General features: G+C 53.7%; 53 protein-coding genes (1 of these 53 running past the window's edge). 24 read left to right on the forward strand and 29 right to left on the reverse strand.

All coding sequences use genetic code 11. From position 1 onward, the window contains the following. On the forward strand, window positions 1-415 hold the end of the coding sequence (gene gpsA, locus IB214_RS00570; RefSeq protein ID WP_117342542.1) for an NAD(P)H-dependent glycerol-3-phosphate dehydrogenase. It extends 605 nt beyond the left edge of the window; 415 of the gene's 1020 nt are visible here — the last part of the coding sequence; the start codon falls outside the window, past its left edge; its stop codon occupies window positions 413-415. A gap of 80 nt (window positions 416-495) precedes the next feature. Then, window positions 496-1317: a serine O-acetyltransferase gene (gene cysE / locus IB214_RS00575; protein WP_096759099.1), complete on the forward strand. Its 822-nt coding sequence runs from the start codon at window positions 496-498 to the stop codon at window positions 1315-1317. A 179-nt stretch (window positions 1318-1496) separates the two neighbouring features. Here the strand turns inward: cysE and trmL are convergent, their stop codons facing one another. The 6 genes from trmL to IB214_RS00605 form a co-directional block, all read right to left on the reverse strand. Beyond that, on the reverse strand, window positions 1497-1970 hold the full coding sequence (trmL, locus tag IB214_RS00580; protein ID WP_003827329.1) for a tRNA (uridine(34)/cytosine(34)/5-carboxymethylaminomethyluridine(34)-2'-O)-methyltransferase TrmL: 474 nt from the start codon (window positions 1968-1970) through the stop codon (window positions 1497-1499). 46 nt (window positions 1971-2016) lie between these two features. Beyond that, a complete protein-coding gene (locus tag IB214_RS00585; protein WP_117342540.1) occupies window positions 2017-3357 on the reverse strand; it encodes an aromatic acid/H+ symport family MFS transporter in 1341 nt (446 codons plus the stop codon). 209 nt (window positions 3358-3566) lie between these two features. Then, the gene (gene lldD, locus IB214_RS00590) at window positions 3567-4757 is read right to left on the reverse strand and encodes an FMN-dependent L-lactate dehydrogenase LldD (protein WP_096759102.1); all 1191 of its coding nucleotides are present in this window, start codon (window positions 4755-4757) and stop codon (window positions 3567-3569) included. Further along, on the reverse strand, window positions 4754-5530 hold the full coding sequence (gene lldR / locus IB214_RS00595) for a transcriptional regulator LldR (RefSeq protein ID WP_096759103.1): 777 nt from the start codon (window positions 5528-5530) through the stop codon (window positions 4754-4756). Before lldR ends, lldD begins: the two co-directional genes overlap by 4 nt. After that, a complete protein-coding gene (gene lldP / locus IB214_RS00600) occupies window positions 5527-7182 on the reverse strand; it encodes an L-lactate permease (RefSeq protein WP_096759104.1) in 1656 nt (551 codons plus the stop codon). The genes lldR and lldP overlap by 4 nt, the downstream gene beginning before the upstream one ends. Window positions 7183-7443: 261 nt before the next feature. Next, window positions 7444-7806 carry a YibL family ribosome-associated protein gene (locus tag IB214_RS00605; protein ID WP_096759105.1) on the reverse strand — a complete coding sequence of 121 codons (363 nt, stop codon included), beginning with the start codon at window positions 7804-7806 and terminating at the stop codon, window positions 7444-7446. A gap of 292 nt (window positions 7807-8098) precedes the next feature. On the opposite strand from IB214_RS00605, the gene IB214_RS00610 reads away from it, so the two are divergent. After that, window positions 8099-8305 carry a hypothetical protein gene (locus tag IB214_RS00610; RefSeq protein ID WP_096759106.1) on the forward strand — a complete coding sequence of 69 codons (207 nt, stop codon included), beginning with the start codon at window positions 8099-8101 and terminating at the stop codon, window positions 8303-8305. 12 nt (window positions 8306-8317) lie between these two features. On the opposite strand, the gene mtlR is transcribed toward IB214_RS00610, so the two are convergent. From mtlR to mtlA, 3 genes are all read right to left on the reverse strand, one after another. Continuing rightward, on the reverse strand, window positions 8318-8908 hold the full coding sequence (gene mtlR / locus IB214_RS00615; RefSeq protein WP_096759107.1) for a mannitol operon repressor MtlR: 591 nt from the start codon (window positions 8906-8908) through the stop codon (window positions 8318-8320). Then, window positions 8905-10053 (reverse strand): mannitol-1-phosphate 5-dehydrogenase, encoded by a 1149-nt coding sequence (gene mtlD, locus IB214_RS00620; RefSeq protein WP_117342539.1) that lies wholly within the window; start codon window positions 10051-10053, stop codon window positions 8905-8907. The genes mtlR and mtlD overlap by 4 nt, the downstream gene beginning before the upstream one ends. Window positions 10054-10181: 128 nt before the next feature. Continuing rightward, complete coding sequence (mtlA, locus tag IB214_RS00625; RefSeq protein ID WP_115257184.1) at window positions 10182-12095, reverse strand: PTS mannitol transporter subunit IICBA; 1914 nt, start codon at window positions 12093-12095, stop codon at window positions 10182-10184. A gap of 530 nt (window positions 12096-12625) precedes the next feature. On the opposite strand from mtlA, the gene IB214_RS00630 reads away from it, so the two are divergent. From IB214_RS00630 to IB214_RS00670, 9 genes are all read left to right on the forward strand, one after another. Then, window positions 12626-12982 carry a DUF3302 domain-containing protein gene (locus IB214_RS00630; RefSeq protein ID WP_117342538.1) on the forward strand — a complete coding sequence of 119 codons (357 nt, stop codon included), beginning with the start codon at window positions 12626-12628 and terminating at the stop codon, window positions 12980-12982. A gap of 2 nt (window positions 12983-12984) precedes the next feature. After that, a complete protein-coding gene (locus IB214_RS00635) occupies window positions 12985-14121 on the forward strand; it encodes an HlyD family secretion protein (RefSeq protein ID WP_115257186.1) in 1137 nt (378 codons plus the stop codon). A 70-nt stretch (window positions 14122-14191) separates the two neighbouring features. Beyond that, complete coding sequence (locus IB214_RS00640; protein WP_117342537.1) at window positions 14192-14800, forward strand: glutathione S-transferase; 609 nt, start codon at window positions 14192-14194, stop codon at window positions 14798-14800. A gap of 97 nt (window positions 14801-14897) precedes the next feature. Beyond that, on the forward strand, window positions 14898-16289 hold the full coding sequence (gene selA, locus IB214_RS00645; RefSeq protein WP_117342536.1) for an L-seryl-tRNA(Sec) selenium transferase: 1392 nt from the start codon (window positions 14898-14900) through the stop codon (window positions 16287-16289). Beyond that, window positions 16286-18130, forward strand: coding sequence for a selenocysteine-specific translation elongation factor (gene selB / locus IB214_RS00650; protein ID WP_117342535.1), 1845 nt, complete (start codon window positions 16286-16288; stop codon window positions 18128-18130). The genes selA and selB overlap by 4 nt, the downstream gene beginning before the upstream one ends. 189 nt (window positions 18131-18319) lie before the next feature. Further along, window positions 18320-19471 carry an L-threonine dehydrogenase gene (gene yiaY, locus IB214_RS00655; RefSeq protein ID WP_117342534.1) on the forward strand — a complete coding sequence of 384 codons (1152 nt, stop codon included), beginning with the start codon at window positions 18320-18322 and terminating at the stop codon, window positions 19469-19471. A 92-nt stretch (window positions 19472-19563) separates the two neighbouring features. Beyond that, window positions 19564-21102 (forward strand): aldehyde dehydrogenase AldB, encoded by a 1539-nt coding sequence (aldB, locus tag IB214_RS00660; protein ID WP_117342533.1) that lies wholly within the window; start codon window positions 19564-19566, stop codon window positions 21100-21102. A gap of 260 nt (window positions 21103-21362) precedes the next feature. Continuing rightward, window positions 21363-21686, forward strand: a complete 324-nt coding sequence (locus IB214_RS00665; protein WP_117342532.1) for a DUF3302 domain-containing protein — start codon at window positions 21363-21365, stop codon at window positions 21684-21686. A gap of 5 nt (window positions 21687-21691) precedes the next feature. After that, window positions 21692-22828 (forward strand): HlyD family secretion protein, encoded by a 1137-nt coding sequence (locus tag IB214_RS00670; RefSeq protein WP_117342531.1) that lies wholly within the window; start codon window positions 21692-21694, stop codon window positions 22826-22828. A gap of 16 nt (window positions 22829-22844) precedes the next feature. Here IB214_RS00670 and IB214_RS00675 read toward each other — a convergent pair whose 3' ends face one another. Then, on the reverse strand, window positions 22845-23798 hold the full coding sequence (locus IB214_RS00675; RefSeq protein ID WP_115257191.1) for a LysR family transcriptional regulator: 954 nt from the start codon (window positions 23796-23798) through the stop codon (window positions 22845-22847). Window positions 23799-23919: 121 nt separating this feature from the next. On the opposite strand from IB214_RS00675, the gene IB214_RS00680 reads away from it, so the two are divergent. After that, window positions 23920-24660 (forward strand): MipA/OmpV family protein, encoded by a 741-nt coding sequence (locus IB214_RS00680; protein WP_096759120.1) that lies wholly within the window; start codon window positions 23920-23922, stop codon window positions 24658-24660. A gap of 86 nt (window positions 24661-24746) precedes the next feature. Here IB214_RS00680 and IB214_RS00685 read toward each other — a convergent pair whose 3' ends face one another. Beyond that, complete coding sequence (locus IB214_RS00685; protein WP_117342530.1) at window positions 24747-26702, reverse strand: glycoside hydrolase family 127 protein; 1956 nt, start codon at window positions 26700-26702, stop codon at window positions 24747-24749. Between the two features lie 10 nt (window positions 26703-26712). Continuing rightward, on the reverse strand, window positions 26713-28113 hold the full coding sequence (locus IB214_RS00690) for an MFS transporter (protein WP_096759122.1): 1401 nt from the start codon (window positions 28111-28113) through the stop codon (window positions 26713-26715). Window positions 28114-28365: 252 nt separating this feature from the next. Between IB214_RS00690 and IB214_RS00695 the strand changes: the two genes are divergently transcribed. Continuing rightward, window positions 28366-29181, forward strand: coding sequence for a helix-turn-helix domain-containing protein (locus tag IB214_RS00695; protein WP_117342529.1), 816 nt, complete (start codon window positions 28366-28368; stop codon window positions 29179-29181). Window positions 29182-29220: 39 nt separating this feature from the next. Here the strand turns inward: IB214_RS00695 and araD are convergent, their stop codons facing one another. From araD to yiaK, 8 genes are all read right to left on the reverse strand, one after another. After that, the gene (araD, locus tag IB214_RS00700; protein WP_117342528.1) at window positions 29221-29919 is read right to left on the reverse strand and encodes an L-ribulose-5-phosphate 4-epimerase; all 699 of its coding nucleotides are present in this window, start codon (window positions 29917-29919) and stop codon (window positions 29221-29223) included. Beyond that, window positions 29913-30773: an L-ribulose-5-phosphate 3-epimerase gene (locus IB214_RS00705; RefSeq protein WP_117342527.1), complete on the reverse strand. Its 861-nt coding sequence runs from the start codon at window positions 30771-30773 to the stop codon at window positions 29913-29915. The genes araD and IB214_RS00705 overlap by 7 nt, the downstream gene beginning before the upstream one ends. Beyond that, a complete protein-coding gene (gene ulaD / locus IB214_RS00710) occupies window positions 30766-31428 on the reverse strand; it encodes a 3-keto-L-gulonate-6-phosphate decarboxylase UlaD (RefSeq protein WP_117342526.1) in 663 nt (220 codons plus the stop codon). Before ulaD ends, IB214_RS00705 begins: the two co-directional genes overlap by 8 nt. Then, complete coding sequence (locus IB214_RS00715; protein WP_117342525.1) at window positions 31425-32930, reverse strand: FGGY-family carbohydrate kinase; 1506 nt, start codon at window positions 32928-32930, stop codon at window positions 31425-31427. Before IB214_RS00715 ends, ulaD begins: the two co-directional genes overlap by 4 nt. Window positions 32931-33022: 92 nt before the next feature. After that, a complete protein-coding gene (locus tag IB214_RS00720) occupies window positions 33023-34342 on the reverse strand; it encodes an MFS transporter (RefSeq protein ID WP_096759129.1) in 1320 nt (439 codons plus the stop codon). A gap of 31 nt (window positions 34343-34373) precedes the next feature. Beyond that, window positions 34374-35306, reverse strand: coding sequence for a DUF4862 family protein (locus IB214_RS00725; protein WP_117342524.1), 933 nt, complete (start codon window positions 35304-35306; stop codon window positions 34374-34376). A gap of 23 nt (window positions 35307-35329) precedes the next feature. Beyond that, window positions 35330-35794, reverse strand: coding sequence for a YhcH/YjgK/YiaL family protein (locus tag IB214_RS00730; RefSeq protein ID WP_117342523.1), 465 nt, complete (start codon window positions 35792-35794; stop codon window positions 35330-35332). 11 nt (window positions 35795-35805) lie between these two features. Further along, window positions 35806-36804 (reverse strand): 3-dehydro-L-gulonate 2-dehydrogenase, encoded by a 999-nt coding sequence (gene yiaK / locus IB214_RS00735; protein ID WP_096759132.1) that lies wholly within the window; start codon window positions 36802-36804, stop codon window positions 35806-35808. Window positions 36805-37021: 217 nt separating this feature from the next. On the opposite strand from yiaK, the gene yiaJ reads away from it, so the two are divergent. After that, window positions 37022-37837: an IclR family transcriptional regulator YiaJ gene (gene yiaJ, locus IB214_RS00740; RefSeq protein ID WP_096759133.1), complete on the forward strand. Its 816-nt coding sequence runs from the start codon at window positions 37022-37024 to the stop codon at window positions 37835-37837. 117 nt (window positions 37838-37954) lie between these two features. Beyond that, a complete protein-coding gene (locus IB214_RS00745; RefSeq protein WP_117342522.1) occupies window positions 37955-38428 on the forward strand; it encodes a 4Fe-4S dicluster domain-containing protein in 474 nt (157 codons plus the stop codon). 36 nt (window positions 38429-38464) lie between these two features. On the opposite strand, the gene avtA is transcribed toward IB214_RS00745, so the two are convergent. Continuing rightward, entirely contained in the window at window positions 38465-39757 is a 1293-nt protein-coding gene (gene avtA / locus IB214_RS00750; RefSeq protein ID WP_223240283.1) for a valine--pyruvate transaminase, read from the reverse strand. A 134-nt stretch (window positions 39758-39891) separates the two neighbouring features. Further along, window positions 39892-41922, reverse strand: coding sequence for an alpha-amylase (gene malS, locus IB214_RS00755; protein ID WP_117342521.1), 2031 nt, complete (start codon window positions 41920-41922; stop codon window positions 39892-39894). Window positions 41923-42238: 316 nt separating this feature from the next. Between malS and IB214_RS00760 the strand changes: the two genes are divergently transcribed. Further along, window positions 42239-43063 carry a protein bax gene (locus IB214_RS00760; RefSeq protein WP_096759137.1) on the forward strand — a complete coding sequence of 275 codons (825 nt, stop codon included), beginning with the start codon at window positions 42239-42241 and terminating at the stop codon, window positions 43061-43063. 85 nt (window positions 43064-43148) lie between these two features. Here IB214_RS00760 and xylR read toward each other — a convergent pair whose 3' ends face one another. Further along, window positions 43149-44327 carry a D-xylose utilization transcriptional activator XylR gene (gene xylR, locus IB214_RS00765; protein ID WP_115257197.1) on the reverse strand — a complete coding sequence of 393 codons (1179 nt, stop codon included), beginning with the start codon at window positions 44325-44327 and terminating at the stop codon, window positions 43149-43151. A 362-nt stretch (window positions 44328-44689) separates the two neighbouring features. Between xylR and xylA the strand changes: the two genes are divergently transcribed. The 3 genes from xylA to yiaB all read left to right on the forward strand — a co-directional run bounded on the left by xylA (window position 44690) and on the right by yiaB (window position 48054). Further along, complete coding sequence (gene xylA / locus IB214_RS00770; protein ID WP_096759139.1) at window positions 44690-46012, forward strand: xylose isomerase; 1323 nt, start codon at window positions 44690-44692, stop codon at window positions 46010-46012. A gap of 72 nt (window positions 46013-46084) precedes the next feature. Further along, complete coding sequence (gene xylB / locus IB214_RS00775) at window positions 46085-47539, forward strand: xylulokinase (protein WP_117342520.1); 1455 nt, start codon at window positions 46085-46087, stop codon at window positions 47537-47539. 167 nt (window positions 47540-47706) lie between these two features. Next, on the forward strand, window positions 47707-48054 hold the full coding sequence (yiaB, locus tag IB214_RS00780) for an inner membrane protein YiaB (RefSeq protein WP_115257199.1): 348 nt from the start codon (window positions 47707-47709) through the stop codon (window positions 48052-48054). 13 nt (window positions 48055-48067) lie between these two features. Here the strand turns inward: yiaB and IB214_RS00785 are convergent, their stop codons facing one another. After that, window positions 48068-49063, reverse strand: coding sequence for an acyltransferase (locus tag IB214_RS00785; RefSeq protein WP_117342616.1), 996 nt, complete (start codon window positions 49061-49063; stop codon window positions 48068-48070). Between the two features lie 175 nt (window positions 49064-49238). Between IB214_RS00785 and IB214_RS00790 the strand changes: the two genes are divergently transcribed. The 3 genes from IB214_RS00790 to glyS all read left to right on the forward strand — a co-directional run bounded on the left by IB214_RS00790 (window position 49239) and on the right by glyS (window position 52633). Then, on the forward strand, window positions 49239-49547 hold the full coding sequence (locus IB214_RS00790; RefSeq protein ID WP_117342519.1) for a YsaB family lipoprotein: 309 nt from the start codon (window positions 49239-49241) through the stop codon (window positions 49545-49547). A 95-nt stretch (window positions 49548-49642) separates the two neighbouring features. After that, a complete protein-coding gene (gene glyQ, locus IB214_RS00795) occupies window positions 49643-50554 on the forward strand; it encodes a glycine--tRNA ligase subunit alpha (RefSeq protein ID WP_001168551.1) in 912 nt (303 codons plus the stop codon). Between the two features lie 9 nt (window positions 50555-50563). Next, window positions 50564-52633, forward strand: coding sequence for a glycine--tRNA ligase subunit beta (glyS, locus tag IB214_RS00800; RefSeq protein ID WP_115257201.1), 2070 nt, complete (start codon window positions 50564-50566; stop codon window positions 52631-52633). A gap of 63 nt (window positions 52634-52696) precedes the next feature. On the opposite strand, the gene cueP is transcribed toward glyS, so the two are convergent. The 3 genes from cueP to IB214_RS00815 all read right to left on the reverse strand — a co-directional run bounded on the left by cueP (window position 52697) and on the right by IB214_RS00815 (window position 54207). Beyond that, window positions 52697-53236: a copper-binding periplasmic metallochaperone CueP gene (gene cueP, locus IB214_RS00805; protein ID WP_096759144.1), complete on the reverse strand. Its 540-nt coding sequence runs from the start codon at window positions 53234-53236 to the stop codon at window positions 52697-52699. Window positions 53237-53422: 186 nt separating this feature from the next. Then, entirely contained in the window at window positions 53423-53635 is a 213-nt protein-coding gene (cspA, locus tag IB214_RS00810) for an RNA chaperone/antiterminator CspA (RefSeq protein WP_004126446.1), read from the reverse strand. A 281-nt stretch (window positions 53636-53916) separates the two neighbouring features. Then, window positions 53917-54207 carry an HTH-type transcriptional regulator gene (locus IB214_RS00815; protein WP_115257202.1) on the reverse strand — a complete coding sequence of 97 codons (291 nt, stop codon included), beginning with the start codon at window positions 54205-54207 and terminating at the stop codon, window positions 53917-53919. 378 nt (window positions 54208-54585) lie between these two features. Here IB214_RS00815 and IB214_RS00820 point away from each other — a divergent pair, with 378 nt between their 5' ends. Then, window positions 54586-55296: a DUF3053 domain-containing protein gene (locus tag IB214_RS00820; protein WP_096759146.1), complete on the forward strand. Its 711-nt coding sequence runs from the start codon at window positions 54586-54588 to the stop codon at window positions 55294-55296. A 58-nt stretch (window positions 55297-55354) separates the two neighbouring features. On the opposite strand, the gene ghrB is transcribed toward IB214_RS00820, so the two are convergent. Beyond that, on the reverse strand, window positions 55355-56329 hold the full coding sequence (ghrB, locus tag IB214_RS00825) for a glyoxylate/hydroxypyruvate reductase GhrB (protein WP_096759147.1): 975 nt from the start codon (window positions 56327-56329) through the stop codon (window positions 55355-55357). Window positions 56330-56351: 22 nt separating this feature from the next. Next, window positions 56352-57632: an MFS transporter gene (locus tag IB214_RS00830; protein ID WP_117342518.1), complete on the reverse strand. Its 1281-nt coding sequence runs from the start codon at window positions 57630-57632 to the stop codon at window positions 56352-56354. Between the last annotated feature and the right edge of the window lie 39 nt (window positions 57633-57671).

Genomic DNA, 57671 nt, shown 5'->3' on the forward strand with positions numbered 1-57671 from the left:
AGGGATGTCTGACGGCATCGGTTTCGGTGCTAATGCCCGTACGGCATTGATCACCCGCGGGTTGACCGAAATGTCACGCCTTGGTGCGGCGCTGGGTGCCGATCCGGCGACCTTCATGGGCATGGCGGGTCTGGGCGACCTGGTGCTGACGTGTACCGACAACCAGTCGCGTAACCGCCGTTTTGGCATGATGCTCGGTCAGGGCATGGATGTTCAGGGCGCGCAGGACAAGATTGGCCAAGTGGTTGAAGGCTATCGCAATACGAAAGAAGTTCGTGAATTGGCGCACCGTTTTGGTGTCGAAATGCCAATAACCGAGGAAATTTATCAAGTATTGTATTGCGGAAAAAATGCGCGCGAGGCAGCATTGACGTTATTAGGTCGTGCACGCAAGGACGAGCGGAGCAGCCACTAGCCGTAAGGAACCGTTTTACTATAACGACCCGACCCGCGTAGAACGGGTTGGTCGTTTTGCTACCTTCTGTGGAGTACGCAATGCCGTGTGAAGAACTGGATATCGTCTGGAAAAATATTAAAGCAGAAGCCCGGGCACTGGCGGATTGTGAGCCAATGCTGGCCAGTTTTTACCACGCAACGCTGCTCAAGCATGAGAATCTCGGCAGCGCGCTAAGCTATATGCTGGCGAATAAGCTTGCGTCGCCAATCATGCCGGCGATTGCTATTCGTGAAGTGGTGGAAGAAGCCTACGCCGCCGATCCGGAAATGATTGCCTCGGCGGCCTGCGATATCCAGGCAGTGCGCACGCGTGACCCGGCTGTCGACAAATATTCCACCCCGCTTTTGTACCTGAAGGGCTTCCATGCGCTGCAGGCTTACCGCATCGGCCACTGGCTGTGGCATCAGGGGCGTCAGGCACTGGCGATCTTCTTGCAAAATCAGGTGTCTGTGACTTTCCAGGTCGACATTCATCCGGCGGCAAAAATTGGTCGTGGGATCATGCTCGATCATGCCACCGGAATTGTGGTGGGTGAAACCGCGGTGATCGAAAACGACGTCTCGATCCTGCAATCCGTCACCTTAGGCGGGACCGGTAAAGCGGGCGGCGATCGTCACCCAAAAATTCGTGAAGGCGTGATGATTGGCGCGGGCGCAAAAATTCTCGGCAACATCGAGGTTGGGCGCGGGGCGAAAATTGGCGCGGGTTCTGTCGTCTTACAGCCCGTACCGCCACATACCACCGCCGCAGGCGTTCCGGCACGGATTGTCGGTAAACCTGACAGCGATAAGCCGTCCATGGATATGGATCAGCATTTCAACGGGATACATCATACGTTCGAATGCGGCGATGGCATCTGATTTCGAGCTATCTTACTTGCCATATTGAACCTGGGCTGTGCTCGTCATCCTCACGTACTGCGTGTACGCGCAGGTCGGCAAGCGCAGTCCGTGTGCAATCTGTCTGCGCCGATAACGCTCGAAACGAATAACATCAAATTAATGTAGGTCGGATAAGGCGCTAGCCGCATCCGACAAAATCAACTGCGTAATACGGCGCCCGGATACCCCAGCTGGCGCCAGGCCTCATACACCACCACCGACACCGCGTTAGACAGGTTCATGCTGCGGCTGTCCGGCATCATCGGAATACGAATTTTTTGTTCTGCAGGCAGCGCGTCGAGAATGCTGGCGGGCAGGCCGCGCGTTTCTGGGCCAAACATCAGATAATCACCATCCTGATAGCTTACCGCGCTATGGGCCGGCGTCCCTTTGGTGGTCAGCGCAAAAAGACGTTGCGGATTTTCTGCAGCCACAAAGGCGGCGTAATCAGGGTGGCGCAGTACGGCGGTAAATTCGTGATAATCCAGCCCCGCGCGACGCAGGCGCTTGTCGTCCCAGGTAAAGCCCATGGGCTCAATAATATGCAGACGAAAGCCGGTATTGGCGCAAAGGCGGATGATATTGCCGGTATTTGGCGGGATTTCTGGTTCGAATAAAACGATGTTAAGCATACTGCCCCCTTAATAACGGGGGGCAGGATAGCAGAAAGGACGGGTACTATGCGACGGTCAGAGGCTGCGGTTTATAGCGTTGCAGCTTATAAAGCGTTGCGGCAGCAGCCAGCAGCGCGGGAACGCTGAGGAACATCAATATGCTGTCAGCCTGCCATTGCAGAGAAAGTAATTGGGCGCTGGTCATGGTCCCGGCGACGCCACCAAAGCGGCCCACGCCCTGCATCCAGGCAATACCTGTTGCGCGACAGTGGGTCGGGTAAAACGTTGCCGCCAGCGTCTGTAGTCCGGACTGTGCACCGTTCATGGTGATCCCCATCAGGAAGATCAGGGCGCCAAACAGAATGATGTGGTTATGTTCAAACCCGAGCGCCAGTGCAAACAGCATTGTCAGGATAAAACCGATGGAGACGACTTTGTGCGCTTCCCAGCGATCCATCAGCCAGCCGGCCAGCAGGATCCCCGCGGTACCGCCGAAGGTGAACAGTGATGTCAGCCAGGCAGATTCTGCCAGCGGGTAACCCATTCCCAGCATCAGCGTCGGCATCCAGCTCAGCAGCACATAATAGATAACCAGCCCCATAAAGTAGGTCATCCACAGCATCAACGTGCCCGGCAGCCACGGCATGCTGAACAACTGCGCCACGCTGCCTTTTTTGACGTCAGTCCGTTCTTCATCCAGATAAAAATGGGTGACCTGGTCTATATCACCTGGCATAAAGCGACGGGCAATTCGTTTGACTTGTGCGATCTCTTTCCCGCGATGGACCAGATACTTGACCGACTCCGGCAGAAATAACACCAGGAGGATGGTCAGCGCCAGCGGGGCAATTGCCCCGGCGAGCAGGACGCTGTGCCAGCCGTAGTTAGGAATCAGCCAGGAGGAGATAACCCCGCCACCTGCTGCACCGAGCGGGAAACCGCAGTACATGGTGTTAATCGCCATCGAGCGGCAGCGTTTTGGCGCAAATTCTGACACCAACGTGATGGCGTTCGGCATTGCTGCACCCAGCCCGAGTCCGGTGAGAAACCGCCAAAACGTTAACATATTCAGCGTCTGGGCATAGGCGGTGCCCAGACTGGCGAGACCAAAGAACAGGCAGGAAAAAACCAGTACGCGTTTACGTCCCATGCGATCGGAAATTGGCCCGGCCAGCAGGGCGCCAAATGAGAGCCCCAGCAGCGCGGCGCTTAATACCGGCCCGAGATCTTGTTTCTTGATCCCCCAGTCGGCTGAGAGGGTAGGGGCAATGTAGCCCATCGCCGCCGTGTCGAAGCCATCAATGGCCAGCACCAGAAAGCCAAGGACGATGATGACCCAATGAAAGCGTGAAAAAGGACTGTCATCTATCGCCTGCTGGATATTCACTTTACCGGAATAAACCATGTCACCCTCGCCCGTTATGATGGTTGTTGTCGTGTGGATTATTATTGTGTGGGTTGTTGTTGTATTAGCTTGTATATACATTTGGCAGGTGAATAAAAAGTTGTCAAATATATTGAGTGTAAATGTTAACTGGTCGTTATTTTTGCATAAAAAATGGCCGGGCTGAGAACAGGCCGACCATTCAGAGTGTAGGGTTTTACGGGGTACGGTTACGCGGCGCTACCCTGGACGAGAGGTGCCAGAGCGGCGGGCAGTTGCTTTCCCAGCTCTTGTACCAGTGAGTCACGGCTGATTTCACGAATGGATTTTGCACCGGTCAGCGTCATCGCCACTTTCATTTCTTTCTCAATAAGGTTCAACAGGTTAGCGACACCTGCCTGACCGTGGGTCGCCAGTGCATACAGGTAAGCACGGCCCAGCAGTACGGTATCTGCACCCAGTGCAATCATGCGCACCACGTCCAGACCGTTACGGATGCCGCTGTCTGCCAGAATCGCAATATCGCCTTTCACCGCGTCGGCAATGGCGGGTAGCGCACGCGCAGAAGACAGCACGCCGTCCAGCTGGCGGCCGCCGTGGTTCGAGACCACGATGCCGTCGGCGCCAAAGCGTACGGCGTCGCGGGCATCTTCCGGGTCGAGGATCCCTTTGATTACCATCGGACCGTCCCAGAATTCACGGATCCACTCGAGGTCTTTCCAGGAGATGGACGGATCGAAGTTGTTTGCCAACCAGCCGATGTAATCCTCCAGGCCGGTGGGTTTACCCAGGTAGGTCGAGATATTGCCTAAATCATGCGGACGACCGTTCAGGCCAACGTCCCACGCCCACTGCGGATGGGTTACCGCCTGCCAGTAACGGCGCAGCGCGGCATTCGGACCGCTCATCCCGGAATGTGCGTCACGGTAGCGCGCGCCGGGCGTGGGCATATCGACGGTAAAGACCAGCGTGGAGCAACCCGCTGCTTTAGCACGCTCCAGCGCGTTACGCATAAAACCGCGATCGCGCAGGACGTACAGCTGGAACCACATCGGACGCTTGATGGTCGGGGCAACTTCTTCAATCGGGCAGACGGAAACCGTCGAAAGCGTAAACGGAATACCTTTGGCGTCAGCGGCAGCGGCGGCCTGAACTTCGCCCCGGCGGGCATACATGCCGCACAAGCCAACCGGCGCTAATGCCACCGGCATCGACAGTTTTTCGTTGAACAGGGTGGTTTCCAGACTCAGGTCGGCCATGTTCTTCAGCACGCGCTGGCGTAGTGCCACCTCCGATAAATCTTCGACGTTACGGCGCAGGGTATGCTCTGCATAGGCACCACCGTCGATGTAGTGGAACAGGAAGGGGGGCAGAATGCGCTGGGCTGCGGCGCGATAATCGCTGGCTGCTGAAATAATCATGAGTTGTTCTCCCTGCTAATTTCATTATGGTCACCGGGCAGACGGGTAATACGCGCCTGGCGGGCCTGGTCTTCATCAAAGCGTTTAATGGTGGTGTGGACAAAGCTGAGGTGCGCCATCATCGCCTTACGTGCGCCATCAGCGTCGCCGGCGACAATCGCGTCCAGCACGGCAAGGTGCTGTGCTGTGAGCTGTGAAAACACAGGTGGCACCAGGTACATACGCTGGCGGCTCTGTTTTACCGAGGACTGCAATACGTCGAAGAAACCGCGCATGGTCTGGAGCAGCACCACGTTGTGCGACGCTTCCGCAATGGCGAGGTGAAAGCGAACGTCTGCTTGTGAGGCGAGGTCCGGGTCCTCACTCTGCGTGGCCTCAAAACAGAGCCTGATTTTCTCTTTGTCGGCGGTCGTGGCGCGCATCGCGGCATGCCATGCGGTGCTGGCCTCAATGGCGTGGCGGGCTTCGAGAATATCGAAGCTGTAATCCGGGTCGTCCGCCATCAGGCTTTTCAGCGGCTGAACGATGTTTTGTTCGGACCAGGCTTCATGCTGCCAGCGGACAAACGTCCCGCCGCCGCGACGGCTGAGCAGCACGCCTTCACTGACCAGCTTTGCCAGCGCCTCGCGCAGTGAATTACGCGACACGCCGAGCTGTACGGCCAGCTGGCGCTCGGCGGGCAACTTCATGCCCGCCTCCAGCTGTTGTTCTTCAATCAGCGCCCGCACGCGAGTAGCGACCTCGTCGGACAGGCGTCTGGGCATCACTATCATGGGATCATCCAGGTTAAGACATAGGCCTGAAGCGTGGTAATCACACCCACCATACAGGTGAATATCAGGCTGTGTTTCACGGTAAAGCGGAACAGGTCAGACTCTTTACCCACCAGCCCCACGGCCGCACAGGCGATGGCGATAGATTGCGGGGAGATCATTTTGCCGGTTACGCCACCGGTGGTATTTGCCGCCACCAGCAGTACATCGGAGACACCGATTTGCTGCGCTGCCGTTGCCTGTAGGGCTGCGAACAGTGCGTTAGAAGAGGTATCTGACCCGGTCAGGAATACGCCCAGCCAGCCGAGGAACGGCGAGAAGAAGGTAAAGGCGCTGCCGGTGTGTGCCAGCGCTAATGCCAGCGTCGAAGACAGGCCTGAGTAGTTAGAGATAAATGCGAATGCCAGTACCATCCCGATGGAATAGATGGGCAACGCCAGCTCTTTCAGCGTGCTGCCGAAGGTTTGCAGGGCGGCAGAGGGCTTCATTTTCAGCCAGACGATAGACAGCAGGGCGGCAAACAGAATGGCGGTGCCGGTCGCTGAGAACCAGTCAAACTTGTATACCGCCGCGTAGGCCGTGGCTTCGTGTACCACCGGCGGCATGCGGGCCACCAGTTTGTCGAGGAACGGTACCGGAACATTCACCACCCAGTGATACATCGCGCCGCCAGGGGCAAACAGCGCTTTAAACGGTGGGATGCTCCACAGCGTGACCGTTGCTGTCAGAAACAGGAACGGTGACCAGGCGCGAACCACCTGGCCGGCGGTGTAGTGAGTGCGGGCCAGCGTTTGATCGACCTGTGAAGCACCCATGTCACCAAAGCGGAAGATGCGTACCGGCTGCCAGCGTTTCAGGAACAGCGTCAGACACACCAGTGACACCAGAGAAGAGATGATGTCCGGCAGTTCTGGCCCGATAAAGTTAGAGCTGAGGTACTGCGCGATGGCAAAGGAGCCGCCTGCGACCATTACCGCCGGCCAGGTCTCTTTCACGCCGCGCCAGCCGTCCATAATCGCCATGATCCAGAACAGCACGATAATCGTCAGGAACGGCAGCTGGCGGCCTACCATCTGGCCGATTTCAAAACTGTCCAGCCCGGTAACCTGACCAGCAACCAGGATCGGAATACCCATTGCGCCAAACGCCACCGGCGCGGTGTTTACAATCAGGCACAGACCTGCGGCGTACAGCGGGTTAAAGCCCAGGCCAACCAGCAGTGCGGCGGTAATCGCCACCGGGGCGCCAAATCCTGCAGCCCCCTCGAGGAATGCGCCAAAGCAGAAGCCGACAATCAGCATCTGCAGACGCTGGTCCGGGGTAATCGACAGAATTGAGGAGCGGATAATGTCGAACTGCCCGGTCTTGACCGAAATCTTATAGACGAATACGGCGGCGATGATTATCCAGGCAATCGGCCACAGACCATAGAAGAAGCCGTACACCACGGATGCCAGCGCGTGATCGACCGGCATTTTGTAGAACAGCAAGGCGACCAACAGGGCAATCCCTACCGTCCACGTCGCAGCGACATAACCTTTCAGCTTGAGCTTAATCAGCGCGAAGAAAAAGAACAGAATAGGGAGTGAGGCAATCAGGCTTGAAAGCCAGATGTTACCGGCCGGGTCGTAGTTTTGTTGCCAGAGATTCATTGCAGGTCTCCTGGGGGCCGCCGACATAATGCAATGAGTCTGTGCTCATCTCGTCGTCACACTATGTGTAAAAGTGGCCCTGCCAATATTGTTGTGTAGGGGTAATGACAACGAATGGTTAATCAAATGTTATTTATTGGCAACGGCATTGTAAGTTATTTTTAACGAAATGTGAGGGGGTATTCGGATCTGGCTAAAATTGGTAGGGCCAATTGGCGGGGAAATAGGAGACCGGGCAAACGGACGTTGCCCGGAGGGTGATCAAAACTCAGTCTTTGAAAAGCCAGTCATCTCTTTCAGGCCCATTTCACGACCCAGTTCGGTCATCGGGTGTACGATCACCAGGCCGCGCACGCTTTTCTTCAGCTTGCCCATGTCGGCCTGCTCTTTTTTGGTGATGGCGCGACGGAACGGGAGCTTGCTGAGCTTTTGTGCTTCTTTGCTCAACTTCTGACCGTGAACTTCACGCAGGCGCACGATCTCGGCTTCCAGCGTTTCTTTTTCTTTTTCCAGCTCGGCATATTTGTCGGCGGCTTCAACCAGTGACAGGTCTGCCTGCTGGTGGCGGATGGCGTCCAGGCGATCGCTCAGACGTTTAATTTCGTTTTTTTCGACTTCTTTCATAGGATAGCTTCTGCTAAAAATAGGATGAATATCCTATAGTATGCGCGCAGAGGGGGATTATTCTCAACTAATCGAAGATAAATAATCAAATGCTGCAAGTATTATTTCGCTAATGAAAATGTTAGCTGTTTGATTAAAAAGGGATTTTAAGAAATAAGATCGTTGATGGTGCTTTTTGTCGGTGGCGGCATAGTGAAGCACGTTTTCCTCAATATAATTAACCATCCGATCCTAAACTTAAACCATCGACCGCGCAGGCGGGTCGCGGATAATACATGGAGGATGAATCATCATGGCGAAAATAGGCGAGAACGTTTCGATTCTTATTGATAAAACCATCGATTTTATGGCGTCAAGCCAGGCTTTTCGTGAGTACTTGAATAAAACGCCGCCGCGTAACACGGTGCCTTCTGAGGTCCCGCAGGAAAACGTGCCGCTGTATCTGCAGCGTCTGGAGTACTATCGCCAGCTGTATCGACCGCAGCAGGATGAGAAGTAAATCGGTATGACGTTATTTCTGAAAGGCTTTCTTTAAGCTGATTTTAGAAATCAGCTCGGTCAGAGAGAGCACCATGGTTGAGCGTACCATTTGCTGGTAGCGCTGGATTTGCATGGCGTACAAACCCGAGTCTGAGGTATCAAACTGGGGCGGGGGCGGGAGCGCCGTCACGCAGTGCAGTTCACCAAACGGTCCGAGAATTTCGTCGTCGGTGAACGCATATTCATTACCGTCGTGATTCAATTCCTCACGCAGCGCCATCAGCAGTTCCGCATCTTCATACTCAGGGCGGCTGAGCACACCCAGGCCGTAGATCAGCTTCAGACGGACCGACAGATCGCCCAGCGGCCCGTCGCCGTCGAGCAACGGTTCCACTGCATATTTAACCGCGTAGTCGTCTTTGCGAAATACCTGAAGCACCAGGATATTCACCGCCTCGGTGAGTAAATCTACGGCGGTGATGAGGAAGCTGCGTACGGTTTTGCCAGCATTCAGACGCTCAAGCACACGATTTTCAAAGGCCTGCGTTTGTTCCATTATTGCCTGCATATCTGACAATCTGATATTCGGGCGCAGGCTGACCTGCGCCGCACTGTGGATCATTTGGTTGCGTTATATGCGTTAACCGCCTCCGCCACCACGTCGCTGTTGGCATCCAGCCCGGAAACCTGTGCCAGCGCGGCCTGTGGGCCTTTTTCGTCAATCAGCGCTGCCAGTTCCTGCGCTTGCGGGTCTTCTTCACTGCGGTAATGCATCGCCGCAGCAATACCCTGCACCAGATTAACGTGCGGCAGGCCGTACTCCAGCGTGCCGAGCAGCGGCTTGATTAAACGGTCGCCTGCGCTCAGTTTACGCAGCGGCTGGCGGCCCACGCGCTCAACGTCATCTTTCAGGTACGGGTTTTCGAAACGACTGAGGATTTTCTGAATGTATGCTGCATGTTTTGCCGCATCAAAGCCATAGCGTTTGATCAGTACCGCGCCGCTCTCTTCCATCGCACCTTTTACCACTGCGCGGATTTTCTCGTCGAGAATCGCGTCACGGATGGTCTGATGACCGGTCAATTTTCCGAGGTACGCGGTTATAGCATGCCCCGTGTTCAGCGTGAAGAGCTTACGTTCGACAAATGCCATCAGGTTATCAGTTAATTCCATTCCCGGGATGTTTGGCAGCTCGCCTTTAAACTGGGTTTTGTCGACAATCCACTCGCTGAAGGTTTCTACGGTCACTTCCAGCGGGTCATTGGTGGCAGAGGCGGAAGGCGGAACAATACGGTCTACGGCAGAATCGACAAAACCAACATGTTCTTCAACCCAGGCTTTATCCGCATCGTCCAGCGCGTTCAGCACGTGGCCTTTCAACTGGGTGGTGCCACGCACCATGTTTTCGCAGGCAATAATATTCAGTGGAGCGCTAATACCCTGCGCTTTACGTTTGATCAGCCCTTTGGCGATGGCAGGCGCAATGCGTTCCAGCACGACCGGACCAACCGCGGTGGTCACGAGATCAACCTGGGCAATCAGTTCAACGACATCGTCGCCGATGCTGCTGACGGCGTTAACGCCGGAAACGGTATCAACCTGCTCATTTTCACCGACAACATGAACCTGATAGCTATGACGGGCATTCAGGGCGTCGAGAACCACCTGATTTACATCCGCAAACGTCAGTTGTATCCCCGCGTCTGCCAGCAGTTTGCCGATAAAGCCACGACCGATATTACCTGCGCCAAAATGTAATGCTTTCATAGTATTAACCTTCATTAATGTTTTTACCCAAGAGGGCTGGGGTGAGGCTTTTCCCTCAACCTAACCCTCTCCACAAGGGAGAGGATTTTGTAGGTCCGGTAAGCATGAGTCTTACCGGGCAATAACGCTTACTTACGACCTGCCAGCAGTTCCAGCACTTCATCCACGCTGGTGGTCTGCGCCAGACGTTCGATCACGGATTCATCATCCAGCGCGTTGGTCAGGCTGGTAATCACCTGGATGTGCTCATTGTTACGCGCGGCGATACCAATCACCAGGCGGGCAATGTCGTCTTCTTCTTCACCGAAGCGCACACCTTCCGGGTACTGACAGAACACGATGCCGGTTTTCAGCACGCGATCTTTAGCTTCGATGGTGCCGTGCGGTACCGCAATGGACTCACCCAGGTAGGTAGAGGTCAGTTTTTCGCGATCCAGCATTGCCTGGACGTATTCCGGCTCAACATAGCCGCCTTTCACCAGTTGCTCACCGGCAAACAGAATGGCTTCTTCTTTGTTGGTGGCTTTACGGCCAAGGAAGATATTCTCCGCACCCAGTTTGAACAGGTTGTTATCACCTTCATCAAAACTGTCTTTCAGGTGGTCACGTACCTTCTCTTCGTTAACGTTGTGGCGCTGTGCGGCAACCAGACGCTCGGTCAGGCTGGTGTACAGACCGCTGTCGAGGAAGTTGGTCAGCGAAATGTGCTGCGCCTGCGGAACCTGGCGCATAGCGCGTTCGGTCAGGTCACGGTGGGTAATGACCAGATCCACATCCGGCGGCAGATTGTTAATCGCGCTGTTGGTGACGGAGATCTGAGACAGACCGGCATCCTGCACTTTCTTGCGCAGTACGCCTGCACCCATTGCGCTGGAGCCCATACCGGCATCACAGGCAACGATGATTTTACGCACATGGCTCAGGTCGTTGGTGACATCGCCCGCAGACAGCGGAGATGAACCTTTGGATTCTGCTTTCATGTCGTGCATGCGACGGGTCGCTGCATCAATGTCATCTTCTTCCTTCACTTTGCTGGTTTTCAGCAGAATGGCTGAGACCACAAAGGAGACCGCCATGGCCGCACAGATTGCCGCGATGTTAGCGAAGTACGCGCCTTTTGGCGTCATGGCCAGTACGGCCAGGATAGAGCCCGGAGAGGCCGGAGAAACCAGACCGCCGCCGAGGATAGTCAGCGTAAATACGCCGGTCATACCGCCGAGGATAACGGCCAGGATCAGACGTGGGTTCATCAGCACGTACGGGAAGTAAATTTCGTGGATACCGCCCAGGAAGTGGATGATAGCCGCGCCGCCCGCAGACTGTTTAGCGCTACCGCGACCGAAGAACATGTACGCCAGCAGGACGCCCATACCCGGACCCGGGTTTGCTTCAATCAGGAAGAAGATGGATTTGCCCATCTCATGGGACTGCTGAATGCCCAGCGGTGAGAAAATACCGTGGTTGATGGCGTTGTTGAGGAACAGGATTTTCGCCGGTTCAACAAAGATAGACGCCAGCGGCAGCATGTCATGGACAACCATGAAGTTAACGCCTGCTGCCAGAATTTTGGACAGGGCCTCAACCAGTGGGCCAATGCCGAGGAACGCCAGGATAGCGAGGATCATCCCGATGATGCCGGCGGAGAAGTTGTTCACCAGCATCTCAAAGCCGGATTTAATCTTACCGTCAACCCAGTTATCGAAGTGTTTAATCGCCCAGCCGCCCAACGGACCGGCAATCATTGCGCCGAGGAACATCGGCATATCGGCACCGACGATCACACCCATTGTGGTGATGGCACCGACCACACCGCCGCGATCGCCACCCACCAATTTACCGCCGGTGTAACCAATCAGCAGCGGCAGAAGATAGGTGATCATAGGGCCAACGAGCTTCGCCAGCGTTTCGCTCGGCAACCACCCTGTCGGAATGAATAATGCGGTGATAATACCCCACGCGATAAACGCGCCGATATTCGGCATCACCATGTTGCTGAGGAATCGACCAAAGCTTTGCACTTTGATCTTAATATCGGATGACATAAAAACACCCCTTCTTATGTTTGCTATCGCGCAGGCTGAAAGCCCGAGGTTTGTTAATGTAGCGGCAGGAGGTAGCCGGACCCTGTAGATACTGCGAAATCTGGCACTGAATCGTTCAACTGTCCAGTCGACGCCTTTTTATGTGATATTCGTCACGTAAATATAGGGTGTATGGCGGTAGTTAATGTGATATTCATCACAAAATGCCAGTACAAAAAAACACCTCACGGTTAGAATTCACCCAAAAAGGCAGAAAAATGTGAATTGGTTCACGTTTTATGTTGGCCTGTTTGTTGAGTCTTTGTGATCTGAATCGCAAGAAATTTTCATCTGTTTTTTTCCCAGTGTGATCTGAAGCAGATTCTCCCCCGCCCATTTTTTGCGGAAAATAAAGCAATTTTTACTCAGAAAATATATTTTTTTTGTGGTATGGCAAAAATTGCCAACTCCAGTTATGTTCAAGACATCAGCCAGGGTACATACGGCTGCCAGCACAAAAAAACTCTAATTAGTGTGAATTCGAGGCAGGTATGTTTCTAAATTATTTCGCGTTGGGCGTGCTCATTTTCGTCTTCCTGGTTCTGTTCTACGGAATCATCGCCATCCATGATATTCCCTACAACATGGCTAAAAAGCGTAACCATCCCCATGCCGATGCGATTCATACGGCGGGCTGGATTAGCTTGTTTACGCTCCATGCCATTTGGCCGTTCCTGTGGATTTGGGCCACGCTCTACCAACCCGAACGCGGCTGGGGAATGCAAAACCATATTCAGCCAATGACGGGCAACCCTGATATTGACGCTCTTGCGAAGCGCGTAGCCGATCTGGAACAAAAACTGGCTGCGGTGCAACCCGCCGCTGATAAGAACACGCAGGAGCGCTGATCATGGATCTGTTGATTGTTTTGACCTACGTGGCATTTGCCTGGGCCATCTTTAAGATATTCCGTATCCCGGTAAACCAATGGACGCTTGCTACCGCAGCTTTAGGTGGCGTGTTTATTGTTGCGGGCCTCATTTTATTAATGAACTATAACCACCCGTATACCTACACCGCGCAAAAAGCGGTGATATCCATTCCAATTACGCCGCAGGTTACGGGGATTGTGAGTGAGGTTACCGATAAAAATAATCAGCTGATTAAAAAAGGCGAGGTGTTGTTCAAACTCGATCCAGGCCGCTACCAGGCGCGCGTCGACAGGCTGCAGGCCGACCTGGTTACCGCAACGCACAATATCGATAATTTAAAAGCGCAACTTTCGGAAGCGGTCGCCAACACCACGCGAGTGTCTGCCGAGCGCGATCGTCTGTATAAAGATTATCAACGCTACCTGAAAGGCAGCCAGGCGAAGGTTAACCCGTTTTCTGAAAGCGATATCGACAACGCCCGCCAAAACTACCTGGCACAAGATGCGCTGGTGAAAGGCTCCGTTGCGGAACAAACCCAGATCCAAAGTCAGTTAGACAGCATGGTTAACGGCGAGCAGTCGCAGGTTGCCTCTCTGCGTGCTCAGCTTGCTGAAGCCAAATACAATCTGGATCAGACCGTCGTGCGTGCGCCAAGTAATGGCTATATCACGCAGGTGCTGATCCGTCCGGGGACCTATGCCGCTGCGCTGCCTCTGCGACCGGTGATGGTCTTTATTCCGGAACAGAAACGCCAGATTGTGGCCCAGTTCCGCCAGAACTCATTGCTGCGTCTTGAACCGGGCGATGAAGCGGAAGTGGTGTTTAATGCGCTACCAGGCCAGGTTTTCTCCGGTAAATTGACCAGCATTCTGCCGGTTGTGCCGGGAGGCTCTTATCAGGCTCAGGGCGCATTGCAGTCCTTAACGGTGGTGCCGGGTACCGATGGCGTGCTGGCAACGATTGAACTGGAGCCGAATGCCGAAGTTGACGCCTTACCGGACGGCATTTATGCCCAGGTGGCGGTTTACTCCGACCATTTCGCCCACGTGTCGGTGATGCGTAAAGTACTGCTGCGTATGACCAGCTGGATGCATTACCTTTATTTGGATCATTGAGACCGTCGTCACCTGCCATTTGCCGTGGCCTGAGCCATACTGATATTTTTGTTGGCAAAAAGGACACGGCATGAAACTCATTGGTAGCTATACCAGCCCTTTTGTGCGAAAAATCTCTATTCTGTTGCTGGAAAAGGGCATCATCTTCGAATTCGTTAATGAACTCCCCTACAACGTCGAAAACGGCGTGGCGCGCTACAACCCGTTAGGAAAAGTGCCCGCGCTGGTCACCGATGAGGGCGAGTACTGGTTCGATTCGCCAATCATCGCCGAATACATTGAGCTGCTGGATATTGCGCCAGCCATGTTACCGCGCGATCCGCTGGCGGCGCTGAAGGTGCGTCAGATTGAAGCGCTGGCGGACGGTATTATGGATGCTGGACTTGTCTCCGTACGTGAACAGGCCCGGCCAGCCGCACAGCAATCAGAAATCGAACTGCTGCGCCAGCGCGAGAAAATTACCCGCAGCCTGGATGTGCTGGAAGGCTATCTGGCAGACGGTACACTGAAAACGGACACGGTGAATCTGGCCACCGTCGCCATCGCCTGCGCCGTGGGTTATCTCAATTTCCGCCGCGTCGCACCCGGCTGGTGTGTTGACCGACCGCGACTGGTCAAACTGGTGGAAACGCTCTTTCAGCGTGAGAGCTTTGCCCGCACGGAACCGCCAAAGGCTTGATGCGTATTATGTCCGCCTGAGCAAACTCACGGTACAATCCCCCCATATTGCTATCCCTCTCCCCGGCGGAGAGGGCCACCAACAGCCAGGCCCTTTCATGACAACCGACATGCGTTCACTCTACAGCCAGCTTCCTGCGATCGATCGTTTATTGCGCGATAGCGCCTTTCTTGCCTTACGTGAGTCTCACGGCCATACCCGGGTGGTGGAGCTGCTTCGCCATATGCTCGACGAAGCCAGGGAAACGATTCGCGACGCGCAGGCGCTCCCGGCGTGGAGTGACGACTGGGCGCAAGAAGCCAGCGCCCGGCTGGAACGCGAGTCGCACAGCGCGCTGCGTCCGGTTATCAACCTGACGGGTACGGTGCTGCACACCAACCTGGGTCGTGCGTTGCAGGCGCAAGAAGCGATTGAGGCGGTGATGCAGGTGATGCACGCGCCGGTGACGCTGGAGTATGACCTCGACGGCGCCGGTCGTGGGCATCGCGATCGTGCGCTGGCGGACCTGTTGTGTCGCATTACGGGAGCCGAAGATGCCTGCATCGTTAATAACAATGCGGCAGCGGTGCTGCTGATGTTGGCTGCAACCGCCAATGGTAAAGAGGTGGTGGTTTCACGCGGTGAGCTGGTGGAAATTGGCGGCGCATTTCGTATTCCGGACGTGATGCGCCAGGCCGGGTGCGTTCTACATGAGGTCGGTACCACTAACCGGACGCACGCCAGCGATTACCGTCAGGCAGTGAATGAAAATACCGGTCTGTTGATGAAAGTGCATACCAGCAATTACAGCATTGAAGGCTTTACCAAAACGGTGGATGAAGCCGAGCTGGCGGCGATCGGTCATGAGCTGGATATTCCGGTGGTGACGGATCTGGGCAGCGGCTCGCTGGTGGATCTCAGCCTGTACGGTTTACCCAAGGAGCCGATGCCGCAGCAGTTGATTGCCGCGGGTGTTAGCCTGGTCAGCTTCTCGGGCGACAAGCTGCTGGGGGGGCCGCAGGCCGGAATTATCGTCGGTAAGAAAGAGATGATTGCCCGGCTGCAGCGTCATCCGCTGAAACGTGCGCTGCGGGCCGATAAAATGACCCTGGCGGCACTGGAAGCCACGCTGCGGCTTTATTTGCATCCGGAAGCACTGGCGGAAAAATTACCCACGCTGCGCCTGCTCACCCGTAAGGAAGAGGCGATCCGCGAACAGGCACAACGCTTACAGGCACAGCTCGAACAACATTATGGCGGCGAGTTTGCACTGAACGTGATGCCTTGTCTGTCGCAGATTGGCAGTGGTTCGCTACCGGTTGATAGACTGCCCAGCGCGGCATTAACCTTTACCCCGCATGACGGGCGCGGTAGCCGCCTTGAGGCCCTGGCTGCCCGCTGGCGCGCGCTACCGGTGCCGGTCATTGGGCGAATTTATGATGGCCGCTTATGGCTGGATCTGCGCTGTCTTGAAGACGAGCCCCGGTTTATGGAGATGATGCTGAAATGATTATTGCAACAGCCGGACACGTTGACCACGGAAAAACCACGTTATTACAGGCGATTACCGGTGTGAATGCCGATCGTCTGCCGGAAGAAAAAAAACGTGGCATGACCATCGATTTGGGCTATGCCTACTGGCCGCAGCCGGATGGCCGCGTGCTGGGGTTTATCGACGTTCCCGGACACGAAAAGTTTCTGTCCAACATGCTGGCGGGCGTCGGCGGCATCGATCACGCGCTGTTAGTGGTGGCCTGCGATGATGGCGTGATGGCGCAAACGCGGGAGCATTTGCAGATCCTGCAACTGACGGGCAATCCGCAGCTCACCGTGGCGCTGACCAAAGCCGATCGCGTGGATGACGCGCGTATTGACGACGTGCGTGCAGAGGTGCAGTCAACGTTGGCAAACTTTGGTTTTGCCGGGGCGACACTTTTCGTGACCGCCGCCAGTGAAGGGCTGGGTATTGATGCATTACGTGAGCATCTGCTGCAGCTGCCTGCGCGAGAGCTGGCCCGCAATCACACCTTCCGGCTGGCAATTGACCGCGCCTTTACGGTGAAGGGGGCGGGCCTGGTAGTTACCGGCACGGCGCTCAGTGGTGAAGTGAACGTTGGCGACACGCTGTGGCTGACTGGGGTCAACAAACCGATGCGCGTGCGTAGTCTGCATGCGCAAAACCAGGCCACTGAGTACGCTCATGCCGGGCAGCGTATTGCCCTGAATATTGCTGGCGATGCGGAGAAAGAACAGCTCACCCGCGGTGACTGGCTGTTGTCCGATGCACCGCCGGATGCCTTGACCCGCGTCATTGTCTCTTTAGAGCACGCCGCCCCGCTGACACAGTGGCAACCGCTGCATATTCACCACGCGGCCAGCCACGTGACCGGGCGTATTTCCCTGCTCGAAGGGACGCTGGCGGAGCTGGTGTTTGATACGCCGCTGTGGCTGGCCGATAACGACAGACTGGTGCTGCGCGATATTTCTGCCCGCACGACGCTTGCGGGTGCACGCGTGGTGACGCTCAACCCGCCGCGTCGTGGCAAGCGTAAACCGGAGTATCTGCAGTGGCTATCGGCGCTGGAAAACGCACAGAATGACGGCGACGCGCTGGCAGTGCATCTGACGCGTGGCGCGGTGAACATCCCCGATTTCGCATGGGCGCGCCAGCTTAACGGCGACGGTATGCGCCCGTTGATTGAGCAACATGGTTTTATTCAGGCTGGATATAGCCTGTTGAATGCCTCTGTTGCCGCCCGCTGGCAGCGTAAAATTTTGGATACGCTGGCGACGTACCACGAGCAGCATCGCGATGAGCCGGGACCGGGGCGTGAGCGTCTGCGGCGCATGGCGCTGCCGATGGAAGACGAAGCGCTGGTCCTGCTGCTGATCGAAAAAATGCGCGATAGCGGCGTTATCCATAGCCACCATGGCTGGCTGCATTTACCGGACCATAAGGCCGGCTTTAGCGATGAGCAGCAGGCCATCTGGCAAAAAGTTGAGCCTCTCTTCGGCGATGAGCCGTGGTGGGTGCGGGACCTGGCGAAAGAAACGGGCACTGATGAGCAGGCCATGCGTCTAGCGCTACGGCAGGCAGCGCAGCAGGGCATCATTACCGCGATCGTCAAAGATCGCTATTATCGTAACGATCGCATCGTGGCTTTTGCCAATATGATCCGCGAACTGGATCTGGAAAGAGGATCAACCTGTGCCGCTGATTTCCGCGACAGGCTGAATGTGGGACGTAAATTGGCTATCCAAATCCTGGAATATTTTGACCGTATTGGGTTTACCCGTCGCCGGGGAAATGATCATTTATTACGCGATGCATTACTGTTTCCCGAAAAGTAATGACACAATTAATTCATAGAAAACATGAATTAATACAAAATAGCGGTTGATTTATATAAGCACATTAGATTTTAAACCTAATGTGCTTTTTTAATTTCTGGTGTTATTAAAATAACAACCACGATCATATTTTGATGGGATTTTCACACGTATGCTGCCTACCTCTTTAGAGTAATTAAGGATTGTACAATGGCTGCTTCAACATTTTTTATCCCATCTGTGAACGTAATCGGTACTGGTGCATTGAAGGATGCCATGAATACAATGGCGGAATATGGATTCCGTCGTACGTTAATCGTGACGGATGCCATGCTGACCCAATTAGGGATGGCGGGCGATATTCAAAAGGCCTTACAGGAACGTGATATTTTCAGTGTTATTTTTGATGGTACACATCCTAACCCAACTACCAGCAACGTTACGGCGGGTCTGAAACTTCTGCAAGAACACCAGTGTGATAGCGTTATTTCCCTGGGCGGCGGCTCACCACATGACTGTGCGAAAGGCATTGCGCTGGTGGCGGCTAACGGCGGCGACATTCGTGACTACGAAGGCGTTGACCGTTCTGCAAAACCACAGCTGCCGATGATTGCCATCAACACCACGGCGGGTACGGCATCTGAAATGACCCGTTTCTGCATCATCACTGATGAAGAACGCCACATTAAAATGGCGATTGTTGATAAGCACGTAACCCCGCTGCTGTCGGTAAATGATTCCTCGCTGATGGTCGGTATGCCGAAGTCTCTGACGGCGGCCACCGGTATGGATGCGCTGACCCACGCCATTGAAGCCTATGTTTCCACTGCTGCCACGCCGATTACCGATGCTTGTGCACTCAAAGCGGTAACGATGATTGCTGAAAATCTGACGGTTGCCGTGGAAGAGGGCAGTAACGCGCAGGCGCGCGAAGCCATGGCCTACGCGCAGTTCCTCGCCGGTATGGCCTTTAACAATGCATCTCTGGGTTACGTTCACGCAATGGCGCACCAACTGGGCGGTTTCTATAACCTGCCGCACGGGGTGTGCAACGCCGTCCTGCTGCCGCATGTTCAGGTGTTCAACAGCAAGGTTGCTGCGGCTCGCCTGCGTGACTGCGCGGCTGCAATGGGTGTGAATGTGGCGGATATGAGCGAAGCGCAAGGCGCTGAGGCCTGCATCGCGGCGATCCGTGAGCTGGCGCAGAAAGTGGCAATTCCGGCAGGCCTGCGCGACCTGAACGTGAAGGAAGAAGATTTTGCTATTCTGGCGACCAACGCCCTGAAGGATGCCTGTGGTTTTACCAACCCGATTCAGGCGACGCATGAGGAAATCATGGCGATCTATCGCGCGGCAATGTAAACCGTGACATCTGTCGTAAAGCAGTAAATGGCTGGCGAATAATTCGCCAGTCCCGTCTACCTTTGTAGTACCCCTACAGCAAGGAGACGGTCATGACCAATAACCCCCCTTCAACGCGTATTCATCCCGGCGAGTATGGTTATCCCCTGAAGTTAAAAGCCCGATACGATAACTTTATCGGCGGCGATTGGGTGGCACCGGTGGACGGTGAGTATTACCAGAACCTGACGCCGGTCACCGGGCAGTTACTGTGCGAAGTGGCCTCTTCCGGCAAAAAAGACATCGACCTGGCATTGGATGCCGCGCACAAAGTCAAAGATAAATGGGCGCATACGTCCGTCCAGGATCGTGCTGCGCTCCTGTTCAAGATTGCCGATCGCATGGAGCAAAACCTGGAGCTGCTGGCGACGGCAGAAACCTGGGATAACGGTAAGCCAATCCGCGAAACCAGCGCGGCAGATGTGCCGCTGGCCATTGACCATTTCCGCTATTTCGCCTCCTGTATTCGAGCCCAGGAAGGGGGGATCAGTGAAGTCGACAGCGATACGGTGGCGTATCATTTCCATGAACCGCTCGGCGTAGTCGGGCAAATTATCCCGTGGAACTTCCCGTTGCTGATGGCGAGCTGGAAGATGGCGCCGGCCCTGGCAGCGGGTAACTGCGTGGTGCTGAAGCCAGCTCGTCTGACGCCGCTGTCGGTGCTGCTGCTGATGGAAGTTATCGGCGATTTGCTGCCACCGGGCGTGGTGAACGTGGTCAACGGTGCAGGCGGAGAAATCGGCGAATATCTGGCGACATCAAAACGCATTGCGAAAGTGGCGTTTACCGGATCGACGGAAGTCGGCCAGCAGATCATGCAGTACGCCACACAGAATATTATCCCTGTCACGCTGGAACTGGGTGGCAAGTCGCCGAATATCTTCTTTGCCGACGTTATGGATGAGGAAGATGCGTTCTTTGACAAGGCGCTGGAAGGCTTTGCGCTATTTGCCTTCAACCAGGGCGAGGTGTGTACTTGCCCGAGTCGTGCACTGGTGCAGGAATCTATATACGAACGTTTTATGGAGCGAGCCATTCGCCGTGTGGAGAGTATCCGCAGCGGTAACCCGCTTGATAGTGTCACGCAAATGGGCGCGCAGGTCTCGCATGGGCAGTTAGAAACCATTCTGAACTACATTGATATCGGTAAGAAAGAAGGGGCGGATGTCCTGACCGGCGGGCGGCGTAAGCAACTGGATGGGGAGTTAAAAGAGGGCTACTACCTCGAGCCAACCATCCTGTACGGCAAGAACAATATGCGCGTTTTCCAGGAAGAGATCTTCGGCCCGGTGCTGGCGGTCACAACCTTTAAAACTATGGACGACGCGCTGGAGATCGCCAACGATACCCAATACGGACTGGGTGCTGGCGTCTGGAGCCGTAACGGTAATCTGGCCTACAAGATGGGACGTGGTATTCAGGCCGGACGCGTCTGGACCAACTGCTACCATGCCTACCCGGCACATGCGGCGTTTGGCGGCTATAAACAATCGGGTATCGGGCGGGAAACTCACAAGATGATGCTGAACCACTACCAGCAGACCAAGTGCCTGCTGGTGAGCTACTCTGATAAACCGCTGGGGCTGTTTTAATCTCCTGTCACTTATTGCCCGGTATCGCATAGCGAGCCGGGCATCAAGTTATGCTCTGCAGTTTACTCAGGTAAATGACTGGGGTGAGCGAACGAAGCCAACAAAGAAGCAGTTCAAAAGACGATGGGTATATATAAACCCATATATCGTTATATAAATAAGACAATTGCATTCAATCTGGTCATTCCACTATTATGCTCAAATCTATTATTTAAAACTAATAGCATACAAATTCTTTATTTTTAATCCCTGAGGCAAATATGTTTCTTGATTATTTTGCATTAGGAGTGCTTATTTTTGTATTCCTGGTCATTTTTTATGGGGTTATTATTCTGCATGATATTCCCTATCTAATTGCAAAAAAACGTAACCATCCTCATGCCGACGCTATCCATGTTGCGGGATGGGTAAGTCTGTTTACGCTGCATGTTATTTGGCCCTTTTTATGGATTTGGGCAACGCTTTACCGCCCGGAGCGCGGTTGGGGCATGCAAAGCGCTGATTCTTCCCTGATTCAACTTCAGGAGCGGGTAGCCGATCTGGAAAAGAAACTGGCCGAGGTTAAGACCTCCCCGGCGGAGTAATATCGATGGATTTACTGATCGTTTTGACCTATGTGGCTTGTGCATGGTCTGTATTTAAAATTTTTAAAATTCCTGTAAATAAATGGACAGTACCGACTGCAGCATTGGGCGGTATTTTTATTGTTTGCGGACTTATATTACTGATGAACTATAACCATCCGTATACATTTAAGGCGCAAAAGGCGGTTATTTCTATTCCCGTCGTGCCGCAGGTGACCGGGGTGGTAACAGAAGTCACGGATAAGAAAAACACGCTGATCAAAAAAGGCGAGGTGCTGTTTAAGCTTAACCCAGGGCGTTATCAGGCGAGGGTTGACCGCCTGAAAGCCGATATTGTCACGGCACAGCATAAAGAGCAGGCGCTGGTTGCGCAGTTAGATGAAATGAAAGCGAACACGCAGCAGAAAAAGGCCACGCGTGACAAGTTGGCAAAAGATTACCAGCGTTACGCGCAGGGTAGCCAGGCGAAGGTAAATCCTTTTTCTGAACGCGATATCGATGCGGCACGGCAAAACTATCTGGCGCAGGAAGCGTCGGTAAAATCGTCCCTCGCAGAGCAACAGCAAATACAGAGCCAGTTAGACAGCATGGTGATGGGTGAGCATTCACAAATTGCCAGCCTGAAAGCCCAACTGGCGGAAGCAGAATTTAACCTCGATCAAACCGTGGTTCGTGCGCCCAGCGATGGCTATGTTACCCAGGTGCTGATCCGACCGGGCACCTATGCCGCTGCGCTGCCGATGCGTCCGGTGATGGTGTTTATCCCGGATCAAAAACGACAGATTATTGCCCAGTTCCGCCAAAACTCACTTCTGCGACTGGAGCCAGGTGACGAAGCTGAAGTGGTATTTAACGCGCTACCGGGGAAAGTTTATAGCGGAAAACTGGCCGCGATTAGCCCGGCAGTTCCGGGGGGTACGTATCAGTCGAACGGCGCGTTGCAATCCTTAAACTCCACGCCGGGTTCGGAAGGGGTGATCGCCACGATTGAACTGAATGACAATGTGGACGTCAACGCGTTGCCTGATGGTATTTACGCTCAGGTCGCGGTGTATTCGGATCATTTCGCCCATGTATCGGTGATGCGTAAGGTCCTGTTACGCATGACCAGTTGGGTGCATTACCTGTATCTCGACCACTAGGTGCAGACTATTTTACTTACTCAGGTGGCTGTTGTAGCACCTGAGTAAGCTGCTCGCGAATCTCCGCCAACATCTCATCCAGAATAAACTGCACTCGCCAGGGTTGGTATTCACGCTTACGGAAAATCGCGACCAGATCCAGCCACCACTCGTGCTGTTCAGAGAAGCACGGAACCAGCGCCCCGGCCTCAATATCAAGTTGAACGCTTTCATTGGGCGCAAAAACAATACCCAGATGATTACGTGCCAGCGCCAGCGCGGATTGTGTATTATCGCAGACGTAATTTCCTGTCACCCGATAGTCATGCATCTCCTTGCCACCGGCTGAATTGAATCGCCAAATATTGGCGTCATCAATCATCATTGAATCAATCAAAATACAGGAATGTTGCTCCAGTTCTTCAGGGCTACTGATGGGGTGTTTATCGAGATATCCCTGGCTGGCAAAAGCCGTAACCGCATATTTAGTAATGAAACTGGCAACCAGTGTTTCATCTTTGGGATGTGCGTAGGAAATTAAAACATCACAATCATCAGGGAATTCGACTCCTTCATAAAATGCTTTACGTTCCAGGTTATAGGTTTTCAGCGAGAGGCTAATTCCACCAATATTCTGAATTTTTGCAATAACATGTTGCGATAAGTAAGCAATAATTCCCGTCGGTGCATATACCGTGACCCGACCACGTTTTTCATGCTTATAATCGGCAATAAAATTGTTCAGCTGTTCGTTTCTGTCTAACATGTCATTGATGTAGGGTAGCAACGCGGTGCCAAAGGGCGTCAGGGTAAGTTGTCGGGTGGTTCTGTCAAACACCTTTAATCCAACTTTTGATTCAAAATCAGCAAGATATTTGCTGACGTTGGCCTGCGCAATGCCGAGTACGGTTGCGGCATGGCTGATGTTTTCACTGGCAGCAATGACCGAAATAATTTTCAGTTCCCGGTGTTTGAGTTGTAATTTGTTCATCGCTGAATCCAATATATATATGATTTTATATATTACTATATAAATATGCGTCTTGCACTGATGAAATTGTAAGCATTATTATGCGCCTGCTTTGTAGCTTATTTTAAAATGGAAAGTTGGCATGTTAATTAAACGCAATATTGCGGCGCTAGTTGCTTTGTCTTTTATGGCAAGTGCATCAGCCGCAGAGTTTTCTCTTGGCGGTGGGGCTGTATATAACGAATCTCCTTATCGTGGATACAATGAAAATGTCCATGCAGTACCGCTTATCAGTTATGAAGGCGAATCATTTTATTTTAGGCAAACAACGCTAGGTTATATTCTGTCGAAGAGTGAAAGTAATGAATTTAGCATTACTGCTTCGTGGATGCCGCTTGAGTTTGACCCAGGCGATAACGACGATCATGCGATGAAGCAGCTCGACAAGCGTGACGCAACCGCAATGGCGGGGGCCGCATGGTATCACCATGAGAAATGGGGCAGCGTTAAAGTCTCTGCCGCAGCGGATGTAATGGACAACAGCAGCGGTTGGGCTGGCGAAGTTTCTCTGTTCCGTCCAATGCCGATGGGCAAGCTGACGCTGACGCCGTCCATTGGTGTGCTCTACTACGATGAAAAATTCAACGAATATTACTACGGCATCTCAGGCAATGAGTCTCGCCGTAGCGGGTTATCTAGCTATTCCCCAGGCGATAGCTGGACACCGTATGCCGGTCTGTCCGCAAAATATGCGTTAACCGCTAACCTGACACTGCTGGCCAGCGCCAACTATAGCGTGCTGCCAGATGATATTAAGGATAGCCCAATGGTTGATCGCGATGACAGCTTCACTTTCCTGTCAGGGGTGAGCTGGCGTTTCTAATTCTCACCCGTTTGTCCTCATGGAAGAGGGCAATTTTTTCATGATGTTTTGACGGATGGCGCCAACAGTCGCCATCCGTCATATCATTACTGCTCGTTGACCCAAATCCGCATTTCACCTTCACCACGGTTCGCCCAGCTAAACCACGGAATAAACGTCAGCGTATGCGTTTGCCGGGAAGCGGGGGAGACATCGTAGTGCCACAACGATTGCTGCGTGGCATCATCAGCGCTTTGCTTCACCCCTTCCGTTTGAATCAGTATTTTATGGCTGAATAGCCCTTTCCCCTCAAAGACCCTGAATTCACTCTCTTTGGGCAGCCACAGGTTATGCAATTCCTCGCCGTTATCCGCCTGCTCCAGACAATAGACTAACGGTCCACGTTGAATGGCAACCTTACCGGCAACATGGCGAACCAGCGGATTACCGTATACCCGACGCACCGGCATCGGGAGCGTCAGGCTCAGCGTATCCCCTTCTTGCCAGGTGCGGGTTATGTGCAAATAGCCTTTGCGAATATCTTGTTCTACAGGCAAACCGTTCAGCATTACCTGCGGCGCGGAGCACCAGTCCGGCAGGCGTAGTGCCAGGGTGTGGTGTACTGGCTGCACGGAATCAATGGTGATATTAACCTGCTCATGCCACGGATAATCTCCGCTAATGCGGAGTTTCAGCGTCCCGTTTTCAACGGGTATTTCCATGCTGTTGCCCACATACATATTGATATACAGCGCGTCCTGGCGCGGCGTGTAGAGGTAATGGCCAATCGACGTTAACACGCGCGCGATATTCGGTGGGCAGCAGGCGCAGCCAAACCAGCGCTGGCGAATGGGCTTCACGTGGTCATAAATATGGTTAAATTTTAGAGATTTAGGATGCACTTCCAGCGGGTTAACGTAGAAAAAGTGTTTCCCATCAAGCGCCATACCACCCAGTACGGTGTTATACAGCGCGCGTTCCATCACGTCGGCGTACTGACTGTCGGCCTCCATCTCCAGCATCCGGCGGGCGAACATCATCAGACCAATAGAGGCGCAGCTTTCCGCATACACAGAGTCGTTGGGCAGATCGTAGTCGCTGCTAAATGCCTCGCCGCTGCTTTGCGAGCCGATCCCGCCGGTAATGTACAGCTGGCGCTGGGCCATATTGTTCCACAGTCGCAGGCAGTCCTGGCGCTTGCCTTCGTCCTGGCTTAAGCGTGCCAGGTGGGCCACACCGGTCATCAGGTAGACAAAGCGCACGGCGTGACCGATGGCGGTTTGCTGTTCAGATATTGGCTGGTGCGCCTGGCTGTAAGGCTTGTCTTTCACCATCCACGCCGGGCCGTAGGTGTGCCAGTAGGAGGTGCGACCGCGTTTTTCGTACTCTTCATCGTAGAAATGCGGCTGTGTGCCACGCTGCTCAACAAAATAATTTACCAGCGTCATATACCGTTGTTGCTGCGTGACTTCATACAATCGCATGAGCGCCAGCTCAATTTCCGGGTGTCCGGGATAGCCATGCAGCTGGTTTTCACCGGGTCCAAAAACGTTGTCGATATGGTCTGCCAGACGACATACCACCTCCAGTAAGCGGCGTTTTCCCGTCGCCTGAAAGAAGGCCACACCCGCTTCTATCATGTGACCCGCGCAGTACAGTTCATGACATTCGGCCAGATTCGTCCAGCGTTCTTCAGGGGCCTTCACCGTAAAATAGGTGTTGAGATAGCCATCTTCGCACTGGGCGGCGGCGACCAGTTCAATCACCTCATCGGCGGTTTTTTCCAGCTCGGTATCCGGTTTCTGACACAGCGACCAGGCCACGGCCTCCAGCCATTTGGCCACGTCGCTATCCTGAAAAACCATGCCGTAAAACTCACCGGATTGCTGGCCCGCAGCAATGCGGAAATTCTCGATAGCGTGGCTGGGATCGGCTTCTGCAATACGGTCATTGAGCGCATCCCACTGATAGGGGATCACCACGTCGCGCACCAGTTGCTGGTATTGTCCGAGGAACGGATCGCTGACCGTGAGCTTATGCAGGTCGACTTCCTGTGCATTCATTTCGTGCTCCTTAAGGCTGTACATGACGCTGACGCAGATCGGTAGCAATGCGCGACATCATCGGGTTATTGAGTTTGCAAAGGCGGATAGACAGCGCCAGCAGTAGGTGGAACAGAGCGGGCAGCAGCGTCTCCATGGCGGTAATACCTTGCAGCGAACTGGCGGTTTGGTTGCCAGCGCCAGGCTGATAGGCGACAAAAATAAACAACACGCTGATGATCCCGGCACTGGATGCCCAGGCCAGCTTGATGAAAAACAGGTTGAAGGCGAAATTCATGCCGGAGGAACGCACGCCGGTTTTCCATTCGCCGTAATCATCAGCAAAGGCCATCAGCGAGAAGTGCAGCGGCAGCGTGAAGCCGAGAATAATGCCGTTGCCGAGAATCACCGCCAGCCATAACGTCTGGTGCGCTGGGCCGGTTGGCAGGAACCACATTAACGCTGCCAGCGCCGCCAGTACCAGGTTGGTGTAGTAATAGAGTTTGACGGTGTCGATGCGTCGCGTCAGCGGGCTAACCACCACCGAACCGATGATCGAGGCGAAGGTGACCATGGTGAAAAACAGCGAGGTGTAAGCGGTACTGCCTTCCAGCACGTAGGTAATGAAGTACATGTACCCGCCGCCACGAATATTAAAGACATTGATCAGCAGGAAGGACATCACCAGCATCAGCAGCAGTTGGTCATTTTTACGCAGTCCGCCGATGTGTTCGCGCAGCGTAAATTTCCCCATCATCGCCAGCGGTACCCGCTCGCGCACCCAGAAGAAACAGCACAGGAACATGACGACTGCGATGGCACACAGGATGCCCACGCCAAACTGATAACCCTGCGCGGCGTTGCCCTGACCGAGTATCTCCACCATCCACGGCAGGCCGACGGAGACTAAAAAACCGGCGACACCGCACAGCACAAAGCGCCAGGACTGGCAGGCGATCACTTCATTGTGGCGCGTCGTCATGGTGTTGATCAGCGCACAATACGGCACATTGATCGCGGTATAGCCGACGGAAAGCAGCAGATAGGTGCCAAATGCCCAGGCGATTTTTACCCCCATGCTGGCGTCCGGGACGGTAAAGGTCAGAACGCCAATAATGCCGATGGGAACGGCCACCCACAGCTGCCATGGGCGAAAGCGTCCCCAGCGGCTTTGCGTGCGGTCGGCGAGGACACCCATGATCGGGTCAGAAACTGCGTCAAATACGCGCAGGGCAATAAACAAGGTGCCGACCAGTGCGGGCGTTAAGCCAAACACATCAGTATAGAAAAAAGTCAGGAAGTTCATGATCAGGCAGGTAATAACGGTCCCGCCTGCATCGCCTAATCCGTAACCTATTTTTTCACGCAGAGATAATTTGTCGTCTTGTGCACGTTGTGCCAAATCGTTGGTCGTAATCGGAGCCGAAGTCATAAATAACTCCCGGAGAGGATGTTCAGAAAGTACCCCGCTACATTGCGGGCTTTTATTGTGTCATTTGCAAAGTACGTTATTTATTCTGCACCAAATACACAGACCAACAAGGGAAGGGAAAAGTATAAAAAGATGACAATTCCGACTTAATTAAAAAAGTGTGATTTCGATCCGGCGAGATACTATTTTATCGTGAATAATCAAAGATGAAGGCAGGTTTTTAGGGTGCTAAAAGCGGGAAATTGAATAGTTATGCTTGAATTATCCATGTCACTTCCGATTAAAGTACAAAATGGCGGGCTGTTTATTTCTCGTGGCGTGGGAAGTCATCCGGCGAGGCAACTTCATTCCTGGGAAATTATCTTTGTCGAAAAAGGGACATTAACGATTCGTGAAGGGAACGCTATTTTTAGCGTGCAGGCTGGAGAGAGTTTGCTGTTGTGGCCGCAGCGTTTACATGTCGGCGTGGGACAATTTCCGCCCGATTTAAAATTTTATTGGCTGCATTTTGAAGTGAAGTCCGGTGAGCGTGTTTCACCGCCTGAAGCGCTGCTTTCGATCCCGCAACAGACTCGGGTGGATGAGCCACAATATATTATTTCGCTGTTTCGCCAGTTTTTACGTGAGCAGGAGAATATCCATCGCAGCGTTGCGCTGGAGCTGATCCTGTTGCTGATTTTGCAGCAAATATCCGCTGCCGCCAGCGAACAACCTGCCGATACGCCCGGTAATGCGCTGGCGTGGAAAGCGCAGCAAATGATACATACGCAGTTCCATTTACCCCTATCAGCCTCATTGCTGGCGAAAGAGCTGCATTGCAATGCAGACTATCTGGGGCGTGTATTCCGGGGTGTTTTTCGGCTGACGTTAACCGAAGCGCTGCATCGCCAGCGGGTGAGGGCGGCAGAAAAGCTGTTGATCAGTGATTCGCTGTCGCTGACCGAGGTGGCGTTTAAATGTGGATTTAACGACGTGGGGTATTTTCGCAAAATTTTCCGTACGCACACCAGCCTGACCCCGGCGGCGTGGAAGCGCCGTTACTGCAAAGAGCATATTAATTCGGCGTAGGTTAAGCCTCCTTTTGTTCAGAAGAGGCTTAACTCAGCGTCAGTTTTGCCCGTAATAGGCATTTGCCCCGTGCTTGCGCAGGTAATGCTTATCGAGCAGTTCGGATTGCATGTCAGGCAACTGCGGGGCGAGCTGACGCGAGAACAGCCCCATATAGGCACACTCTTCGAGTACTACGGCGTTGTGTACGGCGTCGGCAGCATCCTTACCCCACGCGAACGGGCCGTGCGAGTGGACGAGTACAGCCGGGACCTGCATCGGGTTCAGGTTACGTTGTTCAAAGGTGTTAATAATCACCTCACCGGTTTGATACTCATACTCGCCGTTAATTTCTTCGACAGTCATCAGCCGGGTGCAGGGGATCGCGCCATAGAAATAGTCGGCATGCGTGGTACCCCAGGCGGGGAGATCGAGTCCGGCCTGCGACCAGATCGTCGCATGGCGGGAATGGGTATGCACGATCCCGCCGATCTGCGGAAAACGGCGATATAGCGCCAGATGGGTTGGCGTATCAGAAGACGGTTTCTTGCTGCCTTCGATCACCTTACCGCTGGCGACCTCCACCACCACCATATCGTCGGCGGTCATGACCTCATACTCGACGCCGGAAGGCTTGATCACCATCAGTTTGCGCGTTTCGTCAATTGCGCTGACGTTGCCCCAGGTAAAGGTGACTAAACCATGCGCCGGGAGCGCCAGGTTTGCCGCTAATACTTCGGCTTTTAGTTGCTCTAGCATATGAATCCTCCTTCCTGCATCCGCGCTTCTATCCAGCGTCGCGCCTGGATAATCTCCAGCACCGGCTCGCTGGCTTTTTCGGTCCACATTTCAATCAGAAATGCGCCGCGATAGTTCAGTTCATGCAATGTTTTAAAGATGCCAACAAAATCCACACAGCCTTCACCAAACGGCACATCGCGAAACTGACCAGGATGCGTTGCGGTCACTGGCAGCGTGTCTTTCAGGTGGATGGCGGCAATACGGTCGATACCCAGCTGCAGTTCGGCGGTGACGTCGTTACCCCAGGCGCTGAGGTTGCCGACATCCGGGTAGACGGTGAACCACGGCGATGACAGCATCTCATCCCACTTTTTCCACTTGCTGATCGAGTTCATGAAGGCGGTATCCATTATCTCCACCGCTAGCATTACCTGCGCGGCGGCAGCCTGTTCCACCGCCCACGCCAGCCCTTCGGCAAAGCGTTGCTGGGTGCCGTCGTCGTGCTCTTCGTAATAGACGTCGTAACCTGCCAGTTGAATGGTGCGGATACCGAGATCGCGCGCCAGGCGAATGGCTTTGGTCATGATCTCCCGCGCCCGCTCGCGTACCGCCTCATCGCGGCTGCCGAAAGGGAAGCGACGATGGGCTGACAGGCACATGGAGGGAATGGCAACGCCGGTTTCCAGCATTGCGCTGACCAGCGATGCGCGCTGGGCTGGCGTCCACTCCAGGCGTGACAGGCGTTCATCGGTCTCATCCACCGACATTTCGACGAAATCAAAGCCGCAGCTTTTCGCCAGCACCAGCCGTTCCGGCCAGGACAGATCTTTCGCCAGTGCTTTCTCATAGATACCTAAGGGATGATTACGCATGCTGTGTTCCCCAGATGGCGTCGATTTGTGCGTGGAATTCGCCAGCGACCTGCGCCGGATGGGCTGCGCCTGCTAGCGCGCGTCCGGCGATAAATGCTTTGACGTTAATGTCGCGGAATAGCGGCAGGTCGGCAGGGGTAATGCCGCCGGTAATCGACAGCTCAAGGCCGATATCGGACAGCGCCTTCATGCGCGCCAGATCTGCGTCGCCCCACTGCTGTCCGCTGGCCTGCGCGTCGCGTCCGCGATGGTAAATCGCCTGGCGAACGCCGACGCGATACCATTCACGGGCGTCGTCCAGCGTCCAGTTGCCGAACAGCTCCATTTGAATTTCACCGCTGCAGGATTGCGCGACGGCGTGGCCTTTTTCGACCGTGGCGAGCGGCGCGGCACAGATGATGGTCATCCAGTTGGCGCCAGCTCCGAAGGCCTGCTGTGCCAGCGTTTCTCCGGCATCGGCTACCTTCCAGTCGGCGACGATGATTTTTTCCGGGCACTGGGCGCGCAGGGCTTTCACTGCGCTAAGGCCTTCGGTTAAACAGAGGATCGTGCCAGCTTCGACGATATCGACATGGTCCTGTAAAAGGGCGACATCGCGCTGGGCTGCTTCCAGGCTAGTGTGGTCGAGCGCCAGTTGCAGTAATGGTCGGCTCATAATGCGTGCTCCTTAATGCGGGCGTGATAGCCCTGTAGTGCGGTAATCAAATCCAGGTATTGGCGGTATTTGCGCTGATAGAGGGCGTGGGTGGTCATGTCCGGCAGCAGCGTGCGCACCGGGTGCTTCAGGGAGCGCTGGGCGTCGCTAAAGTTGTGGTAAACGCCGGTGCCGACACGTGCTGCGAGGGCTGCGCCAAAGCAGCCGGTTTCTTCTACCTGTGGCAGCTCGATGCGCAGGCCGCTGACGTCCGCCAGCATCTGCATCCAGACGTTGGAGTGTGCCGGACCGCCGGTCACGCGCAGGGTATGCACCTCGGTAAAGCGTTCACGCATGCGGTTGAGATGGGTCATGTGGCTGAATACCACGCCTTCGTAAACCGCCTGCAACAGGTGGGCGCGAGTGTGCAGCGCCTGCATACCATAAAAGCCGCAGGTCATCTCCAGCCCGGCGTTGCTGCCATAGAGAAAGGGCAGAAAAAAGAGTTCGCTACCTGATTTCGGCAGGCTGGCAACGGCCTGATTGATCTCATCAAAGGAAATCTCGCCCCACTGGGCGGTGAACCATTCCAGATTACCGGAAGAGGTCGGGCTGGCTTCGTGAACGATATACTGTCCGTCATTGACGTAGCGGCCATAGACATAGGGATGCGCCTCCTGGTCGCGCAGGCCGTGAGCGATCCCGCTGGTGACCGCCCAAGTACCCATTACCGCGTTGAGAGTGTATTCATCTTCAATACCGGCGCAGAGTGCGGTGGAAACCACGTCAAACAGACCGCCGACGACGGGCGTACCCGCCGCCAGACCGGTGATGGCGGCTGCCTGAGCGGTGATTTCCCCGCATATTTCTGCTGAGCCGACGATGGGCGGCAGCGCGTCATTGATTTCGCTGATGCCCAGCCACTCGGTCAGGCGCGGGTCGTACTGGCCCGTCGCCATGTTGTAGAGGTTGGATTCGGATATATTGCTCTCTTCGCAACCCTTGACGCCGGTTAAACACCAGCGCAGATAGTCATGCCCCATCATGACGCAGCCAATTTGCGCGTAGCGTTGGGGGGTGTGCTCTTTTACCCAGCGCAGTAGAGATGCGGGATGCCCGGTCCACAGTGTCTGACGAGTGACCGGGTAGAGTTGTTCGGGGATCCCGTCCTGTTGCCAGCGCTGGACGATGTCCATCGCCCGGCGGTCAGAAGAGAGGATGGCATTGCCCAGCGGCTTATCCTGCTTATCGAGAAGAAAGAGCCCTTTACCCTGAGCAGAAATGCCGACGCCCTGAATTTGTTGTGCGGATACGCCGGTGCGGTGTAAGAGTCCGGCGATGGTGGCTGCGCAGTGCTGCCAGAGCTGGTGCATGTCACGTTCGGCGTAACCCGGCAAGGGCGACACCGTCTGTAACGATTGCCGGTGAATTCCGTGCTCATGACCTTTAGCGTCGTATAAACCGGCTTTCAGATACGTACCGCCACAATCGATACCCAGCCAGAAGGTCTCTTTTTCACTCATCTTTGATGTCTCAGCTTTGCCGGATGGCGCTGTGCTTATCCGGCCTACGGGTGTTTACAGATCCGGTAAGCGCAGCACCACCGGGCAGGGTTTTACGCAGTGCGTTTATGTGGATTCAGTACTTTTAGCGGGGCAGCACCTGCATCACATTTTGCCGGCAGCAGTAATGCCATCAGTGCGGCCAGCGCCAGTGAAATAGCCAGGCAGTAAACACCTGCATCTTTGCTATAGAGAGTGATGAGCACGCCGACCGCGTAAGGACCGCAGAAACCGCCGAGGTTGCCCAGCGCGTTGATGACGCCACGCGCACCGCCTGCCATTTCAGCGCTGAACAGACGCGCCGGAATGGTCCAGAACACGCCCGCCGCCGATTGCAGGAAGAACCCGCAGCCAACCAGCGCGGAGTAGGCCAGCCAGACGTTATTTTTCAGCACCACGGAGAGGAACATGCACAGGGCAAAGCCAACCAGTGGCAGGCAAACAAACACTTTACGTTTGCCCGTACGGTCAGAGAGGGTGGAGAACAGGAACATCCCGGCAATGGCCCCGACGTAAGGCAGAATAGCGAGCATGCCAACCTGTCCCATGCTGCTGTGGGTCAACTCTTTGAGGATGGTCGGAAGCCACAGGGTGTAGCCATAGATCCCGGTCTGATAGAAGAAGTTCAGCGCGATAAGTTGCCACATGGTTTTGTCGGAAAGCACTGCGCTAAGAGAGGCGTTTTTCACCTCGGTTCCGGCAATCGCCCTTTGCTCTGCAGCCAGGGTCTCGACCAGATAGTTCTTCTCGGCTGCTGAAATCCAGCGTGCTTCCTGCGGACGGTCATAAACGGTATAGGCCCACAGTGCCAGCACAGCCACAGAGAGCAGACCTTCAATAATGAACAGCCAGCGCCAGTCCAGAACCGTAATGATCCAGCCGGAGAGCGGTGCAGTAATGATCCCGGCAATCGGGACAAACATAATCACAATCGCATTGGCTCGACCGCGTTCGGCATCGGGGAACCAGTTACTGATCATCGTCAGCACCACGGGCAACATGCCACCTTCCGCCACGCCGAGTAAGAAGCGCAGAACCAGCAGTTGATACTGATTGGTGATCAAGCCCGTCAGAACGGAGATGACCGCCCACGCAACCAGCGACCAGCCGATAAATTTCTTGCCGCTGCCGTGCACCGCAATTTTTCCACCGGGAACCTGTAAAAACAGATAGCCGATAAAGAAAATACCGCCAGCCAGTCCCGCCATGGTGGCGGAAATACCTAACTCAGCATCCATTCCACCGGGCATCGCAAAAGCGATGTTGACGCGATCCATATAAGAAATAATACAGGCGATCAGAATTGGAGGAATAATTCTCAGCCAACGCTGGCGCGGCACATCATTTTGTGTAGAGCGAGAGGTCGTGTTCATATTAATATTCTCGTAGAGTCGTCTTTTATTTTTATAATTTTGCTTGGTTTAATGCAGTGATGCCGTCACGTAATATCGCTACGCGATGGTTAACGTCTGCATCGGCGTTTATTTCCAGCAATTTAATACCCGCAAACTGCAGGGGATCGGTTCCTGCACAGGTCAATAATTCGCTGGCATGTTCGGTGGTCATCAGACTCTGCGGGCAGAAAGGGGCAAACGGCGCGTGTAAGTCCTGCCATTCGCCATATTCTCCCGTCAGCGTGGTGCCGGAGAACATCAGGGCCCCCAGCTTACCAGCCTGTTTGGCCTGTCGGGTGTGGGCCAGTGGCAGGGTCGTGTTCTGCCCTTCAATGGCGGAACGCGCCCAGTTAATACACACGCTGATGTCGTAGTCGGTAATCACTTCCAGCACGTTTTCTAACGGCAGGAAACCTTTACGTGGTGCGGGGCCGGTCATGGCATCGCAGTGTTCCAGTACTAGATCGCAGGACCAGTCCCAGTTGGCAATCTCTTTAAGGGAACGGGCAAATGACTCGGTGGCCTGAACGACGTTCGGATTTCCCGCCAGCGGGGCGGCATGCAGCTCCAGCGCGATGATTTTCCCGGCGTTGGCGGCATTGATGTTAGTAATTTTCTGATGAAGATGGCGATAGTACTCTACGCAGGCTTTACGCTGATCTTCGTCGCTTGATGCCAGCCCAAAGCCGCCGTTAGTACCGCGACGGCGCATGGTCTCCATAATGGCCGTCACCACTATCTGCCAGCTGCCCGGCGTATGGCGTAATAACCATTCATCACCCAACGGGTGAAGGTGTTCAAGACAAGGCTGCTCCAGGCCGCGAATATCCGGTGTATCTGAGAGTTGTCGCCAGAATTCCTTCTCGTCCTCTTCACTTTGTTGGTGAAATGAGGGTGCACAGGGGTACGCACCGATAATATAACCGGCATGCTTTACGTTCATTTTGTGCTCCTGAAAATAATTTTCTATAAAGAGTCTATTGCCACTTTAACCACTATTTTGCGGATCGGTGTTGCTACCGTTTTATGGCATCCGGGACGATGAACATCCTGCGGGAAAAATATGGCATAGCTTCCCGGAACCATTTCAAAAAAAGATTCATGTTCACTGTCGTGATAAAAAATAATATCGCGCTGTGCTAATAACGATTCGCTGATTTGGTTATTCCCGGTATCAATGGCGATACCGATTTTTTCTTCACCCGAGGCCAGAAACTGAATATCCAGATAGCGGCGATGGACTTCTGGACGGTTTTCGGTAACGTCGCGGGTGGTTAAATCGATAACCTGCGCAAAGATATTTTTACCGTCGATCTCCACCACGCCGGGTTCCAGTTTGCTGAAGTCCGTGCTGCGCAGAAAGTCGAGTGCCCTCTCAATGGTGGCCGGAAGACGACACGGGTTTGGCTGAGCGATATGACCAAAGATCATGGTTTATCTCCTTATAACGCCTGGATTTTGGCCCATACGCTGTCATCAACGGTGATCCCGTTGCGGCGGTTTTCTTCCAGTAAACGGGTGAACTCGTGACCGGGCAGACGGATTGGCGTGTCCTCATCGGCGCGTTCAGCGGTGGTGATGAAGTCCATAATGCGCTGCAGTTTGGCGTCGCGAGATGCGCCGTCGATCAACTTGTCTACTTCAATGGCGATGAAAATCTGCGAAATGCCGTACTCATCGCTATTGTCTTCGGTGACTTCGGCAACGGAAGCACCGTCTGAAAGCAGGGTGGCAATCATGTCCAGCACGATCGACAGGCCGGAACCTTTCCAGTAGCCCATTGGCAAAATGCGGCGATTTTTCTCGATAACGGCAGGTTCTCTGGTGAGATTACCTTCATCGTCAAATCCGCCGTCTACCGGGAGTTCACGACCGGCCAGACGGTTAACTTCCAGCATGCCGTAGGAGAACATCGACATCGACATATCCACCATGGTGATCGGCGTTGATGGGATGGCGACAATCAGCGGGTTGGTGCCGATACAGCACTCTTTAGAGCCCCACGCAGGCATCACGGCGATGGAGTTGGTCCAGCAGATGCCGATGTAACCTTTTTCTGCCGCCTGCCAGCCATAGCTGCCGCCACGCATCCAGTGATTCGCATTACGCAGCGCCACCAGGCCAATGCCGTGATCGGAGGCCAGTTCGATGGCTCTGTCCATCATCTTTTTCGCGGTCAGGTTGCCAATAGAGCGTTGAGCATCCCACTGTTCAATCGCGCCCAGGCTGGTCGTGCGCTGCGGTTTGGCCTCAGGAATGATGTCGCCGTTATCCAGTTGCTGAATGAAGCGAGGAAAACGGTTCACGCCGTGCGAATAGACGCCGGACTCTGTGGTACGTGCGAACATTTCAGCACAGGCATCCGCGGTTTCAACGGCAATACCGCGCGCCAGCAGTACCCGATTGAACGCTTCTTTCAACTGCTCAAAAGTGACTTTCATTCCTGTTTCCTTAATTAAATTTGATCGCTTTTTTATCTCTAAATTTCACTATGCGAAATCTGATTTCAAATATAGCGATCAAATTTTGACAGATCAACGGGGTGGCCTGTTTTTTAAAATTATCAAAATCAAATGGTTATGTTTTTTTGGTTCAGATCGTGAACTGAAACACACTTTGCGCTACCATCAGAGCGCGACGAAAAGGGGAGCGGAAGCGATGGGCACAAAAGAAAATGAGATGACGCAAGAAAAAGAGAGGCCAGCCGGAAGTCAGAGCCTGTTTCGTGGTTTGATGTTGATTGAGATCCTGAGCAACTATCCGAATGGCTGCCCGTTGGCACACCTGTCTGAACTGGCGGGGCTGAACAAAAGTACGGTGCACCGACTGCTGCAAGGGCTGCAATCTTGTGGATACGTGACGCCTGCTCCTGCGGCTGGCAGTTATCGCCTGACGACCAAATTTATCGCCGTTGGGCAAAAGGCGCTTTCATCTCTGAATATCATCCATGTCGCCGCGCCGCACCTTGAAGCGCTGAACATCGCTACGGGTGAAACGATAAACTTTTCCAGCCGTGAAGATGACCACGCGATTCTGATTTATAAGCTGGAGCCTACTACCGGTATGCTGCGTACCCGCGCCTATATCGGCCAGCATATGCCGCTGTATTGCTCGGCGATGGGCAAAATTTATATGGCGTTTGGTCATCCGGACTATGTGGCTTCTTATTGGGAGAGCCACCAGGATCTGATTCAGCCGCTGACCCGCAATACCATCACCGGTTTACCGGCAATGTATGATGAGCTGGCGCAAATCCGTGAAAGTAGCATGGCGATGGACCGGGAAGAGAATGAGCTGGGTGTGTCCTGCATTGCGGTTCCGGTGTTTGATATTCATGGACGCGTGCCGTATTCGGTCTCGATTTCGCTCTCCACTTCGCGTCTGAAGCAGGTCGGGGAGAAGAATCTACTCAAACCACTGCGGGAAACGGCTCAGGCAATTTCGAATGAACTGGGCTTTACCGTTCGCGATTAGGCGAAATGCCTGAGTGGCTCATACACCTGACAAAATTCCACCGTTTCCCCTGTCCGATCAAAGCGGTGGGGGCCGGCTCTCTGGCACTCTGTGGTTTTAACGGCGACGGAGAAGGCAATGAACGGGTTTATTATGGCGGATGCGGCTAAATGCATTGGATGTCGAACCTGCGAAGTGGCCTGCGTCGTCGCGCATCAGGAAAACCAGACGTGTGCGACGGTCTCCTCCGGGGCATTTATCCCGCGTATTCGGGTGATTAAAGACGACGCGTTTACCACGGCGGTAACGTGTCATCAATGCGAAGACGCGCCTTGTGCGAATGCCTGCCCGACCACCGCTATTCGCCGCGAACATGGGCATATCTTCGTGGAACAGGCACGCTGCATTGGCTGTAAGAGCTGTATGCTGGCCTGTCCGTTTGGGGCCATGAATGTGGTTGCACAGCGCTCGCGGGTGCAGGCGGTTAAATGTGATTTGTGCTGGCATCGCGAAACGGGCCCGGCGTGTGTAGAATCCTGCCCGACCCGTGCGTTGCAATGCGTTGACGCCGCAAAAATTCAGCAGCAGCGTTTGCGTTCACAGCCGTTGTAATGCGTGACCCGACCGATTAGGCGGTCGGGTTTGCCATCAGCCTTCGCGCCAGGCGCGTTCTATCTCTTCAGCCAGAATCTTCACGCCAGCCTCGATTTTCTCCGGCTCCGGAACGTAGTTCATCCGCATGCACTGGTGGGTGTGCGGCCACGGCTTGTCCAGCCCCGGGAAGAAGTAATCACCGGGAACCATCAACACGCCGCGTGCTTTCAGGCGCTGATACAGCAGCTCGGTGGTGATAGGCAAGTCCTTGAACCACAGCCACAGGAAAATCGCCCCTTCTGGTTTATGGATCAGGCAGCGCTCTTCGGATAAGTAACGGCGAATGATCGCCACGGTCTCCTGAACGCGCTGATAATAAAACGGCTTGATCACGGTCTCCGACAGGCGCAGGAGATCGTTGCGTTTAATCATCTCGCACATGATAGCCGGACCCATACCGCCAGGGGCAAGGCTGATGATGCCGTTCATGTTGGTGATCGCGGTGATGATTTTTTCATTGGCGATAATAATACCGCAGCGCGAACCTGGCAGCCCGAGCTTGGAAAGGCTCATGCACAGTACAATGTTGGGGTTCCACAGCGGACGGGCTTCGCTAAAGATAATGCCGGGGAACGGGACGCCATAGGCATTATCAATGACCAGCGGAATACCGTGCTGATTGGCGAGGCGGTCCAGCTTCAATAACTCTTCGTCAGTAATCACATTGCCTGTCGGGTTGGTGGGGCGCGACACGCAAATCATGCCGGTCTCTTCGCCAATGTGCAGGTGTTCAAAGTCAACGTGATACTTAAACTGACCTTCCGGCAGCAGCTCGATATTCGGGCGCGCAGAGACGAAGAGCTCCTCTTCCAGCCCGGAATCGGCATAGCCAATGTATTCCGGTGCCAGTGGGAACAGGACTTTTCGGGTGGTCCCGTCGGCGCGACGTCCGGCGAAAAGATTGAATAAGTAGAAAAACGCGCTCTGACTGCCATTTGTCAGTGCAATATTTTGTGGTTCGATATCCCAGCCCAGCTTCTCGCGCAGCAGCGTGGCCAGTTCGGCCAGTAGCTCGGTTTTCCCTTGTGGACCGTCATAATTACAAAGCGCATCAGTGACTTTGCCGTTTTCCAGCATCTCGGCTAGCAGAGACTGGAAGTACTCCTGCATCTGTGGGATTTGCGCCGGGTTACCGCCGCCAAGCATGATCGCGCCGGGCGTACGTAAACCGTCGTTGAGGTCCTCCATCAGGCGGGTGATGCCTGAATGGCGGGTAAATTTATCGCCAAAAAGTGAGAATGTCATAGCAGGTGGTCTGTCGAGCTGAGTAATAAAGTGGCTAACCATAGCGCTACCTATGGCAGGGTGCAAATCAGGCCTGTAAGGACTAATTGACGTATTGTGCTATGAATTTGTAACAGGCTGGTTTTTTATTTTGTATAAGGCTTCCCGCACTACTTGGTACGAGAAGCCTGGCGGGATCAGGGCTGGCCTGCCCAGATAACCATCACTTTGTCGTCACCGTGCTCGCGGGTAAATCCGTATCCTTGTTTTAACGTCAGCGTGGTTTGTTTACCTGCGCCGATGGCGGAATGCCTGGCTCTGAACTGGCTGATTTTCTGCCAGTGTGCGACGCGGGCGGCCGATTTACCGCTGACGTCATGCCAGTTCATATCGGATCGCGTGCCCTGTAAAGGGTCTGAGCCGGTCGGGCCGAAAGGACGCGCGGATTCGTCACCGTAAAACAGCTGCACCGCGCCCGGTGCCAGTAGCAACAGCTCGGCGGCTTTATCTCCACCTTCGCGGAACAGGCGCGTGTCGTGCGATGAGAGATAGCTCAGGACGTTAAAATCCTGCAATTTATCCGCCATCTGCTGCCAGGTGAGATCCATATTGGCCAGGCAGTCGACGGCGCTGGCCGCCTGTTCCTGATAATCAAAATTGATCATCGCATCAAAGCCGTGGCGGTAATACTCACTGCGCATAACGCCGTGACCCCAGGCTTCGCCGGTCATCCAGAAGGGTTTATCATCCAGCGCTTTGTCCGGGTTAGCTTTCTTCCATTCGGTCAGTGCTGCGCTGGCCTGGGTTTTCAACTGCTGCCAGGCGGGAAGTTCGACGTGCTTGGCGGTATCGACCCGAAACCCGTCAATCCCGTAGTCGCGCACCCACTGGCTGAGCCAGTGGGTCAGATAATCTCGTGGCGTGTAGCCCGCAATGGCTTTGGCGTGGGTATCCGGTTTGTTATTGTAAAACACCGGTAACCCGGAAGGCGTGTTGGACTCGGTTTTCAGATCGGGCAGGAAGGCCAGCGACATCGTCAGGTCGTCAAAACCGGGGCTGTCGTAGTCGCCGATGTCGGTACGGATCCAATTTTTCCCCCACCATTTTTCCCAGGCGGCTTTATCACTGAAATTGATGTAATCATTAAAGCTGTGCCAGCTCTGTCCGGCGGCGGGCTTCCAGTCCGTCCAGTGTTCACCGAGCGTATGTTTCAATTCATCGCCCGATAAATATAACGCGCCAAACTGATAAGCCTGCATATCGGCCAGCGTCGCGTAACCGGCATGGTTCATCACCACATCGAACAGAATGCGGATACCGCGCTGGTGAGCGCCATCGACCAGCGCACGCAGATCGGCCTCGTTGCCCATATTGGCATCAAGCGTGGTCCAGTCTTGCGTGTAATAACCGTGATAGGCGTAGTGGGGGAAATCCCCTTTGGTGCCACCACCTACCCAGCCGTGAATCTGCTCAAACGGAGCGCTGATCCACAGGGCGTTAACGCCTAACTGTTGCAGATAGTCGAGTTTGCTGGTGAGGCCGCGTAAATCGCCACCGTGAAACGTCCCAATCTCCTGCATGCCGTCGTTGTGGCGACCGTAGCTGTGGTCATTGGTCGGATCGCCGTTTTGAAAGCGATCCGTCAGTACGAAATACACTGTGGCGTTATGCCAGTCGAAGGGGGCAGGGGCGTCCGTTTCTGCGCGTTCAAGCAGTAATAGCCCGTTGCTACTGGCTGCGGGTTGGAGGGTGATTTGACCGTGCTTAACCATTGCCGTCTGCTGGCTGTAGTAATCACGCACCACGGCACCTTCAGGGAAAGTCTGACTCACATCCAGCGTCAGCGGTGAGCCATCCCATTTCGGACACTGGCGAATCAGGTTGCTCACCGGCTCAACGGCGGATGCTAGTGACAGTATCAACGTTGGCGTTCCGGAGCGGGTATCCACTTCCAGCGTGTAACTACCGTCTTTGAATAAACGCCACTGTGGTGGCTCGCCTGTGCAAGGTTTTAGCGACAGCATCTGGTTGAGTTTAATGGTTTCGGCAGGCTGCCAGCACTGTTGGTCAAAATTTAGTATTAAAGGACGGGTACCCTTCGTCAACGTTGCATGGCTGACAAACTTACCCGTACCCTCCACTTCGAAGGTGGGGAACCCTTGAGAAGTCCATGACGAGGCGATGGTGATGCCTGGCATAAGCGCCAGCGCAAAGGCGGCAAGTTTCATAACGCTGTCCTGAATGCTGCGATTTTAGCCAGTTTGCCAGCGAATTACGGTCGGAGACTCATCCTTTGGGTGGATTCCGCCAGGATGAGACGTGAGGGTGAGCGATCGTGCGCAAAAAACGGCATTATTTTGCGATAACACCCGCATTTTCTTCGAATTAATACCAATCTTAACCGTTAGCGCGTGACATAGTTTCGGAATTGGACTATTCCTTTGGGTGCTCTTGACGGCTATTTTTGCTATGATTTGAGATTCATCTCTCATTTTTATGAAAAATATAAGGTGTTGGAATGTATAAATCCGACCAGGAGACCTAATGATATTGACTCCCATTCGACGATATGGGGCCATGATTCTAATGTTACTCACCATTGCATTTTCCGGTGAGGTGCTGGCAAAGACACACACGGCAACAACGAGTCAGAAGCCCCAGGCAACCAAGACAAGTAATACACAGGTAAGCAGTAAACAAGAGTATTCTCGCAATAGTGCAAAGAGTAGTTCACTTCCTGATTTGCGAAAATACCCTTCCGGAACACCAAGGAAAAAAGCGTTTCTCCGGACGGTTATGCCTTACATTACTAGTCAAAATGCGGCCATTACTGCTGAACGTAACTGGCTGATTTCAAAGCAGTACCAGAATCGCTGGTCGCCGAGCGAGCGTGCGCGCATGAAAGATATCGCCAAACGCTACAAGGTGAGCTGGTCTGGCAACACGCGTAAAATTCCGTGGAACACGCTGCTTGAGCGCGTGGATATTATCCCTACCAGTATGGTGGCAACCATGGCTGCGGCAGAAAGCGGCTGGGGTACGTCGAAGCTGGCACGTAGCAACAATAATCTGTTTGGCATGAAATGTGTCAAAGGTCGTTGCACCAATGCGCCGGGTAAGGTGAAAGGCTACTCTCAGTTTGACTCGGTGAAAGAGTCAGTGACGGCTTACGTCATTAATCTGAATACGCATCCGGCATACTCTTCTTTCCGTAAGTCACGCGCTCAGCTGCGTAAAACCGATCAGGAAGTCACCGCCACGGCGATGATTCATAAGCTGAAGGGGTATTCCACCCAAGGGAAGAGCTACAACAACTATCTGTTCGCGATGTACCAGGATAACCAGCGCTTAATTGCAGCGCATATGTAATTCCTGCGCCTGATGGCGCTACGTTTATCCGGCCAACAAGATGACTCGTCGGCCGGATAAAGCGCAGTCGCCATCCGGCAACACATCACATCAGCACTTCGCTGTTCACATCGCGGTATTCTTTTGGCGTCGTGTCGTACTCTTTCTTGAACACCGAATAGAAATACTGCAGAGACGGGTAGCCGCACATTTGTGAAATCTCGTTGATGGAAAGCGTGGTGGAAATCAGCAGGCTGCGCGCTTTCTCCAGCTTTTCGGCATGGATCACCGCATGAATGGTCTCCCCGACCTCCTCTTTAAAACGCTTCTCCAGATTCGACCGTGAAATCCCCACTGAATCTAGTACCTGTTCGACCTTGATGCCCTTACAGGCATGGTTGCGGATGAAGTGCATCGCCTGAATAACGGCCGGATCGGTAAGTGAACGGTAGTCGGTTGAACGACGTTCCACGACGCGTACCGGAGGGACCAGAATGCGTTGTAGCGTCGGCTCTTCGTTCGCCAGCACGCGGTGCAGGAGTTTTGCGGCCTGATAGCCCATCTGACGAGCACCCTGAGCAACGGATGATAACGCCACGCGCGACAGGTAGCGGGTCAGTTCTTCGTTATCAATGCCAATGACGCACAGTTTCTCCGGTACCGGAATATGCAGATGTTCACAGGCCTGCAAAACGTGCCGTGCACGCGCGTCGGTGACGGCGATAATTCCGGTTTGCGGCGGCAGAGTTTGCAGCCAGTCGGCTAACCTATTTTGTGCGTGTTGCCAGTTTTCTGGTGCAGTTTCCAGGCCCTGATAGACCACGCCACGGTACTTTTCTTTCGCTACCAGTTGGCAAAAGGCATATTCACGCTCCTCGGCCCAGCGTTTGCCGCTGGAAGGTGGTAGACCGTAAAATGCAAAGCGGTTCACCCCTTTTTCTTTCAAATGCAGAAAGGCGCTTTCAACCAATGCGTGGTTATCGGTGGCAATGTAGTGGACCGGTGGATAATGTTCAGCAAGATGGTAAGAACCCCCGACGCCAACGATGGGGACATCGACATCGGCAAGTAATTGCGCAATGTCATCGTCGTCATAATCGGCAATAACACCGTCGCCTAACCAGTCTTTAATATTATCAATACGCGCGCGAAAATCTTCCTCGATGAATATATCCCATTCAGATTGCGACGCTTGCAAATATTCACCCACGCCTTCAACCACCTGGCGGTCGTAGGCTTTATTGGCATTAAATAAAAGAGTGATACGGTGACGTTTATCAAACATAAGAGCCTGTCCTGGAAAGGGTGAATATGGGCCTGTCGATACTACCAAAACCGTGGATAATGCTGCCTGATTATGTGTGACAAATTTTTGATTTGCGTAGCGCTACGCAAAACTCACATACCCTAAGCGGGAAGGCAATTGTCATATCTTATCCGCGGATTATGGTTTTTAGTTTATTCATCAGGTTTCGATCCCGATCGTCTTTTTATTTCTTTATTTAGCGCGTTTTTTTGGGAGCCAGCGCACATTTGGGTATTCTCTTAATAGCGGTGTGAAATAACGTAATTGAGCAATAAATCAGGAAATTCCAGTATGGCGATATCGCAGTTTACTTGCCGTATTACCTGATTATGGAGCTTATTATGCAGGCTTATTTTGACCAACTCGACCGTGTTCGTTTTGAAGGGACAAAATCCACTAACCCGCTCGCATTTCGCCATTACAATCCTGATGAGAAAGTGTTAGGCAAGCGTATGGAAGATCACCTGCGTTTTGCCGCCTGCTATTGGCACACTTTCTGTTGGAATGGTGCAGACATGTTCGGCATGGGAGCCTTTGACCGCCCATGGCAGCAACCCGGTGAAGCGCTGGCGCTGGCGAAACGCAAAGCGGATGTGGCGTTTGAGTTTTTCCACAAGCTGAACGTGCCTTACTACTGCTTCCATGATGTAGATGTTTCGCCTGAAGGTGCTTCGCTGAAAGAGTACAAAAACAACTTTGCGCAGATGGTTGATGTGCTGGGCGCTAAACAGGAACAAAGCGGCGTGAAGCTGCTGTGGGGGACGGCAAACTGCTTTACTAACCCACGTTACGGCGCAGGTGCGGCTACCAACCCGGATCCGGAAGTGTTCAGTTGGGCGGCCACCCAGGTGGTGACTGCCATGGATGCTACGCATAAATTAGGCGGCGAAAACTATGTTCTGTGGGGCGGTCGTGAAGGCTATGAAACTCTGCTTAATACCGATCTGCGTCAGGAACGCGAGCAGATTGGCCGTTTCATGCAACTGGTGGTTGAGCACAAACACAAAACCGGTTTTCAGGGTACCTTGCTTATCGAACCGAAGCCGCAGGAGCCGACCAAACATCAGTACGACTACGATGCGGCGACCGTTTACGGCTTCCTGAAACAGTTCGGCCTGGAAAAAGAGATCAAACTGAATATCGAAGCCAACCACGCCACGCTGGCTGGCCACTCGTTCCACCACGAAATCGCCACCGCGATCGCGCTGGGCCTGTTTGGCTCTGTCGATGCCAACCGCGGAGATGCGCAGCTGGGCTGGGATACCGACCAGTTCCCGAACAGCGTGGAAGAGAATGCGCTGGTGATGTACGAAATCCTGAAAGCGGGTGGTTTCACCACGGGAGGCCTGAACTTTGATGCCAAAGTGCGTCGCCAGAGCACCGATAAATACGATCTGTTCTATGGTCATATTGGGGCGATGGACACCATGGCACTGTCGCTGAAAATCGCAGCTCGCATGATTGAAGATGGCGGCCTGGATCAGCGCGTTGCAAAACGTTATGCCGGTTGGAATGGTGAGCTGGGCCAGCAAATTCTGAAGGGCCAGATGACGCTGACCGAAATTGCGCAGTACGCTGAACAACATAATCTGGCGCCGGTGCATCAGAGCGGTCATCAGGAACAGCTGGAAAATCTGGTAAACCATTATTTGTTCGACAAATAACGGATCGTTAAGAACGTTCGTCAGCCCGGATAGCTTTGCGCTACCGGGCATTTCTTTAAGGAACGATACCCTATGTATATCGGGATAGATCTGGGCACATCAGGCGTAAAGGCCATACTGCTGAATGAGCAGGGTGATGTTGTGGCCTCGCAGACGGAGAAACTCACGGTTTCGCGTCCTCATCCGCTATGGTCGGAGCAGGATCCTGAACAGTGGTGGCTGGCAACGGATCGCGCCGTCAAAGCACTGGCTCAGCAACATTCACTCAGTGAGGTGAAGGCGCTGGGGATTGCCGGTCAAATGCACGGTGCGACGCTACTTGATAATCAGCAGAAGGTATTGCGCCCGGCGATCCTGTGGAATGACGGACGCTGCGCACAAGAGTGCGAGATACTGGAAAACCAGGTTCCAGAGTCTCGCGGTATCACTGGCAATCTGATGATGCCGGGTTTTACGGCACCCAAATTGCTGTGGGTTCAGCGCCATGAACCGGAGATTTTCCGCCAGGTTGATAAAGTCCTGCTGCCGAAAGATTACCTGCGTTTGCGTATGACCGGGGAATTCGCCAGCGATATGTCTGATGCCGCCGGTACGATGTGGCTGGACGTTGCGAAGCGCGACTGGAGCGACGTCATGCTGGCAGCCTGTCACCTGACCCGTGCGAATATGCCTGCGTTATTTGAAGGCAGCGAGATTACTGGCACGTTGTTGCCTGCGGTCGCGCAAGCCTGGGGCATGTCCGAGATCCCGGTGATTGCGGGTGGCGGAGATAACGCGGCAGGCGCGGTTGGCGTCGGTATGATGAATGCCGGTCAGGCGATGCTTTCGCTGGGCACGTCCGGTGTTTACTTTGCGGTAAGCGACGGATTCCTCAGTAAACCAGAAAGTGCGGTACACAGTTTTTGTCATGCTTTACCTGAAAGATGGCATCTGATGTCCGTTATGCTCAGTGCGGCATCCTGCCTGGACTGGGCGGCAAAATTAACCGGGCTGAGCACCGTTCCTGCGCTAATAACTGCGGCACAACAGGCGGATGAGCAGGCTGAACCCGTCTGGTTTTTACCGTACCTGTCGGGTGAACGTACGCCGCATAATAATCCGCAGGCGAAAGGCGTCTTTTTTGGTCTGACGCATCAGCATGGGCCGGCAGAACTGGCGAAAGTAGTGCTGGAAGGCGTGGGATTCGCGCTGGCAGATGGTATGGATGTGGTGCATGCCTGTGGTGTTAAACCGGCCAGCATTACGCTCATTGGCGGTGGGGCTCGCAGCGAGTACTGGCGCCAGATGCTGTCTGATATCAGCGGGTTGCAGCTGGATTACCGTACCGGTGGTGACGTTGGTCCTGCGTTGGGGGCGGCACGTTTGGCACAAATTGCGATGAATTCCGATAAGCCATTATCTGACCTATTGCCTCAACTGGCGCTGGAACAGGCGCATTATCCTGACGCAGATCGCCATGCGCTTTATTTGCAGCGTCGCGAAACCTTCCGTCGTCTCTATCAGCAATTGCTGCCGTTGATGTCATGATCGTATTTCCCCTCTGCTAAATGGAGGGGATTTTTATAATCTATGTATTTTTTAAATTAATAATTTACGTGTATGGATTTATTCTGAAAATATAACTTAGTGCTATTTTTCTGTGTTGTCTTTAGTGGGTTATTCATATTGTATCCGTGATGGATAAGGAGATCCCAATGAAGACTACGAGGTTTATGGCATGGCTATTATTCCTTTCGGGTGCACTCATTTACGTTATTGGTTTATGGCGCGCCTGTCCCTTATTGAACGGGAAAGGATACTTTCTGGGTGTCCTGATGACAGGGATGTTTGTGACGTACGCTTACCAGCGTGCTGAAAATAGTAATCAGAATGACGAACACTTTACGCGTGTGTGCCAGATGGTGGCATTGATAACAGTAGGGTTGCTGCTGCTGGGGATGCTGAACGCTCCCTTGTCACTCATCGAAATGGGCGCCTATCCAATGGCATTCTTCGTGTGTTTAGCGGGGCAAATTATGCTGATGCGCCCGCTAAAAGAGTAACGACGGGTGAGTGTTAACTCACCAGTCGGCGTGTATCGATGCGTTGCAGCAGAACCGAAAGTAGCAGGCTGCCCGCCAGCGTGGCGCTGAAAATCCACAGCATATCCAGCGGCGGCCAGTTCTTGAGCTCGATACTGTTAGTGCGCAGCGCATGAATGATCAGCGCGTGGAAGCCATAGATACCCAGTGAGTGGCGGGAAATCAGGCCCAGTACGGGGATAGTGCGTGCGCTAAGGGTGTTTTTGACCAGCGTCAGCAGCGAGACTGCGCAAATAAATACGGCTGGGCCGCAGTAGAGATACCAGGTGTCGGCGAAATTCCCTCGCCAGCGGAGCTCGTATAAGGTTCCGCGAGAGATAACAAAGACGGCGGTGACGCACAGTGCCGCACAGACCCAGGTGAGCGCGCGTTTTTGTGTATTCATCATGCCAATTGCCCTGCCCAGCAAGCCGTACAGGATGTAATAGACCGTGTCGCCGCTGATGTACAGGTTGATGGGCAGCCACTCAACGCCCCCCATTTTTAGCGAGACGGTGTTGGGATTAGCAAGGATGCCAAGCACCACCATCAGCGCCAGCAGCATTTTTCCGCTAATACTTTTCACTTGAATCAGCGGTGAGACCAGGTAGATGACGGCGATGGCGAAGAAAAACCACAGGTGATAGAACACCGGTTTTTGCAGCAGATTTTTCAAAGACAGCTCGGCGTTAATCGAGGTGAACAGTGAGATGTAGGCCAATGCGACGGCGCTATAAAACAGAACGCAGAGCGCAATACGGAGAAAATGTCGCGGCTGGGCGCTGCGCTCGCCAAAGAAAAGAAAGCCTGAAATCATGAAAAACAGCGGTACGCTGACGCGTGAAGCTGAATTGAGCACATTGGCAAGATCCCAGGCTAACGGGCTGACGCTGTGCGCATTGGTGATGTACCAGGTGGTTGTATGGATCATAACCACCATTAAACAGGCTATCCCGCGCAGGTTATCAATCCAGAAAATTTTGGGCTGCATCAGTTCCTCTGTTTCCATTAAAAAAAGTCTGACTGGCATTTCGCGGATGTATCTCACTGGAATAATCTGAGTTTTTACGCTAAAGCTTGTGATGGTCCGATGAGATTCTCAAAATAGGATCCGTTTCCAGACAGTAATAATAATAAGACTGACCCGCAAATCAGAGGGTAATAAAATGATGATGAAGTATTTCTTTCCCGCGATGGCTGCCCTCCTGCTGGCAGGATGCGCGGAACCACAGCCGCCAGCACCGGCTCAGAAAGCGCAAAAGGCCAAAGTGAGCTCTTCACGTTCGCTGGATATGGAAGCATTATGCAAAAATGAAGCGGCTGAACGTTATAACACCGGGACGCAGAAAATAGACGTAACCGGCTTCGAACAGTTCCAGGGCAGCTATGAGATGCGTGGTTCTACCTTCCGTAAAGAGAGTTTTGTCTGCTCATTTGACGCAGACGGGCAGTTTTTGCACCTTTCCATGCGCTAAGTTCCTCCTTTTTCCCGTTTCGTACTGTATATCTTGCAGCCAGCGGGTATACTGATCGCTTCCTTTAAATCCACACGTATCCAGCACGAAATAATATGCAAAAGTTTGATACCAGGACCTTCCAGGGCTTGATCCTGACCTTACAGGATTACTGGGCTCGCCAGGGCTGCACCATTGTTCAACCATTGGACATGGAAGTCGGCGCGGGTACTTCTCACCCAATGACCTGCCTGCGCGCGCTGGGGCCGGAGCCGATGGCGACTGCTTATGTGCAGCCTTCTCGTCGTCCGACCGACGGTCGCTATGGCGAAAACCCGAACCGCTTACAGCATTACTATCAGTTCCAGGTCGTCATTAAGCCGTCCCCGGACAACATTCAGGAGCTGTACCTTGGTTCGCTGAAAGAGCTGGGTATGGATCCAACCATTCACGACATCCGTTTCGTGGAAGATAACTGGGAAAACCCAACGCTGGGTGCCTGGGGTCTGGGTTGGGAAGTGTGGCTGAACGGCATGGAAGTGACGCAGTTCACCTACTTCCAGCAGGTTGGTGGTCTGGAATGTAAGCCTGTGACCGGAGAAATCACTTACGGTCTGGAACGTCTGGCGATGTACATTCAGGGCGTAGACAGCGTTTACGACCTGGTCTGGAGCGACGGCCCGCTGGGTAAAACCACTTACGGCGATGTGTTCCATCAGAACGAAGTCGAGCAGTCGACTTACAACTTTGAATACGCTGACGTGGACTTCCTGTTCACCTGCTTCGAGCAGTATGAGAAAGAAGCCCAGCAGCTGCTGGCGCTGGAAAACCCACTGCCGCTGCCTGCTTACGAACGTATTCTGAAAGCCGCCCATAGCTTCAACCTGCTGGATGCGCGTAAAGCCATCTCCGTCACCGAGCGTCAGCGTTATATTCTACGCATTCGCACCCTGACCAAAGCAGTGGCAGAAGCTTACTATGCTTCCCGTGAAGCCCTTGGCTTCCCGATGTGCAACAAAGACAAATAAGAGGCGGCCATGTCTGAGAAAACTTTTCTGGTGGAAATTGGCACTGAAGAGCTGCCACCAAAAGCACTGCGCAGCCTGGCTGAGTCCTTTGCTGCGAACTTCACTGCGGAGCTGGACAATGCTGGCCTCGCACACGGCAACGTAGAGTGGTTTGCTGCGCCGCGTCGTCTGGCGCTGAAAGTGGCTGCCCTTGCTGAATCGCAACCTGACCGTGAAGTAGAAAAGCGCGGCCCGGCGATTGCCCAGGCGTTTGACGCTGAAGGTAAACCGAGCAAAGCGGCAGAAGGTTGGGCGCGCGGTTGCGGTATCACCGTTGATCAGGCTGAACGGCTGACCACCGACAAAGGTGAATGGCTGCTGTACCGTGCGCATGTGAAAGGCGAAAGCGCAGAAACGCTGCTGCCAAACATGATTGCCACGTCACTGGCTAAGCTGCCGATCCCGAAACTGATGCGCTGGGGCGCGTCTGACGTCCATTTCGTGCGCCCGGTTCATACCGTCACGCTGCTGCTGGGCGACAAAGTCATCCCGGCAACGATTCTGGGTATTCAGTCCGATCGCGTGATCCGCGGCCACCGCTTTATGGGCGAGCCTGAGTTCACCATCGACAATGCCGACCAGTATCCTGAAATCCTGCGCCAGCGCGGCAAAGTCATTGCTGATTACGCCGAGCGTAAGGCAAAAATCAAGGCCGATGCCGAAGAGGCGGCGCGTAAGATTGGCGGTAACGCTGACCTGAGCGAAAGCCTGCTGGAAGAAGTCGCGTCTCTGGTTGAATGGCCGGTGGTGCTGACGGCGAAGTTCGAAGAAAAATTCCTCGCGGTACCGTCTGAAGCGCTGGTTCACACCATGAAAGGTGACCAGAAGTACTTCCCGGTGTACGCGAACGACGGCAAACTGCTGCCGAATTTTATCTTCGTCGCTAACATCGAATCGAAAGATCCGATGCAGATTATTTCCGGTAACGAAAAAGTGGTTCGTCCGCGTCTGGCGGATGCCGAATTCTTCTTCAATACTGACCGCAAAAAACGTCTGGAAGATCATCTGCCACGTCTGCAAACCGTGCTGTTCCAACAGCAACTGGGTACTCTGCGCGACAAGACCGATCGTATTCAGGCGCTGGCGGGCTGGATTGCCGAACAGATTGGCGCTGACGTCAACCATGCCACCCGCGCGGGCCTGCTGTCCAAGTGTGACCTGATGACCAATATGGTCTTCGAGTTCACCGACACCCAGGGCGTGATGGGCATGCACTACGCACGTCATGATGGTGAAGCGGAAGATGTAGCGGTAGCGCTGAACGAGCAATATCAGCCACGCTTTGCCGGTGATGACCTGCCGTCTAACCCGGTGGCCTGTGCGGTAGCCATTGCCGATAAAATGGACACCCTGGCGGGTATCTTCGGTATTGGTCAGCATCCAAAAGGTGACAAAGACCCGTTTGCACTGCGTCGTGCTGCGCTGGGCGTGCTGCGTATCATCGTTGAGAAGAACCTGAACCTCGATCTACAAACGCTGACCGAAGAAGCGGTACGTCTGTACGGTGACAAGCTGTCCAACGCGAACGTAGTGGATGATGTCATCGACTTTATGCTGGGCCGCTTCCGTGCCTGGTATCAGGACGAAGGCTACACCGTTGATACCATTCAGGCGGTGCTGGCGCGTCGTCCGACGCGTCCGGCTGATTTCGACGCACGTATGAAGGCGGTTTCGCACTTCCGTACGCTGGAAGCCGCGTCTGCGCTGGCTGCAGCCAACAAACGTGTTTCTAACATCCTCGCGAAAACGACAGAGCCGCTGAACGACCGTGTGAATGCAGCAACGCTGAAAGAGCCGGAAGAAATTACACTGGCGATGAAGGTTGTGGTACTGCGTGACAAGCTGGAGCCTGCGTTTGCTGAGGGTCGCTATCAGGAAGCGCTGGTCGAACTGGCCGAACTGCGCGAACCGGTTGATGCGTTCTTCGAGAAAGTAATGGTTATGGTGGAAGATAAGGATTTACGTATCAACCGTCTCACCATGCTCGAAAAACTGCGTGAGCTGTTCCTGCGCGTGGCGGATATTTCGCTGCTGCAGTAACCGTCTGTATTGACGTAAAAAATGCCGGATACGCAATTGCCTATCCGGCATTTTTTTATGCTGTTAGCGCAGCTGCAATTCGGTCAGACAGGTCTGGCTGTCATTCATCGTTTTGATGGCGTGAGACGCTTTTTTGCCGTTGTAGCTCACTTCAATTGTGCCTTCCATATTGCGTGGTAGCCATACGCCGATAAAACCATTGCGGTAGCTGGTCATTGCTTTCTGCACCACCACGTCTCCCTTGCTATCCGTCACTTTGACATCAAAGGTCTTCTCGGGCATTTCTCCCTTGCAGCCAGAAAGGCTGTGGTTAAAGCAGGGGTGAGTTTGCCATTCGTACGGGGCAAAGGAGAGATAGAACTTGTCACCAAGCGGTAGTGTATAAACCTGTTCACCGGAAGAGAGCTTTAGTTCGGTGCTGGTGATGGAGGCAGAATAGGGCAGTGGTCGACTCTGAGGCGACTGGTCAATGGCGTCGACAATTTGCTCAACGGATTTCCCGCTTAGCCCATGTTGCGCCAGAAAGGTTGATTCCGGGGTAGCAGCGAATACGCTACTTGTGGTGAGTAAACCTAATAACAGCAACAGTGAGGTTTTCGACATAGCTTCAATTCCTTGTGAAAATTGTGGAATACATGCCGACGTACTATAAAGCTTACCCTTAGGGAAAGGTCAAAGGTGCGGTGGGTAAAGTAATGCAAAGAAGAAAGCTGGGGAAATTATTGCGAGAGACAGATAAAAAAAATCCCCGCCGTTTGGCAGGGATCTAGAATTTTGAGCTTTTTAAGCTTACAGGCTGGTTACGTTGCCAGCTGCCGGGCCTTTAGCGCCGCTTTCGATGGTGAAGGAAACTTTCTGACCTTCGTCCAGAGATTTGTAGCCTTCGTTCTGGATAGCAGAGAAGTGTACGAACACGTCTTTTGAGCCATCGTCAGGAGTGATGAAACCGAAGCCTTTATCAGCGTTGAACCATTTTACGATACCAGTCATTTTACCGGACATAGTGTATTACCTTTTAAAAAATAAGTGTGCCTTTCGGCGATATGGCGTGCTTTACAGATTTTTTAACAGTAAAGGAAAATGCTCACTACGAAGGGTATCAATGATAACTCTTGAAGGGACTTGCCTTACTAAACTGCTGTAATGGTCTGTACGTCAAACCGTTGAGTGCATTAACTCATTTTACGCCGGAGGATGCAACTACTATTTTCTTTTTTGTTGCTGGGGCTGGTAGTAGAACGGTCCATTTACAGGACCGTTCTGAAGAAAAACCAGAAAAAACATCAATCCATCAACTGCTTACTTAATCTCGGGTCGGCCTGAATCAGGCGCATCAATTTCAATTCGGTACTGGAAGGCTTTACGCGTTTAGACTCCCACTCATGAACCATCGCAACCGTTACGCCCATTACTCGGGCAAAATCATCTGTTTTTAAACCCGTCCCTCGTCGTAGCTGTTCAAATTCGGTAAACGGGTTGGCTTTTTGCGTCAAGGTGACGGTCTGCGATACATCTTTAAAAACAATCTGTTCCAGACTGCTAAGCAGTTCAAGCATAGGATCTTTATATTCCATTGAGGACTCCTAAAATCACACAGCGGGATCGTGAATTTCATCGAAGCTCATTAAGAATAGTCGCAAAAAAAGACGCCGGGCGTGGGGTGCGCGCGGTGGGCGCGTTTCAGCGGATCGCGGTGGCCGACCTGTAGTTTGCTAACGATCTGATAACGGTCGGGATCTCCTCTCGGCCAAACTCATTTGTAAAGATGACAAAATTTTTACGCCATTCGGCTGATGGCGCATTGTTCAGCAAAACGCAGGGCCACCGAAACGGGTATTTTCCCCGACAAGATTACGCGGAAAGGGTATCTTGCGGGGCTGACCTGGACTATCCTTGTCATCGTCAGGCACGCGGGTGTCGTTGTGCGCATTTTTGGGTGAAGGAGTATTAAAATGGCGACAGGTAAGTCCTGCTCTCGCTGGTTTGCGCCTGTTTTGGCGCTCTTAATGGTAGTTGGCCTGAGTGGGTGTTTTGATAAAGAAGGCGATCAACGCAAAGCGTTTGTCGATTTCCTGCAGAATACTGCAATGCGTAGCGGAGAGCGTTTACCGACGCTGACCGCCGATCAGAAAAAACAGTTTGGCCCGTTTGTCTCCGATTACGCGATTCTTTATGGTTATTCACAGCAGGTGAATCAGGCGATGGACTCCGGTCTGCGCCCGGTTGTGGATAGCGTAAATGCCATCCGTGTTCCTCAGGATTACGTGACCCAGCGTGAACCGCTGCGTCAGGCAAATGGTGCGCTGGGCGTGTTAGGGCAACAGCTGCAGAATGCGAAGCTGCAGGCCGATGCCGCACGTGGTGCGCTGAAGCAAAGCGAGGATCTGAAACCCGTCTTTGATCAGGTCTACAGCAAAGTCGTGACTGCTCCGTCAGAGGCGCTACAGCCGCTGATTCCTGCCGCGCAAATCTTTACGCAGCAACTGGTACAGGTGGGTGATTTTATCGCGCAGCAGGATACGCAGGTGAGCTTTGTGGCGAACGGTATCCAGTTCCCGACCTCACAACAGGCAAGCCAGTACAACACGCTGATTGGCCCGCTGGCAGCCCAGCATCAGGCATTTAATCAAGCCTGGACTGCTGCGGTGAACGCAGCCCAGTAATTCAGGGAATAACGATATACAGAATGCCGGGTACGCAATAGCGACACCCGGCATTTTTTTATCCTGCTACCTGCGGATTCACACAGTTCTTCTCGACGTTCCCTTGCAGTGCATCAATTAAGTTATCTACCGCACAGGCTGCCATGTTGTAGCGGGTTTCATGGGTTGCCGAACCAATATGCGGTAGCGCCACCACGTTTGGTAACGACAGCAGCGGAGAGTCTACCGGCAGCGGTTCCTGCTCAAACACATCCAGACCGGCGGCATGAATCTCCCCGCTTTGCAGGGCGGCAATCAGTGCGGTTTCGTCCACGACCGGGCCACGTCCAGCGTTGATGAAAATGGCGGATGACTTCATTTTGGCGAACTGCGCGGCGCCAAACAGATGGTGAGTCTCATCCGTTAGCGGCAGGATCAGACAGACAAAATCCGATTCCTGCAATAGCGTATCCAGATTGCAGTAGCGCGCGTTGAAGCGCTCTTCCGCTTCCTTATGCTGGCGGCGTGCATTGTAGAGAATGGGCATGCCAAAGCCGAAATGGGCGCGTTGTGCCAGTGCGAGGCCGATGCGGCCCATACCGACAATCCCCAACGTTTTGTGATGTACATCGGTGCCGAACCAATCCGGCCCGATGCTCTTGGTCCATTCACCTACTTTCACGCGTTCAGCCACCTCGACTACGCGGCGAGCCGTACTTAACACCAGTGCCATTATCGTATCCGCCACGGTTTCGGTCAGTACGGTTGGGGTGTGCATCAGTAAGACATTACGGGCGTTAAGCGCCTCGACGTCGAAATTGTCATAGCCTACGGAGATTGTTGAGGTTGCGCGCAGCCTGGGCATGTTCTCCAGCAGGGCGCTATTGACGGTTTCGCTGGAGCCCAGCAGACCTTCCGCACTGGCGAAGGCCTGCGCGTGCTGTGCGACCGTTTCCGGGCGCAGGTTAGGGACTTGAGTCACCGAAAAATGTGCTTCCAGGCGCTGCAGTAAATCGTCAGGTAACGCTTTGTAGAGAATAATGGACGGCTTCATGCGAATCTCCGTAAGTTAAAATTTAAGCGTGGCGTGCGCCAACCGGAATGCAGGTATTATTAGCAGGCTTAACAATCAGAGTTAGCCACACTGAGACAAAAAGCGCCACCCCCATAAAAATGTACGAGGCGGACGGGCTGCCGGTGGTGCCATTGAGGTAGCCAACAAACCAGGAGCCAAAGAATGACCCCAGCGCGCCCATACTGTTAATCAGCGCCATGGCGCCCCCGGCGACGTTACGCGGCAGCATTTCAGGAATGATGGCGAAGAAGGGACCATACGGGGCGTACATCGCCGCACCGGCTATCACCAGCAGGGTGTAAGACATCCAGAAGTGGTCAGCGCCAACGGCCCAGGAGCCGATAAAGGCACACGCGGCGATCAGTAACAGCGGCCAGACAAACAGCTTACGGTTTTGCAGTTTGTCGGAAGCCCATGAGGCCAAAATCATCGCGAAGGTGGCGGCCAGATACGGGACCGATGAAAGCCAGCCCACTTCCACCATGCCGAGATTCGCGCCGCCGCTGCGGATAATTGACGGCAGCCACAACACAAAACCGTAAACGCCGATACTCCAGGTAAAATACTGCATACACAGCAGGATCACATTGCGTGAGCGGAAAGCCTCACCATAGTTACGCACGGCTTTAATTCCCTGCTGCTCTTGTTCCAGCTGTGCCTGCAGCGCGCTTTTTTCGGACTCCGTCAGCCAGCCCACCTGGGAAGGTTTGTCTTTGACCAACACCCACCAGCAGAACGCCCAAATGACGGCCGGAAAGCCTTCGATGATGAACATTTCACGCCAGCCGAGCGCCTGAATCAAATAACCCGAAACGACGGACATCCACAGCACGGTGACCGGGTTACCGAGGATCAGGAAGGTGTTGGCGCGTGAACGCTCGGATTTGGTAAACCAGTTGCTGATATAAATCAGCATCGCGGGCATGACGGCGGCTTCTACGACGCCAAGAATAAAACGGATGGCCGCAAGCATGGGGATGTTACTGACCATTCCGGTCAGCGAGGCGCACCCGCCCCACAGGATCAGGCAGATAAAAATGAGTTTTCGTACGCTGCGGCGCTCGGCGTAAATTGCGCCTGGGATCTGGAAAAAGAAATAGCCGAGGAAAAACAGGGCACCCAGCAGGGAAGAGATCCCTTTGGTAATGCCAAGATCCTCGTTAATGCCTGCGGCGGAGGCGAAGCTGAAGTTCGCGCGGTCGAGATACGCCAGGCTGTACGTGATGAACACGATTGGCATGATGTACCACCAGCGTTTTGCTGCATTGGTTGAGCTATTCATAGACTGCCCTCTGGTTATGCTGTTACGCCGCCTCTGTAT

It is taken from the genome of Citrobacter sp. C1 (assembly GCF_014596895.2).
In the GTDB taxonomy this organism is placed as follows: Bacteria; Pseudomonadota; Gammaproteobacteria; order Enterobacterales; family Enterobacteriaceae; genus Citrobacter; species Citrobacter gillenii.

Coding starts and splice junctions, on each gene's coding strand:
- cysE (WP_096759099.1), top strand. CDS start 496: ATGCCGTGTGAAGAACTGGATATCGTCTGGAAAAATATTAAAGCAGAA.
- trmL (WP_003827329.1), bottom strand. CDS start 1,970: ATGCTTAACATCGTTTTATTCGAACCAGAAATCCCGCCAAATACCGGC.
- IB214_RS00585 (WP_117342540.1), bottom strand. CDS start 3,357: ATGGTTTATTCCGGTAAAGTGAATATCCAGCAGGCGATAGATGACAGT.
- lldD (WP_096759102.1), bottom strand. CDS start 4,757: ATGATTATTTCAGCAGCCAGCGATTATCGCGCCGCAGCCCAGCGCATT.
- lldR (WP_096759103.1), bottom strand. CDS start 5,530: ATGATAGTGATGCCCAGACGCCTGTCCGACGAGGTCGCTACTCGCGTG.
- lldP (WP_096759104.1), bottom strand. CDS start 7,182: ATGAATCTCTGGCAACAAAACTACGACCCGGCCGGTAACATCTGGCTT.
- IB214_RS00605 (WP_096759105.1), bottom strand. CDS start 7,806: ATGAAAGAAGTCGAAAAAAACGAAATTAAACGTCTGAGCGATCGCCTG.
- IB214_RS00610 (WP_096759106.1), top strand. CDS start 8,099: ATGGCGAAAATAGGCGAGAACGTTTCGATTCTTATTGATAAAACCATC.
- mtlR (WP_096759107.1), bottom strand. CDS start 8,908: ATGATCCACAGTGCGGCGCAGGTCAGCCTGCGCCCGAATATCAGATTG.
- mtlD (WP_117342539.1), bottom strand. CDS start 10,053: ATGAAAGCATTACATTTTGGCGCAGGTAATATCGGTCGTGGCTTTATC.
- mtlA (WP_115257184.1), bottom strand. CDS start 12,095: ATGTCATCCGATATTAAGATCAAAGTGCAAAGCTTTGGTCGATTCCTC.
- IB214_RS00630 (WP_117342538.1), top strand. CDS start 12,626: ATGTTTCTAAATTATTTCGCGTTGGGCGTGCTCATTTTCGTCTTCCTG.
- IB214_RS00635 (WP_115257186.1), top strand. CDS start 12,985: ATGGATCTGTTGATTGTTTTGACCTACGTGGCATTTGCCTGGGCCATC.
- IB214_RS00640 (WP_117342537.1), top strand. CDS start 14,192: ATGAAACTCATTGGTAGCTATACCAGCCCTTTTGTGCGAAAAATCTCT.
- selA (WP_117342536.1), top strand. CDS start 14,898: ATGACAACCGACATGCGTTCACTCTACAGCCAGCTTCCTGCGATCGAT.
- selB (WP_117342535.1), top strand. CDS start 16,286: ATGATTATTGCAACAGCCGGACACGTTGACCACGGAAAAACCACGTTA.
- yiaY (WP_117342534.1), top strand. CDS start 18,320: ATGGCTGCTTCAACATTTTTTATCCCATCTGTGAACGTAATCGGTACT.
- aldB (WP_117342533.1), top strand. CDS start 19,564: ATGACCAATAACCCCCCTTCAACGCGTATTCATCCCGGCGAGTATGGT.
- IB214_RS00665 (WP_117342532.1), top strand. CDS start 21,363: ATGTTTCTTGATTATTTTGCATTAGGAGTGCTTATTTTTGTATTCCTG.
- IB214_RS00670 (WP_117342531.1), top strand. CDS start 21,692: ATGGATTTACTGATCGTTTTGACCTATGTGGCTTGTGCATGGTCTGTA.
- IB214_RS00675 (WP_115257191.1), bottom strand. CDS start 23,798: ATGAACAAATTACAACTCAAACACCGGGAACTGAAAATTATTTCGGTC.
- IB214_RS00680 (WP_096759120.1), top strand. CDS start 23,920: ATGTTAATTAAACGCAATATTGCGGCGCTAGTTGCTTTGTCTTTTATG.
- IB214_RS00685 (WP_117342530.1), bottom strand. CDS start 26,702: ATGAATGCACAGGAAGTCGACCTGCATAAGCTCACGGTCAGCGATCCG.
- IB214_RS00690 (WP_096759122.1), bottom strand. CDS start 28,113: ATGACTTCGGCTCCGATTACGACCAACGATTTGGCACAACGTGCACAA.
- IB214_RS00695 (WP_117342529.1), top strand. CDS start 28,366: ATGCTTGAATTATCCATGTCACTTCCGATTAAAGTACAAAATGGCGGG.
- araD (WP_117342528.1), bottom strand. CDS start 29,919: ATGCTAGAGCAACTAAAAGCCGAAGTATTAGCGGCAAACCTGGCGCTC.
- IB214_RS00705 (WP_117342527.1), bottom strand. CDS start 30,773: ATGCGTAATCATCCCTTAGGTATCTATGAGAAAGCACTGGCGAAAGAT.
- ulaD (WP_117342526.1), bottom strand. CDS start 31,428: ATGAGCCGACCATTACTGCAACTGGCGCTCGACCACACTAGCCTGGAA.
- IB214_RS00715 (WP_117342525.1), bottom strand. CDS start 32,930: ATGAGTGAAAAAGAGACCTTCTGGCTGGGTATCGATTGTGGCGGTACG.
- IB214_RS00720 (WP_096759129.1), bottom strand. CDS start 34,342: ATGAACACGACCTCTCGCTCTACACAAAATGATGTGCCGCGCCAGCGT.
- IB214_RS00725 (WP_117342524.1), bottom strand. CDS start 35,306: ATGAACGTAAAGCATGCCGGTTATATTATCGGTGCGTACCCCTGTGCA.
- IB214_RS00730 (WP_117342523.1), bottom strand. CDS start 35,794: ATGATCTTTGGTCATATCGCTCAGCCAAACCCGTGTCGTCTTCCGGCC.
- yiaK (WP_096759132.1), bottom strand. CDS start 36,804: ATGAAAGTCACTTTTGAGCAGTTGAAAGAAGCGTTCAATCGGGTACTG.
- yiaJ (WP_096759133.1), top strand. CDS start 37,022: ATGGGCACAAAAGAAAATGAGATGACGCAAGAAAAAGAGAGGCCAGCC.
- IB214_RS00745 (WP_117342522.1), top strand. CDS start 37,955: ATGAACGGGTTTATTATGGCGGATGCGGCTAAATGCATTGGATGTCGA.
- avtA (WP_223240283.1), bottom strand. CDS start 39,757: ATGGTTAGCCACTTTATTACTCAGCTCGACAGACCACCTGCTATGACA.
- malS (WP_117342521.1), bottom strand. CDS start 41,922: ATGAAACTTGCCGCCTTTGCGCTGGCGCTTATGCCAGGCATCACCATC.
- IB214_RS00760 (WP_096759137.1), top strand. CDS start 42,239: ATGATATTGACTCCCATTCGACGATATGGGGCCATGATTCTAATGTTA.
- xylR (WP_115257197.1), bottom strand. CDS start 44,327: ATGTTTGATAAACGTCACCGTATCACTCTTTTATTTAATGCCAATAAA.
- xylA (WP_096759139.1), top strand. CDS start 44,690: ATGCAGGCTTATTTTGACCAACTCGACCGTGTTCGTTTTGAAGGGACA.
- xylB (WP_117342520.1), top strand. CDS start 46,085: ATGTATATCGGGATAGATCTGGGCACATCAGGCGTAAAGGCCATACTG.
- yiaB (WP_115257199.1), top strand. CDS start 47,707: ATGAAGACTACGAGGTTTATGGCATGGCTATTATTCCTTTCGGGTGCA.
- IB214_RS00785 (WP_117342616.1), bottom strand. CDS start 49,063: ATGCAGCCCAAAATTTTCTGGATTGATAACCTGCGCGGGATAGCCTGT.
- IB214_RS00790 (WP_117342519.1), top strand. CDS start 49,239: ATGATGATGAAGTATTTCTTTCCCGCGATGGCTGCCCTCCTGCTGGCA.
- glyQ (WP_001168551.1), top strand. CDS start 49,643: ATGCAAAAGTTTGATACCAGGACCTTCCAGGGCTTGATCCTGACCTTA.
- glyS (WP_115257201.1), top strand. CDS start 50,564: ATGTCTGAGAAAACTTTTCTGGTGGAAATTGGCACTGAAGAGCTGCCA.
- cueP (WP_096759144.1), bottom strand. CDS start 53,236: ATGTCGAAAACCTCACTGTTGCTGTTATTAGGTTTACTCACCACAAGT.
- cspA (WP_004126446.1), bottom strand. CDS start 53,635: ATGTCCGGTAAAATGACTGGTATCGTAAAATGGTTCAACGCTGATAAA.
- IB214_RS00815 (WP_115257202.1), bottom strand. CDS start 54,207: ATGGAATATAAAGATCCTATGCTTGAACTGCTTAGCAGTCTGGAACAG.
- IB214_RS00820 (WP_096759146.1), top strand. CDS start 54,586: ATGGCGACAGGTAAGTCCTGCTCTCGCTGGTTTGCGCCTGTTTTGGCG.
- ghrB (WP_096759147.1), bottom strand. CDS start 56,329: ATGAAGCCGTCCATTATTCTCTACAAAGCGTTACCTGACGATTTACTG.
- IB214_RS00830 (WP_117342518.1), bottom strand. CDS start 57,632: ATGAATAGCTCAACCAATGCAGCAAAACGCTGGTGGTACATCATGCCA.